The sequence below is a fragment of the Paenibacillus sp. P5_B5 genome, from assembly GCF_056400365.1.
In genome coordinates, this window is the sequence record NZ_JBFULK010000012.1 from 57672 (window position 1) to 115342 (window position 57671).

Here is a 57671-nt window from a genome sequence, read left to right on the forward strand (position 1 = left end):
CAGTCATTGCCAGTGTATTCACGATTATTCAGGCATATCTTGGTGCATTAGCAGCACTTAAACAACAATCTTCAATCGTAATGGCCCTCCATTTTGGGATTTCACTTGTGGCTTTTGCTGCTACTTTTATGCTCGCGCTTGTTTTTACAAAGTGGGGGGATTATATAGGTAAAGCAGCTAATGAGCTTCGTTTAATGTCTCGCTCATTTAGAACGTTAATTTGGATTTCTATCGTATATTGTTATATTGTAGTGTATATGGGCGCATACGTTAGACACACCAAATCATCAGCAGGCTGTCTAGATTGGCCATTATGTAACGGGGAGATCATTCCTGACCTTGAAGGGGCTACAGGGATTATCTTTACGCACAGAGTAGCTGCGTTACTGATGTTTATTCTTCTACTTGTTATGTTCGTGATTGCCCGTAAACATTATCGTGGTATCGACAAAGTATATAAAGGCATGCTACTTGCATTAACACTTGTTGTTCTGCAAATATTTAGCGGAGCTTCTGTGACGTTCACGCTTCTTAGCGAAACCTGGTATTCACATTTGATTGCTACGTTAATTCATGGCCTACTGATAACGGGATTATTCACCGTTCTAGTGTATTTATGTGTACTGACAATATTTGCACGTAAAGGTAAGTAGAAGGAGGCCAGGCATTAAGGAATTATGGGCATACCCCTGAAGCAGGTGTTCATGCTCTATTGCGATGGTTGCCTTAAGCGATAGATTCTGCGTGAGATGGAGTGAGCGGAATGCTGAGATTTCTATTTAACGAACCAAGAAGACTCGATTCGAATGAAATGGTAAGTGTGCAATCAGCAATTAATTCATTCCGTGCGATTATCTATTCTGGGAGAACGCGTGTAGCAATTCCCAAAGATCGTCAAGCACGTGTAGAAATATGGTGTCAGGGTTTCATTGATGCAGTGAACGAACTCGAGCAAAGCCAGTATGTCGCGCGTAAATATGCTAATAGGGTGGATAAGAAATTTATTGAGCTGATGACAATTGAAGAGGCATATGATTACCACCGTTTTATTTATTTTTATAAAAATGGATTGATCCGCATGTTCTCGATATTAGATAAGCTCGGTTATTTCATGAATGAAATGTTTAATTTGCGAACAGAGAAAATGAAGGATAAATTTTCATTTTTTACAGTGCTGCGGCATATGCGTGGATTTAGTTCGAACTACAAATGGTTAGAAGAACAGTTAACTAGCCTGAAGAATCAGCATAAAGTTACACTTGATAAGCTTCGTAATCAGCGTAACATGGAAATCCACTTTATTAATGTTGATATGCTAGATGATCTATTGGATGAGAATAGGCGAGGTGGAGATCGAATAAGACTCGAGAATACACAAGCTAACATGGTGGACTTAGATAAAGGATGCCATATGGTTATGCAATCGATAACGATCGTCTTCACTTATTTATCCCAAAACAAATAATAATTCATAATTGAGGGAATACAAATAAATATGAATATTAGAGACGCGCGATTCGAGGATCTTGAAGCAATTGTTGACATTTATAATTCAACTATTGCTGGAAGAATGGTTACAGCAGATACGAAGCCCATTACTGTGGAGAGCCGACATAATTGGTACGACGAACATTCAGCAGATCATCGGCCATTATGGGTGGCAGAGATTGATGGTGAGATTGCTGGTTGGCTAAGTTATCAATCATTCTACGGTAGACCCGCTTATCTCGCAACTGCCGAGGTAAGTATATACATATCGCCAGACTATCGTAGACAAGGGCTAGGGCGAATACTGCTTACCAAGGCAATTGATACTTGTCCTCAGCTTGGTATTAGCGCACTGCTTGGATTTATATTTGGTCAGAATCTTCCTAGTTTAGATCTATTTGAAAGATTTGGATTTAGTAAATGGGGCCATTTACCAAGAGTTGCTAACCTTGATGGTATTGAGCGAGACTTAATAATTATGGGAAAACATATTACAACTAATCCATAACTTTTCCACTCACAAAAAGGCTGCTCCTATTAAGAAGAATAATCTTCCTAAGGAGCAGCCTTTTTGTGAGTGATACAGTATTTAGTAAGACTAGAATACTTGTACTACCTCTTGAACACCTTCAACTTCTTCAACTAGAGCGCGTTCGATTCCTGCTTTTAGTGTAATAGTCGAGCTTGGGCATGAACCACATGCTCCCATTAAGCGAAGCTTAACGATACCATCCTCAACATCTACAAGCTCAACATCGCCACCATCACGTTGTAAGAATGGGCGTAATTTATCAAGAACCTCTAACACTTCGTCATACATGCTATCTTGTGTTTCTGTACTCATTGGACACATCTCCTTTCATTACAATAATTTTATTATAGTACATTTGACGCCAATTGAAAATGATCCTCAACCTATGCGACAGTAAAAATTATTGCTACAATCAGATTTGAGGTGAAACCGAATGAGACCAATAGTGGAATTCTGTTGTGCAAATGCTTTTCATGGAACGGATGAAATCATGCATAAGCTTAAGTCCGATCCAAACTTAGATGTAATCGAATATGGATGTTTAGGTAATTGTGGTGAATGCTATATGAGTCCGTATGCTTTAGTCAACGGTGAAGCCGTATTTGCAGAAACAGCTGCCAAATTAGAAGTTCAAATTATTCTAAAAATACAAGAGATAAAAGCGATAACCGACCTCTGATAGGTATCATGTGATTTTGGTATCATGTGATTCATATAGTCCTAAACGATTGTTAGTAGTTTATCCAAAATGCTGCTTAGACATCCACAAAACACCGTTCTTCAGTAAGCGCGGTACAGTTCCTGTCATGACAGCTTTTTTGCCCATCATACCGAAGCCTGTCTTTTTACCTAATGAACCAAGGGTGCCCTTGAGCTTGATTTTGCCTAGTCGTGGAGTTTCGTTCTTCCATAATGCCTGCATAACCTCTCCAATCTGCTTGCCTTGCGCTTCAGCAGCTTGACCGCTTGGAGAGAAAGGAAGTGATGCACAGTCACCGACAACGTATACCTCAGGATAATCAGGGATCTGGTGGTATTCATTCAGGATTACACGACCTTGGGCATCCTTAGGCACTTGTAAGGCGCGAACAATAGGACTTGGCTGAATACCAGCAGTCCAGATGGTTGCATCTGTCAAAATAATTTCATTTTCGTTATATAACTCTCCACCGTCAACTCTAGCTAGAGATACATGAGATCTCATTTCGATATCATGCTCAGTCATCCAGCCACGGACGAAGCTTTGAAGCCTTGTTGGGAAAGAAGATAGAACACTCGGGCCACGATCCAATATGCGGATGTTTAGGTCAGGTCTACTCTCTCGAAGCTCAGCTGCAACCTCAACCCCACTTAAACCCCCACCAACGATGGTCACCTGTCCGTAAGGATGAATATCATTGATTTTTCTATATGTACTGCGGGTTTGTGTAAAGCTCTGAATCGAATTGGTATACTCTTCTGCACCAGGGATATCGTGATATTTATCCGTACACCCGAGTCCAATGGCAAGAAAGTCGTATTCAAGAGGCTCTTGATTGGCAAAATAAACGGTTTTGTTTTCTAAATCAATTTGATTTATGGTTCCGTATAGATGTGTCAGTCGCTCATCGACTGGAAAAGCAACACGTAAATGGATGTCTGCTGCTGTACCTGCGGCTAGTGCATAGTATTCGGTTTTAAGCCCTTGAAACGGCATTTGATCAACTAGTATGATTTGGGTTTTATCAGGGAGACCTTTATCAATTAAATGATGGGCTATCGTGGTCCCCCCGTATCCGCCTCCAAGTATGACGAATTTTTTCATGTTTGCCCCTTTTAGTATATTTTGATCTCGTTATAGAATGTATCACGTTCAACAGGAACTCGGTTAGCACCCTTGATTAAATAGACAAGTTCTTCACGAGTCATACCTTCTGGTGATAAAGCACCAGCTGCATGAGATATACGTTCATTAACGATCGTACCATGAACATCAGAAGCACCGAAAGTAAGAGCAATCTGAGTAATCTTGGTGCCCATATTGATAAAATAAGCTTTAATATGTTGGACATTATCGAGCATGAGTCTGGAGATCGCAATTGTTTTAAGCTCGTCCCAAGCAGACACATATCGTTTGAGGCTCGCTTTGACATTTGCAGGTTGAACGGAGTTCGGAATGAATACCATGAATCCACCGGTCTCATCCTGAAGCTCACGCAGTTGAATCATATGATCAATACGCTCTTCAAGCGTCTCAATTGAGCCATATAGCATGGTTGCATGTGTACGTAAGCCTAGCTTATGGGCTACACGCTGCACTTCAAGCCATTGTTCGGATGTAGCCTTACCCACACCCATCTTCTTACGGTAACGTTCAGATAGAATTTCTGCACCGCCACCTGTTAAAGTATCAAGACCTGCTTCGATAAATTGTTCCAATACTTCTTTATAACTAAGTCCAGAAATTCTGGAATAAAATTCGATCTCAGCAGCTGTATGAGCCTTAACGGTAACATTCGGATAACGTTCTTTAAGTGCGCGAACATAGTTGACATAATATTCAAAAGGGACGTGAGGATTATGTCCTCCAGTAATATGAAATTCTCTTACCTCAGGATGAGCATGTTCATCAATAAATGAGAACATATCCTCTGGTGTGACAGTATACGAGCCTTCTTCTCCTTCATCACGACGGAAATGGCAGAAAGCACAGTGAGCTTCGCAAACATTGGTGAAATATAAACTCATATTCTCGATAAAATACACTTTTTTTCCGTTCATGCGCAGGTTAACTTCATTGGCAAGCTGTCCAATGGTCAATAAGTCGTCAGACTCATAAAGATATACGCCATCTTCTTTGCTGAGTCGTTCACCATTATGTACTTTGTCAGCAATTTCAGCCATGCGTGTATCAAGGTTGGTTGCGCTAAAGCTCATTCGGCTAAACCTCCTTTGGAAATTGATTATGTTTATTATATAATTATAGATCGTTAAAAAACTTGATTTACTTAAATCAGATTTATCCAACATCTTATTATAAACCTTTGTTCGTCAAGCGGCAATAAGCAACGATTGTCATTTTTTTGAAATATAAGGTAGATGAATAGAAAAAAACAAATTAAAAAGTAGAAGTTTGCAGTTGATTTGGGACAAATTTCCTGTATACTAAGAAATGAATAATCATACAAAGGTGATCAAATTGTTAATGAGTGGTTCGACGAAATTAAAAGTAAGTATATCTTCTCAAATTGAGAATTTGCGAGGTCAAATGGTTTCATTAGGTACACGATATGGTTTTTTGCATCCTGAAGTACAGCAGTGCAGTGTTCAGCTCGATAAGCTATTACTTGAATATTATTTATCCAATCAGGTAATCCAGCAGGTTAAACAGGCTTAATATTGCAAGAATGACATTTAGCACTGTCTATCTTCTTTGTTGTCTCTTGAGTCGCTTTTCATTTCGGGATATACTAGTTCTATAACGACTTGCTAATATGCAAAGGCGTATCTTCTTGAACAATGGATTTAACGGGAGGGTTATAGGATGATCCAGATTACTGAACAAGCAGGCGAGAAGATCAAAGAATTGCTCGCTGAGCAAGAAATAGCAGATATGTTCTTACGACTTGGGGTTAAAGCTGGTGGTTGCAGCGGCTTCTCTTATGGTATGGGATTTGATGATGCGCAAGCAGAGTCAGATAAAGAATTTATTATTCATGGTTTAAAGGTTGTTGTCGATGATGAAAGTTCAAAATATTTGGATGGTGTCCAAATCGACTATAAGGATTCTGGTATGGGCGGCGGTTTTACGATCGACAACCCGAATGCAATTGCAACATGTGGTTGCGGTTCTTCGTTCCGTACGAGAGAAGAAGCAGGTAAGAAAGAGAAATGTGACGACTAGATCGGAATTGAATTGTTCGTAGAGGATTATGAATTACAACAGGAAATGATACAATCCGTAAGCATGTGTTTGTGGGAACACAACCCTAAAACTGCTTGTTATGGATTATGAATTGTTACCTTCTAGACTTGTGTATTATGCAAAATACACTTGTTTAGGAGGTTTTTTATTTGCTTAAGAAACGTGAAAGAAGAACTAATGTAGGTATGGAGAAGGTCTATCCTTCATATTCCTTGGAACAAGCAATTAATTATGTTGTTTCTACCAAAAAGTCTGAGGGATTACGTGAACGAACGTTAAAAGATTATGACAATCAATGGAAGCATTTTACTAACTGGTTACAGAAACATTATGAAATTAACGAGATAGCTGATATATCAGTTGATATGTTGCGTAATCATGTGAATTTCATGAGATATGATGCTAAAAAATATGATGGACATAAATTTATAACAACCGAACAAGGAACTGGGCTGAGTGACACATATATTAATATTCGTCTTAGAATACTTAAAGCGGTATTTAATCAGCTAGAGCGTGATGAGATTATTCTAGATAATCCTATTAGGAATCTGAAACTCATAAAAATTGAAGAGGATTTAGTAGAAGGATTTACTCCCGAACAAATTAAAATATTGCTTGAACAACCGAATAAACGTGATTATGTTGGATTCAGAGATTATGTTGCAATGATTTTACTTTGGGACAGTGGAATTCGTGCGAAAGAGTTGATAGGTTTAAAATGTGAGGACATTGATTTTAAATCAAGACTTATCCATTTAGCAGCACAACAGAACAAAAATAGAAAAATGAGAATTATCCCAATTTCACATTTAACTGTTAAGCTACTACATCAGTTGGTAGAGGAAAATAAAAAAAGCTTCACTTCTGAACGTGTTTTTCTATCTTGTTACGGTGTTCCTTTAGGACAAAATCAGTTTAATAAACGTTTAAAGTATTACGGTGAAAAGGCTGGAATAGGTAAAGAGATCCGATGTACGGCACATACTTTTCGCCATACTATGGCTAAAACATACATATTAAATGGTGGTGATCCATTTACATTACAGCGAATACTTGGACATTACGACTTTAGAATGACACGAATTTATATCCAAATGAAAAGTGATGATCTGGTAAATCAGCATAGTCAATTTAGTCCAGTGACGAATAGAAAGAGTTGAGGTACAAGATTAATGAGTAATTGTCGCATCATATGAAAGACTCATAGCAATCACACAAGCCTACCTACAGCTATTTAAATAGCATGGAGCTTTTATACTTACTTAAACGCAGACGAGCTATACAAGCTGATATTGATCGTTTAAGAGCATATAAAGTCTATATAATAAATATCTAATTAATGAGCCACTTGCTACAGGCAAGTGGTTTTATTGTTTATTGGTTGAAATGGATGCTTTCAAATAATTAAAAGAAGTTGCCTCATAGTCAGGCTGTAAATAATCAACATAATTTCACTAACTAAGGAGTCGAGGTGAATATTTTGGGATTTATTTACAAAATTACTGGAAATACTTTTCCTATAGGGAGAGTGATTTTCAATGAAAAAAACGAATGAGGAAGAATTTGTGAAAAGGCTTTTTGAGGTTTATGGTGATGAGTATGTATTAGTAGGTGCATTCCATAATAGGTTAACACCTACATTATTTAGACACAACAAATGTAACGCAGTAGATAACTATAATCCTAAAAGATTATTAAGGAGAGGTGTAAAATGTAAATGCCAGAGATTTATTTGCAAGATAACAAATTTAGATGAGTTGAATCAAAGTCTTTCCACACTAGGGTATAGAGTAAGTGGAATTTATAAAGGCTCATCGAAAAACACAGAAATTTTACATGAAACCTGCGGAAATACATTTATTGCAAAACCACTTGTTGTATTGAAAGGAAAAAGTAAATGTGAGTTGTGTAGAACAAAGTACAAAAAAAGGACTAATGAAATATTCTCACATGAGATAGAAGAAATAACTGCTGGAGAATATAAAGTTATTTCTGCTTTCACTAGTATGAAAAATAAAGTGGTTATGTTTCATAAATCCTGTGAAAGAGAATTTGAAACAACAGGTGATGCTTTTATTAATAGAGGAAGTAGATGTTCAAAATGTCGATACGATAATATAGGTAAATGGAATAAAAAAAGTATCGATGATTTTACTACTGAGTTTAATGAAAAAAAAGGAAATCTCTATGAATTGATAGGTGAATATACTGGATCTAGCGATTACATAGAGATTAAGTGTAGAACTTGTTCCCACCATTGGGAAGTTCACTGCGGTTCTTTTATAACTACAGAAAAAGGTTGTCCGAAGTGCTTTTTTAATAAATTGTCTAAAATAAAGACTAAATCACATGAACAATTTGTTAATCAAGTTGTAGAGAGATTTGGAAATGAGTTTATTGTTATTGGTGAATATGTTGGAGATAAAAATAAGATACAGGTAATTCACAATTATTGCGGAGAAGAATTTTCTATTTCACCAGGTAATTTGTTGAGAGGAAAAGGTTGCCCAATTTGTAAAATGAGTAAAGGTGAAAGAGCAATAAAGAAATACTTAGAAGATAATTCATTCGAGTATACTCGTCAACTTAAATTTCCAGACTGTAGGAATGAACTAGAACTACCTTTTGATTTTGGTGTTTTTGATGAGAATGGAATTCTACTTTGTTTGATAGAATTTGATGGTAAACAACATTATGAGCCACTAGAGATTTTCGGGGGAGAAAGAGGATTTATTAAACGGAAAAAAAACGATCAAATTAAAAATAATTACTGTAAGGCTAAAGGAATTAAATTGATTAGAATACCTTATTATGAATACAAGAATATAAATACGCTACTGTCTGAAGCTTTGTATAATGAGATTGCCAGCAAAAATGTATCTAGTTATTAGTTATACATGAAATATGAATTTCATTGAAATACTACACATAGAGAATTATCATATATTTATTGAAAATACCAATGATTGACATTTTTAGATTTGTGTAGTATAATATAATATATTGATAAGAAAAAAACACAGTCTTTTGAAATTTATAGAATCTAATTAGGAGTCATTCAAAGAGGTTAATTGACCTCTTTTTTTTATTGAAAAATTGAAGGGAGGTACAAAAATGGATATTAGAGAAACTTATAGGGTTAAAAGGTTTGAGAAGAGAATTCGAATTAAAGAATTGGCAAAGCATATTGGTTGTAGCGCTTCTCAGATAAGTAACTTTGAAAATGGTCACAATAACTTTGGTTATGACAAGCTAATGAAATACGTAAACTATATCGACAACAAGGAGTGATTTTAATGAGTTTAGCTTTAGTAGTAAACAATCCAAGTAACTATTTAATCATAGCTGCTGAGGGTAGAATAATGAAAGGAAATGAAGTTGTATCTAATAATCATCGTAAACTAACATCATTAACAGATAATGTTTCACTGTTTTCATCTGGTGTACAGCATTGTTCTGAACAGCTTAGAACTGAAGTGGAAAGAAGAGTTAATAAAGACAGTACAGTTGAAGAGATTGCAAAGATAATTGAATATGAAGCAAAGAAAATTCATAAGCAGTTTACGGAAGAATACCCAACATATCTTATGCAAAGTCCTAATGCTACTTCGATGTCGACGATCATAGGCTTTTTTGACATGGAGAAAAATGAAAGCGGTTACGTAAAGTTTTGCAAAAGTAATGACTTTAAACCAGAGTTCATAACTGACTCATCAATGGAAACGAGTGGACTCTCTCAAGCAAAGGCACAAGAATACTTTTTGAGGATATTTAGCCCAGACATTGCGATTGATTGTGTAGTAGATACCTTTCAATATGTGGGTAGTATTGATTGTACAGTTGGAGGAAATCTTATTATTCATGTAATTAGTAGTGGAGGGACTAACATTTATGAGGGAGATATATTATGAACGTGGAAATGGGAGACAATGCAGTAATTAGTTGGGATAGACATATTAAGGACAAACCATATATTCCAACGCTGCCTAACTATATTCAGGCGACTAAGATAACTTCAACCACTATTGAATCACCTAATATTACAGGTGGCACAATTTCCGCTGACACAACAATTGATGTAGGAACTGATTTAAAGGTAGGAAACAATATTTGGCTAAATGCTAATGATGATGGTGGTAGGAAGTCAATCGTATTTAATGGTAACGCCAGTATTGAGTTTAGTAGTAATGGTGTATTAACACTGAGTTCTAGATCAGGCATAGATCTTGGTAGTTTTGCAACATATGCTGGTCATGAGATCGCTAATAAAGATTGGGTTAAGAACAATGTCGTAGCAAAGTTTGCATAGGTTTGAAAATCAAATAACTCACATCACTAGATAAACATAACAATAAAAAGAGGTTCTACTAAAACGTAGGCATAGCGTGACATAAACAACAAATAAACAAACGAAAGAGGTGATAAGCGTGAGTATTAAGGGGAAATATTTATTATGGTTAAGAAAGTTAAAGGCAAGAAGACGAAGACAGAAGCGCAGAAATTAAAAGGTAAATATGGGCAAAGATTTTCTTTAAAAGATTATGAATATGTTAAAGATGTATTGCTAAAGGAAGTAGATAAAGTAATTAATAAGAAAGAACTGTACAGACCTTTGAGCAAAAAAGAGCGTATTGATTCACTTTGTTTACTGTTGAATTCATGTAAAAGAAGTAATGAAAGAGTACGCGACAAATCAAATAAGACATATTACGGTAAACCACATGATTGGCTAGTTGATCATTGGGCAATGGCTTTGTATATTGTCAAGAATAAAACCCATATCACTGACTGGTTTAATCTATACATCAAATACGTTGAATGTAGGATAAAGTCATTACGTCCTACATTGGAGCGGATTAATAGTAATGATGGATACACAAAACAGAATATCAAGATGCTCTCATTTCGTGACAATACTTTAAACGCGACAGGACTCGATTGTATTGGTTTGGTAAGTTATGAAGGTATATTAACGATATTTGAAAGTCCGAGTGTTAATGGAATGATAGAACATATTAATGAGACTTATGAACTTAAGCTTGCAAGAGGCAAGTTTAAGGGAGAGAGTGCAACTAAACTGGAATATGAGAATGGAAGATACTCGGTGACGATAGTTAACCAGAAGCTGCTAAACAATATGACTGAAACAATTGACGTCAAATATGATGTTGTCTCTGTTGAATCAGATGGACTAAGAAGTATAAAAGTACCAAGAATTAGAGGTTCGGAAAGTATATTTACAGCTTGTTTAAACAAGCGTGGAACATTAGAAGTTTGTATTGCAAGCTAATTAGGAGTTTAAGCTAAATAGACTGATTAAAAGGGGAAATAAAGAATGGATAAAGTTACAGAATTACAAACTAAGAAATGGGTTTCAGATGAAATAGGAACATCATATAAACATTGGACGATTGGTGATTTTATTAATATCAATGCAGGTACAGGAACAGGTAAGTCAACGTTCGTAATAGATGAATTGTATAAAGAAGCAAGATTAACAAGTGATCGTATCCTGTTCATTACTAATCGTGACAAACTAAAAGCACAGGTAGCAAATAGTACTGAACATAAGACTGATACGATAACTGTTGTCAATTATCAGCAGATCGAAGCTTCTATAATCAAATCAGGAAGCTTCAATTTTGAAATGTTTAAGTATGTTGTATGTGATGAATGTCATTATTTTTTGACTGATAGTGAGTTTAACTACAACAATCACTTATCAATGGAAGCAATATGCAATAACATGAGTAGCATTACTATTTTTATGAGTGCAACAGGTACTGATTTCTTTAGACTTCTAAAAAATCTTTATGGTAAGAAACATAATATTGTATCTTACAAACTTAAAAAAGATTATTCACGTATCAATAAAATGTTATTTTTTGAAAACGATGATTCATTACAAATTTTTATTGATAAGAATGTAGATGATAATCATAAGGTTCTGTATTTCTGCAACAATGTAGAGAAAATTTACAATCTGAGCAAACAGTATGAAGACTCTGTATTCATTTTTAGCGATCCACTAAAAGAAGATGAAAATGGAAATTTAGTTAAGAAGTCTTCCAAGAAAAATGATAATTCCAAGTATGGTAAACATCTTGAACGTGAAGAGATTAAAGAGATAATTGAAACTAAAACATTACATCGTAAATTTACATTCACAACTACAACAATGGATAATGGTGTTGATCTGTATGGCAAAGATATAAAGTGGATTATTATAGATGGCATAAGAGACTTTGATACGATTGTTCAATGTATTGGTCGTAAGAGGTTCAGTGAAACCGATCCAGATGACAAGATCAATGTTGTGATTAAGAATGTAGGCAATCAAGCGTTAAATGGCATGATGAAGACAGCAAATGATACGTTGGAAGCTGTACATGAGTTCATAAAGAATGGTGTAACTATTAATACAAGATACAGCAATTTTGATTATTGCGTTTATGATTTGCCAACTGAAAAGAAGCATAATGTTGATAAACATATTAACTATGCAAGGTTAACTAAGACTAGCATAGATTATTATACAATTAAGGACATTTTAAAAGATGACAAAAAGAGAAGTAGATCGAACAAGAAAAATGGGAATAAAGCTTTTATACGGCACGTATTAATGCTTTTAGATCAAAGGAAATACAAATTAATTGACAAGATATGTAAGGTTCATAGCTTAGAAGAGTATCTTGAATCAATTGTTGGAAAACGATTATATAAGCAAGAACAAACAGAGCTTTATACTAAGATGAATATTAAGCATGACGGTAAACTAATGAAGAGTCGAAATGTACTAAATGGAAGTATGGAAGAATTAGAGTTAAACTATTTCATTCAAGATTCAAAGCGCGACACAAATAGGAAGTTGCCAGATGGTTTACCTAATCCTAATTTGTATAAAAGCTATTGGACTGTTTGTAAATTAATAAAATAGAATTGTTGCAAATTTTAGCGATATTCTATTATATATAGAATCACGCCTGTTTCTGCAACAACACTATATAAACAAATCCAATAAATCAAGCGAAGATACGGTATCGCAGAAGGGGGTTTGGGGGAACGGGCGATTGGTCTACGAAATAAAACCTACTTACGAAGTAAGTAAGTTTTTTTTGTAGAGATGGTTGACGTTCCCCCAAGGTCTTATCTTTTCCTCTTTTTCACACTGCACTTAGTGTTAACATTGTTTAGTTGCAGAAGTAAAACATAGAATTAAACAATAGTAATTTGGCAGCACAGCATGAAATCAAAAGTTAAGTTGTTTATTAGTTGCAACTCTATCCTGACAACATGATTAGTAGGAGATGTTATATATCTTTCATCTATTAATTCATATAGTAGGTTATAAAATAAATAAAAAAATTGTATATTCTAATAGGTGTAAAAATGCGACTTTTTAGATTTAAACAGCTTTTTTGCTTGCTTGCAGTCTGCGCGTTAAAGCGCGGAGTAAAAGCAAGTATTAAGTTTAAATCTAAAAGGGTACATTTTTACATCTATAATAAGTTTATTATAGATGGCTTGCTGGTAGAAATATCTAATATTTGAGGAAGTGATTATACCGCTTCGCCAATGATGTTATAGATAACGATTGAATATTTTAATTTAAATTATATATAGGCTTATATAAGGTAATTATTAATTAAATTGGTAAGCAAGTTAGTTTTATACAATATTATGAATAATCAGATTTATTATGTGTTTTATCGAAATCAACGATAGCTATTTAATCGCTATTTAGTTATATTCTCATCTCAAATCATAATAACAAAAGGCACACCGTTTCGGATGTGCTACGCTCGAATGTTGGTTTATTTATTCGACTAGTAATGTAATTGATTCAGTAAGGGCGTTTATGATTGCTCTTCATACTCTTTCACACGTCTATAAAATGTATTTGGTTTCATTTCCAATCTTTTAATGGCTTCTGTTGCTGTAATCTCTCCTGCTTTCCAATCTTTATAAGCTTTTATGAATGCAGGAGTAATTGGTTGTTTAGGTCTGCCAAATTTAACACCATTATTTAAAGCTACTTCTATGCCTTCTGCTTGTCGTTGTTTGATGTTCTCTCTTTCCAGTTCATATAATGCTCCAAAGATGGTAAGCATAAATTTGCCCTGTGGTGTTGAGGTGTCTATGCTTTCCTTTAAACTGACAAGCTGAACTCCTTTGACTTCACACTCTTTAACAATACTAAGGAAGTCATATGTACTTCTTGCAAGCCTTGAGATTGATTCAATGTATATTGTATCTCCTTCTCTTACAAAGCTTAGAAGGGCTTGTAGCTGCGGTCTGTTACGGTCTTTGCCACTCACCTTCTCGGTGAACCATTTCTTAATCTGATGAGATTCCAATGCTTTGACTTGTCGTTCCTCGTTTTGTTCCTTAGTAGATACTCTAACATATGCTACATTCATTTTGCCGTCTTCCCTTCGATTTATATGTCAATAAGTATACATGTATTTATGACATATTTCAATAATGAAATATAATATTTTGACACATTGATTTAGATGTAAATTATTGTGTGTCAATAAGTATAGTTTTTGCAATGCTAATAGACAGTATTGTTTAATCATGGAAATATGGTAATGTTAAGTTATTGGTATTTTGCTAGATTACTAGGGGGAAACGATGTATCAAGGAAGGAACAAAGAAAAGCGGAGTGACAATGGTTTTATCTATCCTATGACAGACGTCATTATTCGGCTTGTTGAGATGGTGAATATTGTTAATGTATTTAAGTTCCTTGCGGTCTGGGGGACAAGAAGATTGAATAGCAAGAAGCAACATACTGTTGTAGAAAGGTTGGTTAGAAGAAATCGAAATTATGCTGTTGATGTGTTTATAATTTTCAAGTTCCTTTTTGTCATTTTTCTTTGGTGGTTGGAAATCGACAACTTGCTTACTACGATATTTGTTTTATATTTATTGTTCATGAACTCCTTTACCTACTTCTATTATCACGTATGGGAGGAATCTGCGATATTAAACCAATTCCTAATGGTACATAGGGTAAGAAGAAGATTTATAACTCTAACGACATCCATCTTTTACATGATCTTAACTTACGGTTATCTATACGCCATTCCGTACAAAGAACATTTCAGTTGGGGGAGCGAGTATCCAACATACCTTAAATCAATGCTTTTCAGTGTCTCAAATTCGTTTAATGGTGGATACAACGGTGTTTCTCCTGCATCAGAACTGGGGGAGCTAATAAAAGCATCAGAAATTATCCTCATATTTGTATTCATAGCGATCGTTCTAGCACGTTCAGTACCACAAGGAAACTCAAAATAATCTATGGGAGTGGGTTAGGATGGTATATAGGAATAAGGTATATGTCTGTTTTGATGCAGACGAGGATATGTTAGCGTATCAGAGATTGAAAGCGTGGAAAGAAAATGAAAATATTGAATTTGATTTCAATAACGCACATGAGTTAAATCCGATAAGAGTATTTTCGGAAGAGAACATCAAACGAAATCTTCGAGCCAGATTACAAAATACGAAATTGATGATTGTGTTGATCGGAAATAAGACTAAGAATTTATATAAGTTCGTTAGATGGGAAATGGAGTTTGCGATTGAATTAGATATTCCCATTATTGCTGTCAATCTTAACAAGGAAAATGGAATGGACAACACTCTATGTCCACCAATATTAAAGGATAAGCCTATTGTCCATATTCCATATAAAAAAGATTGTATCGTACATGCGATGGATAATTGGGTTAACCATTATAGAACAGCAAAACAAAATGGACAAGTAAATCTCGTATATAGACATTTTGACAATATGGTCTGAATTGGACGGGATATGTGTTGAAGCGAAAAATATAGGAGTAAATAAAAAATGTCAATAAAAAAGATGGAAGATTTAATATTTGAGATGGCAAGAATTTATAAAGAAAGGCATCAACAAAAAGAACTAGATTTTAATGTTTGGAGAGGAACAAGTAAAAATTGTTCAGCTGAGTTTGAGGATTTAATTGGTAAGTTAGTTGGTGAAATCTTAGGTGAAGATTATGTAATTCTAGTTTCATATAATATTTCGGTCTACTTACCAGAAGCTTATTGGGTGAAAACCAAAAAGATAAAAAAAGATGGAAATCCAGTTATTAAAAAAAATGAATCAAGAGAACCCGATGTATTAATCTATCACAAAGATACAAAAGAAATAATAGGGATATTAGATTTAAAAAATGACGTAGGTTATACAAGTTTTGATTGGGTGAAGCAAGCGATTAATACAATTCAATTACTAAAAATTGGGAGAGAAATCACTTATAATCCCAAAGATCAAGAAGAAAAGATAATTCTCAATTGTCCTAAAGAATTTTATTATGGCTTTGTTATTTTAAATCTTCAAAATAATCATGATAAATTCCCCGAATATGAAAAACAAATGAAAAGAGCAAACTTTCCTTTTTACATTTTAAATCAATATGTTCATCTAAACGATTTTGAAAAAGTCACAAATGATACAATTTGTGCAACGGGAAATAGGGATTATTGGGGAAAATTAGTAAACGATATTGAATTTCTAAAGGTTAATAAAATTTGATCTGGGAAATAAAAAATTTATTCGTTCTTTGAATCTTATAATGTGCATTGGATCGATAAAAGAGAAGTTCTATCCAAAGAAATCACTCCATTGTTAGGAGTGGTTTTCTCTATAAACTGATGTATATTTTGTGATCAAACTGTACTTTGTGTTTAGATATATTATGGAGAAACGTATTACAATTAGGGTAAAATTTTTGGAAGATAATGATGTAGATCAAAGCTTGTCGTACACGTCATCCTAATTTTAGTTTGAAACTGAGGTAGGCGACATCCTTATAAAGTAGAATTTAGATAAATTGAGTGGTGTGGTGGCAGTAATTTGACAGGCTGGGAACAAAAAAGTCTAAGTACGAATATAAAGGAACTAATTAGGGAGGCTAACATGGAATTTCAGTTAAAAGAAAATGGTATAGATTCTTTGGTAATGGGTCTTTCTTTTTATAATAGGTATCTGAACTATGTGGTTATTGAAGATCTTTATACGCACCTACATAGTGAAGAATTTAGCAAAGATAGCTACTTGAAATTATCTGTTATTTGTATCCATAATGCGGTTGAAATATTATCTAAAAACGCCTTATCCCAAATAAATGAGTTACTGATCTATAAGGATTTATCCTCTGATATATTAGAAACCTTACTAAAAAGTGAAAAAGAAAGGGTTCCGCTACATTATTCATTAATTACGAACAATGTAGAAATTAAGACTATTGAATATGTAGAATGTATTAACAGAATAGAGAGAATATACTCAATCAAGGACTCATATTATGTTGATCTAATTGAGTTGGGTTACATTAGAAATAAGCTAACTCATTTTGGAATATCCAAAAAAAGTGATTATCATAAAGTGATAAGTGTATTAAATGCTGCTCTTTCCTTTATTAGTCAATATTTTGTACAGGTAAAGGAGGATTTTTTGGATTCTGAAGATGATACTGTTGAAAATAAGTTGGGGAATACTTTATTTTCTGCACGAGTCGCTGAAAATCAATTATGGAAACATTTTTCAAGAGAGAAAAGGCAAGAAACTCTTGAACAACTCCAGGCTGTTGCAACAAAATACAATGAAAAGGTTGGTAGAGAAGTTGTAAGGCCTTATGTTGACATCGACTTGATTTATATTGATATTGAGCCAGATAATTCGGAGGCGATAACCATTTTTACTCAATCGATCCCATGGCTTGACTCTACAATATTTAATACTGGCTTAAATCATGAGATGAGTTCACTTTTATTTGTAATTGATCATACAGAAAATGGAGTAGTTTATATTTCAAATGGATTGAATCATTATAATAATGGCTATTTTTATAATAAGGTTTGGATAAAGAATAAGGCTTTTATCAAGGGTAATTATGAAGGACTTATACGTTTGTTTTCAAAATTGCATCATAAAGAAAAACTTTCATTCTAAAGAAATAATAATAGAAGTAGCCGTGGACGGTCACATTACTACTACTCAAGCCTATAGATCACTTGTGAAAGCTGGAGAAATGATTGATCGTAAGGATATACCATACCATGAGAAAAACATTTGGCTATCATCATTATAAGAGGAACAAGGATGTTGCAACGTTACAAGAGATATTTAACCATTCAACTCCTTCAATAACTTTGAGATATATTGGTATTCGTCAGGATGAGATTTATGAATCAATGAATGGATTTAAATTATAAACATGAATAATTAGGGTATAGAGCTAAAGTATATAAGGTACTATAGCTCTTTTTTATTTGTTTAGCACAGGATTTGAATTAATGGGGGGTATTTCCTACTTTTCCAATGATTTACAGCGCGTGAGGACGGCTAGGCACATCTTCAGCTCGAGGAAGTGTTTATTTATAGGTTTAAATGAAAATGATTTAATGACAATATTACTTCCACTCCCTTCGGCAGAGTGGTTATTTATTATTTATGACAAAATAATATAGGTAATTCAATGATTATACATAATTTCCCTTAAGAACTTGAAGGAAAATGTTGAAAATAATAGAAATTATGTAATAAATACCATTATCGGTATTCAAAAATTTAAAAGGTGGGGTTTAAAAAAAACCATTTAATATGTTAGTATGACATAAAAATCCAAAAACACCGCAACACCTTGCGCTACACCGCAATAATCTTTGCGGTCACCGCAATGCTTTTTTCGGTGTTATATGTAAAATCTTGTAGTAGTATGAAATAGAAGGGTTAAAGCCCTTACAAAATCTTGGGAGGTTTTGAGAATGAAAAAATCAATAAAACTGTCTATTATGAGTTTACTAACAGTATGTTTAATGGCAATTGGTAGTGGAGCAGCTTTTGCACAAACTGGTATCGGTGATACAAAAGCCCAAGCAAGATCGATCTTTCCTAATAGTAATGAATCACCTCGACTAGAAAGTATTAATTTGATTCCTATGGAGACATCCAATTTTAAGGTGCTAACAGAAGAAGAGTTTATACAACGTAGAGCTGAAATAACAGGTAGATCTAATAGTGAAATTAGAAACGAAATACGTAGAAGTATTAGCATTCAATCAAATCCTACTGAAACAGAATATCGAGAGTACTATATTTTAGTCGGCCTTGGTGGAAATGTAAGCGCAAAGGCTGGTGTTCTAACTCAAGTAACTAAATTTACATTTGGTAATTCTGTCTATTATAGGTTCTCGGCTGTTTATGGAGATACAGCCTATCTTACCGCTTATTCTGGGGGACAGTTTACAATTGTTAAAAACTATGCACAAGCTATCCTTGAAGATGATAAAAATCTTGTTTTGGCAGTGAGTGGATATGCTGAAACTGCTGTTGTGAATGGTGTATCTAGTGGGATGAATTTAACTGGTGGCGAATTAATACAGATTGGTTGGTCAACTGAATCGACGTCTGAATCAACAACTTATTACCGAAACCATTTTAATGCTTCAGACAGAGTTACTCAGAGATAATAAGTGAATCGTAAATTAGTTTAGGTTTTGAAAATGAATTATTTGCGCTAGAATTTATTAACGATATTTTCAGATATTATATTCGTAAGACCTCTGTTTCTACTAATGTTGGAACAGAGGTCTTGTGTTATACGACAATGGTCTTATATAAGGAGATAGATCAAGTTTTTAAGATAAAGTAATTTCCTACTAACCTTTATTGGTCGGTAGGGATTATTTTTTGTTTTGAGATTGCGTTTAATTAATCCAGGATTTTCTGTAAAGTCGTTCGTCTTTAAATACCAACTTGATACGTGATCGCTCGAATATGGATTTAATGTCAGGTTATTTAATACATTTGAGAATAGAGCTGCTACAGTTCTGTTGTCATAAGCGATGATGAGCTTATAGAAAATATCATAAAAAGGGTAAATGAACGTTTTAATGGTGTGTTTACTGAGGGCGACAAAGTTATCGTTGAAACAATTTTATAATAAGATTGTAAAAGACAACAAGAAGGTTAAAACCTATGCAAAAAATAATGATGCAGAGGTATTCGAGAGAAGCATTTTCCCTGATATATTCAAAAAGATTGCACAGGATTGCTATATCGAATCAATGTCCTCATTCTCAAAGCTTTTTGAGGATAAGAAATTTTACAATTCTGTAATGGAAGAAATCGCAAGGGAGTCCTATAAGGATTTAAGAAGTGCGAATTAGTTAATTTAATGCTGATACCTCTGCAGGTAATGTTCATACGAATCTATGTGGATTACTTTAAGGATGCTGGTGATGAGGACTAAAGCATCTTCATAATGATGCTTAATCCTTACTTACCATCATAAACGTCACAAACAAAATACAGGAAGAAGAACAGTACATAGTTTTCTATAAAATATTATTAATGAACTGTGTACTGTTATTGTTCAACAATAGGATTCCTAATGAGAATATCAATATATTTATGCTCTGATTATTGTAATGGATTTCCTAGTTGTAGTGTTCTAATAAATATCCTAAAAATGAATATAGTTCCCATGTCTTTCAAATATTAATGAATGATATTAGCTATGTTGTGTGGTATATTATCGTTCTACTATGATGGATTTGGGGGTTAACATGTTGGAGGATAAATTTTTAGCATTTAATCAGTATGTTTCTTCTTTAAAGGGATTCTTAGATGACTCGGATTATGTCGCTCTAAAAGAATATGTTGATTTCTTGATATATAAGAAAAATGCTAGCGTTACTGGTAATAAGAATGATGTTACTCCATTAACTGACCCACAGGAAATTATTAATGACGAACTATGGGAGAGAGTAAAAGAAGATATAAGATCCAAGACCAGTGATGATTCTTTTGATACATGGTTCTTAAATACTAAAGGAAGTTTACTGGATGATTCAACAATGCTCATCTATTGCCACAGTGCATTTCAGAAAGATTGGTTACGGAGCCGCTTTGATGAAATGATTATGTATAGTTTAAACATAGTATTGGGACACATGATTGAGATTAAATATGAGGTTAGAGAGCCTCAGCGTATATAGTTTAGTAATATATATAATGCAAAGAAGATTAGCATAAGAAACATAGCTGATGGATCTATAGGTTTTGGTGTTGGGTTTAGGCTCAACAATAATAAGTAATAATTACAATTCTTTGTATTGTTGGTACAAAACTCTATTGCACTTATAAATTAGCTTGATGTTATAACAGATGATATACTACAATTTGATCTAGTATGAACAACAAAGAGAGAGTCCATTAATTGGTACTCTCTTTTGCTTTATATTTTGGTTATTCGATTTTAGTTCTGAATAATCTAAGCCGTATCCGTACCTTCTGAAAAATTGCTCGAAGCATGACACTATTTCGTTTGTCATTTCCTCAGAATCAAATGGAACTCCTCCAACTTCTACTTTTGTGTAAGATTCAATTACTAAGATTCCATATTTATTACGCTTATTCTCTTCCCTCATTTTCAACCTCATTTATCGCTTAATCTTGATGTAATCCATGATTTTATATTTATATATACCATCACTAATGGTAAGATAAACCAATACGAATCGTGTTATTTTAAAAATATAATTCTGATTATATGAAAAGTGAGGAGAATTAAAAAAATAGAATTAAGAGTGTGTCATTATCCGCAAGTAAATTGTATGGCGTTTGTAACTAAAGTTGAAAATTTAAAAGAGGCAAAACTATTATCGGATGTTTTAGCTGCTTATGATTTGTTTCAATTAGAACAAAAAATAAAACCTAAATATTCTAATGTTACGGTTGTGGAAATGTGGGATGAAGAAAATCAAGATTGGATACCGTGGTATGATGTAGAAACAGGGATCGATGACATTGATGAATATCTTGAGCATTTAAACAAAAACTCATAAAACACGGATTATATAAGGAGTTGCTTCAAATGAATTTATATTACACAGGTATTTGCCAACTGTTAAATGGTAATAAAATTATAGGAGATTCTGGGTACTACATAAAAAACGATGATGGACGAATTGTTTTTGCAGAGTGTGTTCCAGTGGATCTTCGATTGATAACGCTTCAAGATTTGGAAGATGCATTGTTTGAAGGCTGCAAACATGTGATAAATGAATTTACACAAACAGAGAATAACAAAGATGTCTATGCTTTTAATCTTTATACGGATGAACATAATAGTTTTTATATTTACTTAAACACAGAAGATGCATTTAGAAAATATGTAGATAAACATTATTCTAATTATTCTGAAGAAGGTAAGCGAGAAATTAAATATAACCAGGGTGATTTTACTTATCAAATGTATCCGAGTGATATGGGCGCAAGTCAACAAATAATTGAGGAATGCGAAAGAATTGCATATGATTTACCGTATTCTGATCAGGTAGAAGAATTTTCGGAAGAGGATAATCCAATAATTGCCTATGAAAAAAAGATTTTTCTTGATGGATTTTATCTTGCTGCTTTATATGCGATTATCAGACTAGGAAATACATTTGAATTTACCAAACTAAATAAATCTAAAAACTTTATATATTATGCAGCGACAGGAAATGATTGCGTAGATTACAGTTTAGTGATGAGAAAAACAATACAACCAGGATTGTTCTATACTTGTTTTCCTGAATTGAAAGACAAAGATAAACAATTTGATATTCATTTAGATCATATTAACAGTAAAAGCATTTATGAAATTATTGATTATTGGGAAGAAGTTCTTCAAATTGAGTTTAATGAAGGATCTCCTTATCAATATGGTAAGACTGAGTATCAAGTGTTTAATGATTTGAGTAAGCTAGGAGAAGATTTGGCTATAGAAAGTATTTCTAGATTAAGTAGAGTTATAGAAAGTGATTTGACCAACGAAATTAACAGAAATAAGATTGAAATATATCTAAAAATACTGGAGTTTCATGATCTCAATAAAGATTTGCTCTCCAAGATTAACGTAATTAAACACTTAATTGATAAAACCAATTACAACGCTTTTCTAGAAGGGTTTATCAATAATATTAAAACAGATCTTAATACTATTATTGAAAGAAATATGATAAAAAACTGATTTTATCATTATAGGAAAGAGGAGATCAGATGTATCAAAAAATTGCGGAGTGGCTATATAATCGTATTGTTGAAGATGAGGTACTGTATCAATCTCAGGCGGTTGAGGAAATAGAAGATGAATTTGGTGAAAAGTATGTATATGAAAACGAAAATGGGAATCTTGCAATACATAAAAAGATTCTAGAAGCATTTCGTGTACTAAATAAAGGAGAAATTATTTGGCAACGTAAAGACTATCGTTGGGCTTATATCGAAAATGATCATGAAGCTGAAGAACTTATAAAAAAATTATAAATAGTAAGAGTTATGTCTTACAACAATTATAGTGACTTGGAAATTTATATTGAGATGAAATACTAGTTGTATAGTGATGTTAAATTAATGAAGGGTGGTTTAAAGATGAAGAGATTTAGTATTTTATTGTTACTAGTGGCTTCAGTAATAATTACTGCTTGTGGGAGTACTACTGAATCAATAAACAAATCTACAACTCCCCCAAAAATATCACAACCAACTAGCGAAGTTGTAAAAGTAATTCAGCCGACAGTAACACCAACCCCTGTTCCAGCATCAAAACCTATCCCAGTTTCTACTCCTGCACCTGCAAGTGCTTCACCAACACAGAATATTGAAAAACCTGTAGCAGCATTAGGTGAGCCAATAACAAGTTTTGATGCAGTGTATGGAGAACCTAATGCGGATGTTGCAGTTTTTCATAGATACAAAGATGATTATCTATTGATAATACCTATGAACGATTTAGCATGGAACATTTCGATTCAATTTGAAGCAACTACTGTAAAAAATAGAACAAGAGAAGAAGCATTAGAAATAGCAAAGGAATTTATACCTTCAGATGCTATTGAGGTAAAGGAATATCAAGTTGAAGAGGGTAAAGATGTAATTGTGTATGAAAGTGCTTCACTAGCTAAGAAGTTTGATAAGGAGATATTTAGAGAAAATAAACCTGGAACATTCATTGTAATGTTAAAGTCAGATAAAAATGGTGTTTATACTGTAATAACTGCACCAGGAAATAACCCATGATCATAATAAAAGAGTTGTTGCAAAAGGAGTTGTTTGTGGAATGAAACTCATTTTAGTGAAATGTTGCCTGTTTCTAATTTTGATTTTAACAGCTTGTTCAACAACTACTAATGAAGCGAACGAGAATGTGTCTGTAAAAGTTGACTACTCTATGTATGAAGCAGAATTTGAATCTAATCTCAAAAAATATATTGACGATAATTTTGGTATTAAAGGAATGGAGACTACTTGGTATAAATTGTTTAAAGAATATCAAGTGACGCGAACCGACAAACAAACTGTCATCACAATCATTGTTCCGAATACTACCACTCAAGATCAAGGTCAATCCGTTATATCAGCAGTTTTATCATTCGTGAACGATCAAACTCAAACTAAGTATAAGGCAGACAAGATTACTGTGAAAACAGAGGATGGAAAAAATGGTATGGAAAAGGACAACCCGCTATCAAAATAAAACCTGAATTGTATTTGGAAGGAGCTGCTTGTCATAGGCTACATAAAGCTTAGAGAAGGTACTTATCGAATGAGTAGTATTTTAAATGGTACTGACGCTGCAAAGTGTATTAAGGACATACTTGAGTTTGAAGGTGATGCTGAGTCGCTTAAATTTGAATTTAAGGATAGTACGAGTGATCTTGCCGAGGAGATTGGAATATATGCTAAGAAACAACTGAATATTAACCTGGAGTTTATGTATGATGAAGAGGAAGGGAATTTAGTAGCGTACTATCAGAATACAATCTGATTTTTATGGAGAATGATAAAATGGGACTTTCAATAATCATACCAACAAAAGCCTTGACCTTTAAGGAACAAGAAGAAATAGATTGGATCAATGGTATTAGAGATAATTGCTCCGATAGTTATTTAAGAAGTCTTAAAGGAATTAGTGGTTTTGGTGAGCATATTGCGGGAAGATATTATGAATCATTGGGATTTAATTATCTTCATAGATTTGGTGTTTTTGGTGGGAACAGAATTGGAACATTTCCAGAGGGAGATGAGGTGTTAAAGAGAATATTCGGTGAGGATTTCTTTATTAGTAGTAGAACTTTGTATGCATCATTTCCTAATATAAAATTTGAGCTTCCAGATTTACTTATCTATACTCCTGATTATTCCACAGTTAAGTTTGTTGAGGTTAAAAGAGGTAATACCAACGATAAACTAAGGGAATCTCAAGCAAGAGGACTTGGATTATTAGCACTTTTGTTGAAATGCGAAGTTGAAATAGTTGAGGTTTATAAAGAAAGTGAACTTCGTGATGTTTCAGATACTGAGTGGAATTTTTGATATAAGGTCAATTGCAGTAAGATTTTACAGTTATAAATTTATCAGAATAGATGGTGAAAATAGTGAGAAAAAATGCGAGTATTGATAATACACAAAAATATCGCTATTGGTTGCTACGTGAATGGGATGTAACTTTACCTAAGATGGTGTTTGTAATGCTCAATCCAAGTACAGCAGATGCTAATATTGATGATCCAACCATTAAAAGATGCATATCTTTTGCCAAAGACTCAGGGTATGGTTCTATTCAAGTAGTTAACTTATTTGCATTCCGAGCTACAGATCCAAAAGAAATAAAGAACAAAGAAATTGACCCAATTGGTGAAAAAAATAATACTTACATCTTGAGGACTTGTAAAGATGCTGATTTAGTTATAGCAGCATGGGGTGAAAACGGTAAGTTTAAGTCTAGAAATGCTTTTGTTGAAAGCTTGATATGCAAAGAAGGTATTGATTTATATTGTTTAGGACTTACAAAAGAAGGTTATCCTCGGCATCCTTTATTTGTGAGAGGTGATGTGCAGCCAACATTATACAAAGAGAAGAAAATTTTCGAAGTGATTAGTGTTGTACCAACGGTCAGTAAGAAGATTCAAGGAAGGGAAGGAATTGATCCATTAACATTAGATGATTATGATTTTCATAGAGATGTTATGGATGGATAACAACCACATTAGACTAGGTTTCCTAGAGATTATGAAATAATAATACCATTATATAAAAACTAGGAGCATGTAAAATGTACAACTCACAAGAAGACGCTCAAATATTTGCTGAATTATTAATGTCTACAGAATTGCACAATAATGAATTGAGTATAGGTAAGTTTAGTCTAAGGGGAAAAAAAGGAGTAACACATATAATACAATACAATCAAGAAGATTGGCAGTTATTGAAAGATTTTCATGATTATACTTTTTCATTACTTGAAGGAGATATTCAATTATCTATACAACTATACGAAAATATAAGAAATCACTACCGTTTATTTTGTTACAGTAAATTCAATGATATTGATGGAATGCTTTTCTCGATTAATCTAACTACCGAAAAAGAAGTTAATGGTTCAATTTTTCTAACACAAAAGATCAAGTTTTCAGATAGACATGAGGGTAGCGGAATATTAGCAAAACAATATAGAAGAATGAAACAAATTGTGTTTGTTAGTATGTTGAGAAAGTTAGGTTATGATGTTACAGATAATAATGACATTATCTTAGGTATATTTGATACAAAAAAGAAACAATTTCTTAATACAACATCAGAATTATTCCTCAAAGATTTCTTAGTCATATCTCTGATTAAAGGTCATTTTATGGGTAATAAGGGGTATGAACTTGAAATTATGCCTTCGTATAAGATAATGAATGACTTTTATCGTTCATATGATCAAGAAATTAATGATCAATCACTCCCTGATAGAGTAAAAGTGCAGAATGGTAGTAGAAATATACCTTTAAGCTTAAGATTTAAAGTTCTAGAAAGAGATAATGGTAGATGTAAACTGTGTGGAAAGAATCCAATGGATGGGGTGAAATTGCATGTCGATCATGTTGTTCCTTATTCACTTGGGGGACTTACAGTTTTAGAAAATCTTCAAACATTATGTATGGATTGTAACTTAGGAAAGGGGAACCGATCAACTAGAAAATACTGATAGAATAAAACAATAATTTCAAACAGAATTAGGAAGGGTGAAAGAAACTGAATAGTGCATGGATTGGCATTATTGGTGTAGTTGTAGGTTCTTTAACCACTATAGGAGTCCTAGTATTAAACAGAATATGGAGTGAAAAAGATTCAAAGGTAAAAGAAAATAGGGAAATGCTGAAATCGAGAATTGAGGTTATTAATCAATTGCTACGTATAGATGGAGGTTCTGAAATCGTCTATCCGAATTTTGAAAATAATACAGAAGGTTTTAATTACTCCTTGTATAAAAGCGAATTTAGAATCGTACTATTTGGAAACCTCGATAAATTTAATAATACTATTATTGATTTAGCTATGAGAATCGATGAAACTGGAAAAATTAAAGAAACATATGATGACATTCTTGCTTGGGAAAATCATATGGCAAATTGTTATTACGAATTGATGTCGGAAATTAAAAAAGAATATAATGAGCTTATAGCCAATAAGAAAATTGCTTAAATACATGCAATGATTTTCGCTCAGGATTAGAGAAACAATAAAAAGAACGGTTTTTAATAAAAACCTAACAAAATATCTTGCTGAAATGACGATTTGAAATAACCCTTTGTAGCAACTATTATCTAGAATATTCGGAGGATGAAAATGGAGACACTATCTTCAGTATTAGCAATTTTATTCTTAATAACAATTATTTTAGGAATAGTCGGATATAAGAGAGGTTATATAAGATTCCTTGGAATAAAGACACGAAAACAAAGCCTATTTCTGTTCCTATTAGCATTTGTGTTTTTCATTGGAGTAGGTGTAACTGGGGAGAGTAAAACAGATAGTAATAAGACAGCTTCAACGCCATCTATTACACATCCTAAAGAGACTGATACACCGAAGATAAATAGTGATGATAAAGTTGCTATAACAACAGTTGCAGCTACACAAACTCCTAAAGAACAGGAAAGTACTCCTACTCCACAAGCCGTCCCAGTAATTAATGGAGAACTTAAGGTGCATTTTATTGATGTTGGGCAAGGTGCATCACAATTAATAATTGGTTCAACAGGGAAAACAATACTTATAGATGCTGGAAATAACAACATGTCAACAAGAGTAGTTGAGTATTTGAAGAAAGAAAAAGTAAAGAAAATTGATATACTCATTAGCACACATCCAGACGCAGATCACTCTGGTGGACTAGATGCAGTTATCAGTAATTTTGACATTGGTAAAATATATATGCCGAAAGTACAATCGAATACTAAAACGTTTGAGGACGTATTAAAGGCAATTCAGAATAAAGGATTGAAAGTTGCTACTGCAAAGTCAGGTATAACTTTGGATTGGGAGAAGGATGCTAAAGTAGAAATGATAGCACCAATCGGAAGCTATGATGATGCTAATGATATGAGTGCAGTAGTACGTCTTACATACGGTGAAACTTCATTCTTATTTACTGGAGATGCTGAAGCAGAAAGTGAAGCTGATTTGCTAAAGTCAGGAGTGAATTTGAAATCTAATGTACTTTTAGTAGGTCATCACGGTTCTGAAACATCAACTACTAAGGCATTCTTAGATGCCGTAAAGCCATCATACGCAGTGATTCAAGTAGGAAAGAATAGTTATGGTCATCCAACTGAAATGGTGCTTAGTAGGTTAAATGATAAGGGTGTAAAGATATATAGAAACGATGAACAAGGGAACATTATTTTCACCTCTAATGGTAAAGATGTTACTACTAAACAAGATAATTGGAAGACAAACGAAGTAGTAGATAGTAAGACTGAGTCAGAGGCTTCAAATGAGCCTACTCAAACGATTAAACCTACACCAACACCTATTGTAGAAAAGCCTAAAAACGATGAGGAAGTTTATTATAAGAATTGTACTGCGGTAAGAGAAGCTGGTGCTGCACCAATTAAAAAAGGAGATCCTGGATACCGTAAAGCACTAGATAGAGATGGTGATGGAATTGGTTGTGAGTAGTAAATAGGACACAATGCTCACTAGACACGCCACAGCTTCATTACAGGGTTTGTGAGAGCAGGGGAAGACATAAGTGTGATTCAGAGTCTGAGTGGTCATAGCTCTGCGGATATGATTCTTAGGTATTCAATTCCAAGTGAGGAAGATAAGCAGAAAGTAGTTGATCAGATTTATAAAAGTTTAATGTGTATTAGAGCGTTTGAAATTATTCAGTTATTTTTTTTGTTGGATCATCCAATTAATGAATATTTATACAATGAGCATTTGATGATACATGGGACTCAGTATAAAAAATCTGAGTATAAATTTTATGTTTATTAATTTTTTCTATCAAGTTTGGAGGGAATAATATGTTTATTGACAAAAAAGATGTGAAGCGAGAAAGTTTCATACTTAGAACAAAAGAATTAAATGTTGGGATGTCCTTGTTTAACTCAAATCTTAAAATAATAGGTATAGTAGCATTTCTCTTTGTGATACTTATCATCAAATTGATGGACTATGTTGATAATACAGCAATGGTAGGCTTTCTTGGAAGCGTAGTAGGAGGTTTATTAAGTGGTGGTATGACATTGATAGGGGTTATGTTAGCCTTTAGATTAGAAAAGAATCAATCGAGGATACGACACCAACATAAAATAGTTCAAGAATTTAATAAGTACATAATAACTGCAGGTTTAATATTCGAATTAATTGAAAAAATTCACACACATGCAACTTCAAAAGATGTGAAACGAGTAGATAATACTAACTATTCAAATGTAATAGAATTGATTGAAAATTTAAAGGTAACCGATAAAATTGATACATATATGCAAAAAAAGGATGAACTTGAAAAGATCGATAGCACCTTAAACGGAATGTTGTTTATTTTTTATGATACTTCCAAGAAATATTGGGATGGTATTAAAACTAAACTAAAAGGTTCTGATAAGAATCAACAGCTTCTCGATGCAGTAATATTAAATGATTCGAAACAGTTTCAAGAAGTATATTTGAGTGCCTATTTATTAATTACTTCAATAAAACTTACAGAAGAAAGAGACTATTAATTAAGCAGTTTTCTTAACTTATGACTATTAGAAAATCTATTTTTAATAAGTACTAGTATGGTATGAATAGCAGATTTTATTGTAGTTGTTCGAGTTGATGTTTACATCTAGCAACCACCACTTTATACTGTAATTGTAAGCATGATTGCATGAAGTGGTCATTGCTCTAAATTTACTATTAATAATTGTGATACAAAATGCTTCAAAGCATCGAAGCGGGTATCGTTGACCCAGCTAAAGTTACTCGTTCCGCACTTCAAAACGCAGCATCCGTTGCAGCTATGTTCTTAACAACTGAAGCTGTGGTTGATTATAAAAAAGTAGTAAGAATTAGAGACCACAATCCTTAAATAAGGATGTGGTCTTTTAGTGATATATTCAAATTTATAGGAATCATTATTTTCATTCATGGACTGAATTGTAGAGGATGTGGAATTAATTTTAAAAAAGTATATGGCAAGAGAACAAAAGAATTTATTGAAGTGCATCATATTAATCTATTAAGTACAATGACATCTGCCATAGAAATTTAGCCAGAAAAAGATTTAGTACCTTTATGTTCTAATTGTCATCGTTTGGTACACAGAAAATAAGATGATGTTTTAAGTATTGAAGAATTGAAGATGATTATAAAAGAAAAATTTATATTTGATTGAACTATAGTATATTAACAATTGGGATGGATATTAGCTTTTACTCAGCTTTTCAAGAGTTTTATCATACTGCTTAAAAGCTATCTCTTTCGCAAGTTCAAAGTCTTTATTTCCTGAAGTTTTTGGGTCTGGAGTTTTATTAGTCATATCCTTATTTATATTTTTATCATTTGGTTTGCTCTTCAAAATATCACTTCCTTTAAGTATTTTTCAGTAAATATTATCAGATGTATAAGATTTCTTATTATTACTTTATACACAACTCATTTATTTGACAACAGTACATGAAATCACAATTTTATCTACTGATTGAGAAGCGGGAATGTAAAAGTTAGTTGCTATTGTATGACTTAGATAAATATGTAATGAAATCTTGTTTTGTAAGACCTTCTAGTATGCTGAAATTAGCTTTTAAAGATTTTGATGTTATTTTTATCGTTAGATACTTATCATGGCTTAGAAAGCTCCTTCAGAGCTTAAAAACATAATTAATTCTTAATTTAATTGTTTGCTTTTAAATAAATCAATAGATATAATTATGACAGCGTGATTCACAAGTCATAGAACAAGCAATTCATAATCATCATTACAATTCATAATCCTTTAAATATGTTAGACGAATCTCTTGAAACCCTTGATATTAGTGGATATTTGGATGGTGTCCAAATCGACTATAAGGATTCTGGTATGGGCGGCGGTTTTACGATAGACAACCCGAATGCAATTGCAACATGTGGTTGCGGTTCTTCGTTCCGTACGAGAGAAGAAGCAGGTAAGAAAGAGAAATGTGACGACTAGATCGGAATTGAATAACAATTCATTTTTAATATGATAACAATCCTAGAATTACGATTTGTGGGTTGCGAATATCGTACCTTCCAAGCTTGTGTAGATTGCTATAACACAAACTCAGGAGGTATTTTTTTATGCTTCATAAAGAGGGAAGTGTTGGTGTGATTATATATAACAAGCTGGTACGTGATAAAATTCCACAAATAATTAAACAAAGAGGTAATTCCTGTGAGCTAAAAGAACTGAATACAGAAGAATATTTAACAATGCTTAATGTGAAGTTGCAAGAGGAACTAGATGAGTATATAGAAGCTAAAGGAAATGAGCAGATTGCAGAGTTAGCTGATTTAGTTGAAGTCGTATATGCCATATTAACTAGTAAGGGAGTTAGCATAGAAGATTTTGAAAAGATAAGGCTTTCAAAGAAAGATGAGCGTGGAGGTTTCGAAAATCGATTAATGTTAGTAAGCGTAGATGATAATAATTGATGAACCTAAAACTGAGATTCCTGTACTGACATTTGAAATTGATGATTACAATTTTCACATTTCATAATATGAATACATGTATGTTGAGCGAGATCTGTGAAGCCATTCGTAAGGGATAATTCGTCGATTTCTCGGTAAGGTGAATAAGGTCCAATGTAATCATTGAATCTACCACGATCTTCTGCAGCATTATTGCATATGGGACATAGCATGGTTAAAGTAATCATGCCATTACAAACCTGACAATAATAAGACATAGGGCATTCCTCCTTAACACCGAACGATTGAAACAGTCGGTTATAAAGGTAGAATGCCCTAATTTTGAATAGTTAGCTATAATATTTAAACACGAATGATAATAGTTGTTTTTTATGATCTAAAACTTCATATTGGAGCTATGTCCAGGAGATAATCTTGCTTTAGGGTCCAAGTAAACTTTGGCATTATTAACTGCTGTTGGTGCTTCGCCGAATCCAACCGCAATTAGCTTAGATTTACCAGGATATGTAGTGATATCACCTGCTGCAAAAATACCCGGAATACTGGTCTCCATTTTGGAGTCTACGACGATTGAGCCTGTCTCAATACGCAATCCCCACTCTGATATAGGTCCTAGTGAGGAAATGAACCCAAAGTTCACAATGACTGCATCAACATCAATCGTAGTTTCTTCACCAGTCTTCACATTCTTTAACGTAGCTTGTTTAATAAGCTCATCACCATGTAGCGCGCTTATTTCGGTTGGTGTTACAACATTAACCTTGGAATTCATTAAGTTCTCTACACTATGTTCATGTGCACGGAAATTATCACGACGATGGATTAATGTAACTTGTTCTGCTATTGGTTCAAGCATTAGGGACCAATCTACTGCTGAATCACCACCACCAGAAATAAGGACCTTCTGGCCTGCGAATGCACTTAGATCATCAACAAAGTAATGCAGGTTTTTCTTTTCGTATTTAGCTGCTTCAGGTAATTCAAGTCGTCTTGGTTCGAATGCCCCTACACCACCAGTTATGATAACTGCTTTGCAGTAATAAGTATCACGATTTGTGATGACTTCAAATAAGCGTTCTTCTTTCTTATTTACTTCAATTACTTTCTCTTCCAAACAAATTTCAATCTCTGGAAAAAGCTTCATCTGTGTTTTTAGGTTGTTAACAAGCTCTTGAGCTGTAATTTTAGGAAAACCTGCAACATCATAGATGTATTTTTCTGGGTATAGTGCTGCCAGTTGTCCTCCAAGTTGTGGCATATTTTCGATGATTTTCACAGAAGCTTGTCGCATGCCGCAATAAAATGAAGCAAACATACCAGCGGGTCCTCCGCCAATGATAATTATGTCAACCGATTGTTCATTCAGATCTGTTGTCAAACCAAACACCCCTTATGGATAATTACACTCTGTACCATTATAAATCGAAGTGAAACACAATGGAAATATTAAATAATTGATAAACAATATTAGTTTTGAAAATTATAAAAATTTTATCGAAATTACGAAAAAACTTCTTGATCTTTCCATAAGATCATTATATGATAATTTGGATTAGACTTAGCGGTGAAAAATGTCACAGAGTCCACGATAATTAAAACATAATTGCATATATTAAAACAAGTAACGATTTTTCGTATCTATATGTGTAATTTTTCACATAATATTAATAAATCATACTGATGAAAGTGAGAAAATCATGAACAGAATTCCGAAGATTGTTATTCTAGGAGCAGGTTATGGCGGAATTTTGACTGCTCAACGTCTGCAGAAAGCATTGAACTACAATGAAGCAGATGTAACGCTCGTCAATAAGCATGACTACCACTATATCACAACTTCACTGCATATTCCTGCAGCTGGTACGGGTAACCCAGAAAATTCTCGGGTTAACATTAGCAAGTTAATTGATGAATTCAAAATTGATTTTGTTAAATCAACTGTTGTCCAGATTAATCCAGAAGAGAAGAAAGTTATCTTATCAGAAGGAACACTATCATACGACTATTTAGTTGTGGGACTAGGTGGGGAGTCAGAAACATTCGGGATCCCAGGATTGAAGGAAAATGCATTCAATATTCGGAGCATTAACTCAGTTCGTCACATTCGTGATCATATTGAATACCAATTTGCTAAATATAAGCGTGAACCTGAGCATACAGAATATTTAACCTTCATCGTTGGTGGTGCAGGCTTTACAGGTATTGAATTTGTAGGTGAATTATCAGATCGAATTCCAGAGCTATGCAAGGAATATGATGTAGATCCTTCGCTTGTTAAAATTTACAATATTGAAGCTGCTCCAACTGCGTTACCAGGATTTGATCCGGAGCTTGTTCAATATGCGATGCAGGTCCTAGCTGATAAAGGCGTTACGTTCAAAATCGGTACCGCAATTAAAGAATGTACACCAGAAGGTGTCATGGTTGCTGGTGATGAGTTTATTAAAGCAGGTACGATTATTTGGACAGGTGGAATCCGCGGTAACCACTTACTCGACGAAGCAGGGTTCGAAACGATGCGTGGTCGAATCAAAGTTGATGAGTTCTTGCGTATTCCAGGGCACGATAATGTATTCGTTATCGGTGACTGTTCTTTAATGTTAAATCCAGCAATTGATCGACCTTATCCACCAACTGCACAAATTGCTATGCAACAAGGAGTTATCTGTGCACATAACTTAACAGCTTCTATCCGTGGCAACCAATTAAAAGACTTTAAGTTTGACAATAAGGGAACAGTTGCATCACTAGGTAAAGGTCAGGCTATCGGCGTTATCGGTACTCGCAAAATCAAAGGATATGGCGCTGCTTTTATGAAGAAAGTAATCGATATTAGATACCTCTTTATTATTGGCGGGCTAGGTCTTGTTCTTCGTAAAGGTAAGTTGTTCTAATTATGAGACACTGTAGCGTTCAGGTTAGGGGACTTTTAACTCGTCCAGAGTTAGATCGATATAATGCGCTGTTTGATGTCGGTCATTATTTGGAAGAGCAGGATCGATACGATCTCGTACAAATTGTACAAAAAGAAATCGATATTCTCATTCTTCCGGCAATCGAACGACTCAAAGAAAAAAGCCGTAAACGTGACCGTGAAACAGAAGAATATCTTGCTCGTAAAGCTCAGATTGATGCTGAACTAAAAGCGATCCAGGATGAAGACGACGAAGATTAAATAATGAGCCGACTGACAGCTGTTAGTCGGCTTTAATAGTTATAAAGTGAATTGTTCAAATTGTGTACACTTTACCTATGGCGTAACTTACTATAAAATAGTTCACAGTTGTTCAAAAAGTTAATCTATTAAGATTATTAATAGTCATAGGTAGGAGATGATCATATTGATCCAAGTAGCCATTGCAACTGTTTTAATTCTAATACTTACATTCGGAATTGGCTTTATTCTTAACATGTTGATCAAAACAACTTGGTTTCCGATTTATATGTATGTGATTGTGGTCATTATATATGTAATCTATCAAGGTTGGGGCGATATCCCGGGGCAATTAGCCAAATATTATGTGGCTGATATCATTCCCGCAGTCGGAGGTCTCATAGGCTCGTATCTAGGTGGAGCTGCCATTAGCAAGCTGCGTAAGGGCGGGTACAAAATGTTCTAATAGAATGACAGAAGGCTTAAAAGCTTCCTATTTGGAAGCTTTTTTTGGTATTACCTAAGTGGCCTATTTTTATGGTAAGATGATAGTCTAGGTTTTATACAAGAGAAAGGAAAGTGGCTGAACTATGAAAATCTCAAACATGTTGCTATTTACTGAAAAACATCATTTCTGTGTGTTTAGAGACTTTGCGATCAGTCCGCTTCAGCAGAAGATGCTGACCAGTGTTTACCAGCCAATGCTTGGTGGTCTAGCTGTTTCCTTCTATTTGACGTTGTACAGCATGTTACCCCCTGATAAAGCGGGGTACTCCTCGATAGAGCAACAACAGCGGCTATTTCTTAGCCTTGATTTAGAGCAGGGTGATCGCGGCAGAGCGAATCTATTAGAATTAGCATCTAAGCTCGAAGCGGTTGGTTTACTACAAACATTACGAAGACAAGATCCTTTTGAAGAGGATTATATGTATGAATATATATTGCACATGCCATTATCACCGAACGAATTTTTCCAAACAGATCATTTGATCTGGTTGCTGCATGATCGAGTTGGTAAGCATTTACTAGCTAAAATTCGAGAAGAGGTATGGGCGGCGGAGCCCAAATGGCATCTTGATTCTGAATCGGAAGACATTACTTCAGCGTTCTTTGATTTATTCCGTATTAGCCCGTATACAGTAGATACACAAATGGAACGGATGATGCAGGAGGCGGCAACAGCCACTGCAACGAATATACGAGATACGCATTCAGAGGATACGTCCAAGTATACACTTGATCAAATTCTAGTAGGTATTCCACACTTCTCAGAAAATCGTAAATATGTGGAGAGCTTGAGTCAGAAGCCAGAACAATTATATTTACTTAATTTTATAGCTGCTAAATATGATCTGGATCTTACCGATTTAAGATGGATTCTTGACACATCCAATCTATTTGATCAAGAAGGCTGCTTACATAAGCAGCGACTTGAAGAGGAAGCAAAGCTCATTTACTTACAGCGTGAGAAAAGAAGTGATCGGAGAGCTATAATATCAGGACGTAAGGATGAAATAATGGGACAAGACCCATTAAACACAGATCAGTTACCTTTAATAACGAAGCAAGTAGATGAGCAATACTTATTAGAAATCCCTGCCTTATTGCAAAGTCAGTTTAATGATGTTCATCAGTATAATTTGCTTATGCGTAACTTACCTTATACGAAGGTACTCGAGATGCATTTCCCTACAGGAATAACGCCAGATGTACGTGAAGCATTTCTTGAGTTAAACTCCTTATATAAATTACCTGATGAAGTGATTAATGTACTTATGCATTTTATTAGTATCGAGGAACGACTATGGGAAAGATTCCCGATTAAGAATATTGCGACCGATATGATTGGTAAGCAGCAGGCGGATACATTTGAATCGGCTGTTGAATATGTTCGGAAAAGAATTAAATCTCGACAGCTAGCAACTGCGAGTGCACGTGAGGCATCAGCAAGGGCTGCCGCTGGAACGACAGGCCGTTCACGGTCTGGAGGTAATACTAGAGCTGGTGGTTCAACTAGGATGCAGCAGAAGCCCCATATTCCTATTGCTCAGCAAAGTGCAGGGAACAAGGCTAAGCCTTCGGAGGCGAAGCTAGAGGAAATGCGTAAACTTGCACGTGAATTAGATAAGAAGTTCAAATAAGAGGTTCAAATAGTCTATAGTTCATTCTTATATTTAGGAGGTGATGATAGGTGGAGTCATTATCGGGAGTGCTGAAGAAGTTTGCGGCTGAATCTAAGTCAATACAGCAAAGTGAAGAACGTGTTAAGGAACTCATGCAGGATCCCTTAATCCTTAAGTTTAGGCAGAAGTATCCAGAATTAGATGATCTGACATTGAAACTTAACATGAATCGCCTCTATCAATACGTGAAGGAATATCGAATTTGCTCGAACTGTCCTGGTCTAAACCTTTGTCCAAACGATCTCAAGGGGCATTACACCGTGCTTAATGTCGAAACAATGGATCGTTCCTATATTCACGAGACGAAGGCAGCATGCAAGAAGCAAATCGCGGAAGAAGCCAATCAGGCTATACGAGCCAAAATTCGCACTTACCATATTGATGATAAAGCATTTTATGATGGCTTTTCATTTGAAGATATACTCGAAAAAGATTTGGACCGTATTGATGCTGTGCATCAAATGAATCAATACATCAAAACAACAACAAATTTAGGTTTGCAGACAAAAGGCTTATACTTGTGGGGACCATTTGGAACAGGCAAAACATTCCTGATGTGTTACATGCTTTACAAGCTTGCTCAAGAAGGGTATACCAGTGCAATTGTTTATATGCCAGAGTTTGCTGAGGATCTTAAAGGGATGTTTGGTGATAATCAGAAGCTCAGAGAAACAATTGAGGCGCTCAAGGAAACGGATCTTTTAGTATTTGATGATATTGGGGCCGAGAATTTGAATCCATGGTTAAGAGATCATGTTCTTGGTGCGATTCTTAACTATCGGATGAACCGCAAGCCAACTTTCTATACATCTAATTTTAACTTACAAAGTTTAGAGACGCATTTTTCATTTACATCGAAGGATGGCGGAGAGATAGAAAAAGGGCAGCGCATCATGGAGCGGATTCGGTCATTTGTAGACACTGTCGAGGTTGAAGGTACTAATAAGCGGGGATAAAGAGTTAGAATAAACAAAGACCATGTTCGCGAACGAGAAGGACTCGTGATTCGCTAAACATGGTCTTTGTTTGTGTTCAAGAATTTATTGCGGTTGCAGGCTATTAGCCAATAAGTAACTTAATAACTACAGCTACAACAAATACAACCGTTAAAACTCCAAAAAATCCACCGAAACCTACCATCAAATCAATAAAGTCATTGCGTGGTTCCTCATTGATATGTTGTTCAGGATGATTGTATTTACTCATCGTTATACCTCCAGGCGAACTTATCATTATAATCAGTATACTTAAACTAATGGTTTATTGTAAAGGAATAGAAGTGACAATTATAAGAACATCAATGATTTACATCACAGCTGACCTTGGTTTGAAAATAGAATCGGTTGTGGTATACTTTAGTTATTATTAATGATGACTTTAAAGCAAATGCTAATGAAGTAAACTTACTTCGTAAAAGTCTTAGGAGGGTTATAATATGGCGATAGTAAATGTGAACGATCAATCATTCAAGGCAGATGTAGAAAGCGGTGGCACTGTACTTGTAGACTTCTGGGCTCCATGGTGCGGTCCTTGTAAAATGATTGCTCCTGTATTAGAAGAATTAGCAACAGAAGTTACTTCAACGATTGCAAAGGTTAACGTTGATGATAATCCAGAATCAGCAGCTCGTTTTGGCGTTATGAGTATTCCTACTCTAATCGTGTTCAAAGACGGCCAACCTGTAGATAAAGTAGTTGGAGTTCAATCCAAAGATGCACTCAAAAACCTTCTTGCACGTCATCAATAATTAAAATCATAATGGATTTTAAGCTCTTTTTCGGGAATACCGAAGAAAGGGCTTTTTTTGTGTATAAGATTGGTTGAGATTATAAGGTTATTCTTGGTATCTAAAGAGGTCCTGTAAAAATTCAAATTTTCTGCTATGCTAGGGTGAAGGAGTGTGATTATGTATTATGACAGGTACGAAAACAGCACCAGAAGATGAACAGTATAAAGAACTAATTCGGCATAAACTGTCGCTTCTTCCTGATCAACCCGGCTGTTACTTAATGAAAAATAGTGAAGGAACCATCATATATGTAGGTAAAGCAAAGGTATTGAAAAATCGTGTGCGTTCTTATTTTACAGGATCACATGATGCCAAAACACAGCGTCTAGTTCTTGATATTCGTGATTTTGAATATATCGTAACATCCTCTAACATGGAGGCACTCATTCTAGAGTGCAACTTGATCAAGCAGCACTTGCCACGTTACAACGTGCTGCTTAAGGACGATAAGACGTTCCCTTATATCAAGGTAACGAATGAACCGCACCCGCGTCTGGAAGTAACGCGGCGTGTTGTGAAGGATAAGGGCAAATACTTTGGCCCTTATCCGAATGCGTTTGCTGCCCAGCAGACGAAGCGACTGCTGGATAAGCTCTATCCGCTGCGCAAATGCCGGAAACTGCCAGACAAGGTGTGTTTATATTATCACCTTGGACAGTGTCTTGCGCCGTGCGCGTTTGACGTGACAGCAGCGCAGAATGATGCGCTGGTGAATGAGATTGTCCGCTTTTTGAATGGCGGACATGATGCTGTTAAGGCAGATCTGACGGAGAAAATGCTCAAAGCTTCGGAAGATCTTGAATTCGAACGGGCTAAAGAACTGCGTGATTTAATCCAGTATATTGATGCTGTGATGGAGAAGCAGAAGATTACGATTAACGACACCCTTGATCGGGATGTCTTCGGATATAGCGTAGACAAGGGCTGGATGAGTGTGCAAATTCAGTACATGCGTCAAGGGAAAATGATTGAACGTCATGTATCACTATTCCCATTCTACGGTGAAGAGTACGATGATTTCATTACGTATGTGACGCAGGTTTATAGTGAGAATCCCGCTTTACCAAAGGAAATTTTCTTGCCGATGCCTCCATCGAAGAATGTGGATGAGCCTGAAACAGTAATTGATGCTAATGAGATTAATAATGGTGTTAATGTTGTTGTTAATGATGCTGTTAATGATGATGTCGCTGATGATGCTGATGTTAATAATGCTGATGAAAATACTATTGTTAATGATGATGTTGCAGCAGCCTCCGATGCGAATGATATCAAGAATTCGCTTGAAAGCTGGCTGAAGGTGAAGGTACTCTTCCCGAGGCGGGGTCTAAAAAAGCAAATGGTTGATATGGCAACCAGCAATGCTGAAGTCGCACTTCAGGATAAGTTCCGATTATTGGAGCGAGATGAGCAGCGTACATTGGGAGCAACATCAGGACTTGGAAGCTGGTTAGGAATTAACCATGTCGGAAGAATTGAAGCCTTTGATAACTCCAATATTCAAGGAACAGATGCAGTATCTGCAATGGTTGTATTCACCGACGGGAAGCCAGACCGTAAACAATATCGCAAATATAAAATTCGCACAGTGCAGGGACCAGATGACTATGAATCCATGCGCGAGGTTATTAGACGCAGATATGAACGTGCGCTTAAAGAGAATTTGACGCTGCCCGATTTAATTATTGTTGACGGTGGTAAGGGTCAAATGTCAGCTGCGCTAGATATACTTGAGAATGAGTTAGGCCTATACATTCCTGTATGCGGACTTAAGAAGGATGAGAAGCATAAGACCTCCCAGCTGTTAATTGGAGATCCTGTAAAAGTAGTTCAGCTACCTAGAGATTCCCAAGAATTCTATCTCTTACAGCGAATTCAGGATGAAGTCCATCGCTTTGCAATTACATTTCATAGACAAACACGATCGAAATCAATGGTATCCTCTCAGCTTGATGCGATTCCAGGGATCGGAGAGAAACGTCGTAAGAAGCTGCTCTTGCATTTTGGTTCAGTCAAAAAAATGAAAGAAGCAAGTGTAGATGATTTTCATGAAATTGGGATTGGAGATAAGCTAGCTAAACAAATTCTGGATGCATTGAATGAACCTAAGGAAAATACGGAACAATAAATTCAATAAAGCTTTCAGACAGATTAGATAACGCAAGCAAATAGCAAATATAATGAGATATACAAGGATATAGCTTTACTTTACTCTATAAAACAAGTTGAATCTGTTCATATCGCCTGATTTCAGTGAATCAAGCTATTGTAAACCTATGAACCAAGCGATATAATTCAAATCAATTGAATAAAAAGCCGAATTTCTAGAAGAGAAAACGGGGGAACCAATATTAGGGGTGAATTTTGTTAGATTGATCCATAAAGGTGATCAGTCTATCAATTAGGGCGTAACTGCCGTCCGAATCCGTCAGCTAACCTCGTAGGCTATGTGTCAGTTAACTATACGTTGACACTAGTTTCAGGTGTCTTTTTTTTGTTTTTGGGTAAGAGTTTATTAGTTTCACTTCTTATTGTAGGGGGATATATGAAAGTTAAGCGCAAGATTCGTAGATTATCACCGTCTCAAATTTTAGTTATTGGTTTTGCTTTAATTATTCTAATTGGGGCGTGTTTACTAGCACTACCGATTGCATCAGCAAATGGTCAATCATTAAGTTTTATCGATGCGTTGTTTACGGCTACCTCAGCAACCTGTGTGACAGGGTTAGTAGTGGTAGATACAGGAACCTCGTTCACGATGTTTGGGCAAGTCGTCATTATCTGTCTTATTCAAATTGGCGGATTAGGTTTTATGAGCTTTGCAACGATGTATGCACTCATGCTACGCAAGAAAATCTCGCTTCGAGAACGATTGCTGCTTAAAGAAGCAGTCAATGCAGGTTCTATGGAAGGCATCGTGCGATTGTTTCGCAAGCTATTGATATACTCGCTTATGATAGAAGGGGTAGCAGCCGTTATCTTTTCGATTCGTTGGTCATTCGATTTAGGAATAGCCAAAGGAATTTACTATGGCATTTTTCATGCGATTTCAATGTTCAATAATGCGGGGTTCGATTTATTTGGAGGAGTCTCGGGACAGTTCTCCTCATTAACGAAGTACTCGAATGATTTCGTTGTTAACGTAGTGGCTATGAGTCTGATTATACTAGGTGGTATTGGTTTTATTGTTATGGCTGACGTAGTTGAGAATCGATCATTCCGGAAGTTCTCCCTACATACTAAGGTTGTTTTAACAACCACTGGATTCTTAATCGCATTTGGTGCAATTGTTATTTTTATATTCGAATACTCGAATACGAAGACGTTTGGATCGCTTGATACAGGCGGTAAAATATTAGCTTCATTCTTTCAATCGGTAACTCCTCGAACGGCGGGAGCTAACACGGTTGATATTGGTGCGTTAAGACAAGCAACACAATTCTTTATCATTATTCTGATGTTCATTGGTGCATCTCCGGGTTCTACTGGTGGAGGGATTAAGACAACAACTTTCACCGTGATGGTGGGTGCTGTCATTTCTATGATCCGCGGTAAAGAAGATATTGTCCTCTTTCGTTATCGTCTAGCTAAGGATCGCATTCTGAAATCTATTACCTTAACTATATTCGCACTCGGTCTTGTTGTCTTCGTATCAATGGCACTCTCTGCGACGGAAGATAGCGCATTTCTAGAAATTTTGTTTGAAGTTACTTCAGCATTTGGAACTGTTGGACTAACAATGGGACTGACACCTGATTTAACTCTTATTGGGAAAATATTGATTTTACTTACCATGTTTGTCGGTCGACTAGGGCCACTTACACTTGCTATTGCAGTCGGGCCTAAAACTGAAAGAGAACTATTTCGATATCCTGAGGGTAAAGTTACAATAGGTTAAGAAGGTAAAATAACGATTGGTTAACATTATAATTTGGAACTTAATAATTTGGTATGTATTATGAAAGGATTGAAGAGAAAACAAATGGTTGATAAACAATATGCCGTAATTGGCTTAGGGCGCTTTGGTTCATCATTGTCTCGCGAACTTATTAAGCTCGGATACGAAGTGCTTGGTATCGATGTTAATGAAGAGAGAGTTAACGAGATGAGCAATGTACTAACTCATACTGTTGTTGCAGATTGCACGGATGAAGAGGTTCTTCGATCACTTGGAATCCGTAATTTTGACTGTGTGGTTGTAGCGATCGGCAATGATATCCAAGCAAGTATACTTACGACAATCGTACTTAAGGATTCCGGAGTAACCAAAGTAGTTGCGAAAGCGTTGACAGAGCTGCACGGTAAAGTATTAGAGAAAATTGGAGTCGATCGTGTAATCTATCCTGAGCGAGATATGGGCATTCGTGTTGCGCATCAGCTTGTTTCTCCAAGCTTACTAGATTATATCGAGTTGTCAGACGATTATACGATTGCGGAATTAGCCGTTCCCAAAAAGCTAAATGGACATTCCCTACATGTTCTGAACCCACGTTCTAAATATGGATGCTCCATTGTAGCGATTAATAAAAAAGGTGGGGTCATAGTGGCACCAGCTGCCGAGGATATCCTTGAGGAAGGCGATCTGATGGTCGTAATAGGGAAGAATGAAGGTATGGAGAAATTTGAAAATGACATTGATCGCCCTTAGAAAGACTCCACTTTAATGTGGAGCTTGAGGGTGAAAGTGTTTCTTCTTATGTACGTGTTGCAAAATAAGCTCTCGCTGTTTGAATAAACGAGTTTACAGCCTCATTCTCTTGCGCTTCACGCGAGAAGATTAGTGAGGTTGTTCTTGTAGTAGCTTCGAGCTCAGGAACGTGGCAAATAATGAGACCATTATTCTCCTCCAGATGTGCGCGGACATAGGACAGCGGAAGTAGAGTTGCCGTTTTGCAGGAAGAGACTAGACGGATAATAGCCTCGAATGAGTCAATCTCCATTTTGATATTAGGCTGAATTCCGTATTGCTGAAACCATTCATCCGTTAGCACCCGATACCAAGTACCCCGAGAGAACAAAATCAAAGGTAACCCTTGAAGATCATCAACTGTATGTGCAGATTTATTTATATAGGGATGCATGGCCGGTAAGATTAAGCAGAGATGGTCTTCGAATAACGGTTCGCAAATGAGTCCATTTACTTCAATAGAAGATGCAACGAGTCCAATGTCGACTTTCTTTTCTTTGACCATCGATACGATTTCGTGCGTCTTGCCTGTCGATGCTTTCACATCTACCAATGGAAATTCATTCAAATAAGCGGACAATAAATCTGGTAAAGTCGCCTGAAGGGTCGTAAGTGACGCGCCAATTGTGAAGGAAGTGTGCTTGTCTACTTTCTTGAATTGTTTCAAATTTCGCATTAATGTATCTTGCTTTGCGTTTATCTCTACAGCATGTTCGTAACAGATTTCACCTGCTCGGGTAAGCTCGAGCCTTTTTCCTTTGCGCGAAAATAGCTTAACGTCCAGTTCTTCTTCTAGTTTCATGATTTGTCTGGATAGAGCAGGTTGCGAAATGTTCAGTACGCGAGAGGCTTTATTTAATGATGAAAGTTCAACAATTTTAGTGAATGCGAACCAATGATCCAAATGTGACCGTCTCCTTTACTACTTATGCAAAAAAGTTATAAATAATTATAATAAAACTGCACTTCCATTATAAGCGATTAAGCTGTAGTATGTATACGTCACGAAAAATTCAGATTTAATAGATATTTATAAGGAGGTCAGAAGCTTTTATGGGCAAAAATTCTTATTTATTTCGCAAAATTCATTCTTTGCTGGGGATCGTTCCCGTTGGTATGTTCTTGATTATGCATCTGATTTCGAACTATGCGTCCACTAAAGGTCATGGAGCATTCGTTGAAAAAGTCCTTTGGATCAATAGTCTCCCGCTTATATTCTTTTTGGAACTATTTGTCATCTGGCTACCGCTTACATATCATGCGGTGTATGGTTTATACGTTGCTTATACAGCACGTAATAATGTAACGAGTTATGGTTATTTCCGTAATCAAATGTTTTTATGGCAGCGTATCACGGGCGTTATTACATTCCTATTCGTGGTATGGCATGTATTTGAGACCCGGGTTCAAGTTGCAATTGGTAATGTAGATCATGGCGGACTTGGTGTAACGATGAATGAGATTCTATCGAATCCTGTGTATCTTACTATCTATGTTATTGCGGTTGTAGCAGTATCGTTTCACTTCAGTAATGGTATTTGGGGCTTCTTGGTTTCATGGGGAATTACGATCGGTCCTCGTGCTCAGAAAGTATCAACTATTATTTGTATGTTAGTATTCGTAGTTATGTCGGCAATGTTTATCCTATCAATTGTAAGCTTTACAGGTGCAGAATTTGAACAGTTACCTGTAGGAGCCAAGTAGATTAATAGAAATGTCCTATGAGAAGAAGATTACATTTTTATGATTTATAATTCATATTTATCAGACTTATTTATACAAAAATTTAAGGGTAGTAGGTGAACGACAGTGGCAACTTCAAAAGTAATTATCGTGGGCGGCGGCCTTGCAGGACTTATGGCGACGATTAAAGCAGCAGAAGCAGGTGTACATGTACAACTCTTTTCCTTAGTTCCCGTTAAACGTTCCCACTCTGTGTGTGCTCAAGGTGGTATTAATGGAGCAGTTAATACCAAAGGTGAAGGCGACTCAACATGGGAGCATTTTGATGATACCGTATACGGCGGCGATTTCCTTGCCAATCAACCTCCAGTTAAAGCGATGTGTGATGCTGCTCCTGGTATTATTCACTTAATGGACCGAATGGGTGTTATGTTCAATCGTACACCTGAAGGATTACTAGATTTTCGTCGTTTCGGCGGTACTAAATATCATCGTACAGCTTTTGCTGGTGCAACTACAGGGCAACAGCTACTGTATGCACTAGATGAGCAGGTACGTCGTTTTGAGACTGAAGGACTTGTAACTAAGCATGAGCATTGGGAGTTCCTTGGTGGTGTTATTGATGATGAAGGTATATGCCGAGGCATTGTTGCCCAAGACTTACGTTCGATGGAAGTCGTTACTTTCCCTGCAGATGCCGTTATTCTAGCTTCTGGCGGTCCTGGTATTATCTTTGGTAAAACAACGAATTCCGTTATTAACACAGGTACAGCAGCGTCTGCTGTGTATCAACAAGGTGTTCAATATGCGAATGGCGAGTTTATTCAAATTCACCCAACTGCTATTCCTGGGGATGACAAGCTTCGCTTAATGTCTGAATCCGCTCGTGGTGAGGGTGGACGTATCTGGACCTATAAAGATGGTAAGCCTTGGTACTTCTTAGAAGAGAAATATCCTGCTTACGGAAATCTTGTTCCTCGTGATATTGCGAGTCGTGAAATTTTCTCCGTATGTTTTGATATGAAGTTAGGTATCAATGGCGAGAACATGGTATACCTTGATTTATCACACAAGGATCCGAAGGAGCTTGATGTGAAGCTTGGTGGTATTATCGAAATCTATGAGAAATTCATGGGTGATGATCCACGTAAGATTCCAATGAAAATTTTCCCTGCTGTTCACTATTCCATGGGCGGAATGTGGGTAGATTACAATCAAATGACGAACATTCCTGGCTTGTTTGCAGCTGGCGAATGTGAATACCAATATCACGGCGCGAACCGTCTTGGTGCTAACTCACTTGTTTCGGCGATTTACGGTGGTATGGTTGCTGGTCCTAAGGCAATTGAGTACATCAAGGGTCTGGATAAGCATGTTGATGAAATTTCGTCTGCTGTCTTCGAGCGTGAGCGTATGAAGCATCAGAACAAATACGACAGTGTACTTCGCATGGATGGTAACGAGAACGCTTATGTGATTCATAAAGAGCTTGGCGAAATGATGACGCAGAACATGACTGTTGTTCGTTATAACAAGAAGCTTGAAGAAACAGTAGCTAAAATTAAAGAACTTAAACAAAGATATACGCGCATTAATGTGAATGATACTTCGTCATGGAATAACCAAGGTGCTGCATTTACTCGTCAGCTATGGAATATGTTAGAGCTTGCAGAAGTAATGACAGCGGGTGCTCTTCTTCGGAATGAAAGCCGTGGTGCTCACTTCAAGCCAGATTTCCCAGAGCGTGATGATGAGAACTTCATGAAAACAACGAAAGCAACTTGGACGCCAGAAGGTCCTGCAATCTCTTATGAAGATGTTGATGTATCGCTTATTGAACCACGTAAACGCGATTACACAACTGATAAGAAGAAGGGAGCGTAATAATCATGGCAGAAGCAGCTCGCACTGTGAAGTTTATTGTAACGCGTCAAGATGGTCCTGATAGCAAGTCTTATACAGAAGAGTTTGAAGTTCCTTATCGTCCGAATATGAATGTGATCTCGGCCTTTATGGAAATTCAACGTAATCCAATTAATACAAATGGACAACAGACAAAGCCAGTCAATTGGGAATCCAATTGTCTAGAAGAAGTGTGTGGTGCTTGCTCGATGGTTATTAACGGCAAGCCTCGTCAAGCTTGTTCTGCACTTGTTGATAACCTAGAACAACCGATTCGTGTATCTCCAATGAAGACATTCCCTGTTGTTCGTGACCTCATAGTAGACCGTGCTCGGATGTTCAACGCATTGAAGAAAGTTAAAGCGTGGATTCCAATTGATGGAACCTATGATCTCGGACCTGGACCGCGTATGGCTGAATCCAAGCGTCAATGGGCATATGAATTAGCGAAGTGTATGACTTGTGGTGTATGTATGGAAGCTTGTCCAAACGTCAGTGAGAAGACTAGCTTCATTGGACCCGCAGCGATTTCTCAGGTTCGTTTATTCAACTCTCATCCTACCGGTGAGATGAATAAAGCAGAACGCTTAGATTCACTCATGGAGGATGGAGGAATAGAGGGCTGTGGTAACTCACAGAACTGTGTTCGTTCCTGTCCAAAGGGAATTCCACTTACGACTTCCATCGCAGCGATGAATGCTGAAACAACGAAGCATTTGTTCAAAAAGTGGTTCACTGTATAAATCTAATATGATATGATAAACACTTCTGCAAAATAGTTTGCAGGAGTGTTTTTTATGTGATATGAGGGTTAATTTTTTATAGAATGATAAGTGATCAAATGGTATGTACTATTGATGGTTAAACTCGACGACTATAAAGTCGGTGTAAGCTTGAAAAGGAAAGAAGGGCAATTCATGATTTATGCATTTCTCGTATTTATGGGAGGGTGCTTCTACGGCATTTTATCCACGATTGTAAAGTTCGCCTATGCAGCTGGATATTCAGTGAACGAAGTAATTGGTGCGCAATTCTTTTTTGGATTTATTCTACAGATGATCGTTGTACTCCTATTCTCACGTAAGAAGGTAAGCTGGAAGCAGGCGGGATTATTGATGCTCGTGGGTACGACCATGTCAGGTACGGGGATCTTCTATGGTGCTAGTCTGGTAACCGTACCTGCTTCCATTGCCATTGTTCTCTTATTCCAGTTTACCTGGGTGGGTATCATTATTGAGGCAATTGCAAGTCGCAAACGTCCAAGCAAAGGAAAAGTAATTTCGATCATCGTCCTTCTAATCGGAACGTTATTGTCAGCTAATATTATCGATGGGGGATTTGATGATTTAACCTTATGGGGAGTTGGACTTGGGTTATTGTCAGCGGTGACCTATGCTTTATTTATTTTCGTATCAGGTAAAGTAGCGACGAATGTACCTGCATTAAATCGAACGATGATGATGTCAATGGGTGGGATGTTGCTTGTATTCGTTATTTATCCTCCAACATTTCTAGTAGACGGTGCACTACTAGGTGGATTATGGAAATATGGATTATTACTTGCCTTGTTCGGTACGGTTATTTCAGGATCATGCTTAATGATCGGTGCTCCTAAGATCGGTTCAGGACTTGCTACAATCCTCTCCTCATCTGAATTACCAGTAGCGGTCATATCTTCTGCACTCGTTCTTAAAGAATCAGTTTCTATCATGCAATGGCTTGGTGTAGCCCTAATCTTCGTGGGGATTATTATTCCACAGCTACGAGTGTTTAGGGAGAGGGATAATGAAAAACGATCCACAGCTTAGATGCTGATGTGATCGTTTTTTTTACATTATGAGGCGTATTCCGCCCTCAGATTTCTTGTGAAAATTATTTTTCTGTTATTGAGACGTGGAGATCGTTTCATCTTGTATCAGCCGCTTTAAACCCACAATAGGATCGTCAATTGGCGTGTATTCAAGTCCTATGAATCCTTTAAAGTCTGTTGATCCAATCATATGGAGAATGTTTGGGTAATTGACTTCCCCAAGATTAAGCTCATTGCGTCCTGGGTTGCCTGCTGCATGGAAGTGACCAATCTGATCGATATTCTGTTGAATTCGTGTGATCAGATTACCTTCCGTGATCTGCTGATGGTAAATATCGAATAAGACTTTGACATGAGGACTTTTAACTTTATGAATAATATCAAATGCTTCAGTCGAGCTTGATAAAAAATAGCCTGGATGATCTATAAGTGTATTTAGCGGCTCAATAACTAATGTAACGCCAGCTTCTTCAAGTATGGGGACGCAAGCTTTGAGACCAGCAATTAAATTGTAATGCTGTGCGCTTCTTGATAATCTAGCTTGTTCATTCCCAACCTGCGATATGATGGTACTACAATTTAATCGCTTAGCGATTTCTATCGTTTCTTTGAGGCCTTCGATATAAGCGTGTCTCTGAGATGAGTCTACTAAGCTGATAAATTTCGTGCATAAGGCAGTGACGGATAAATTTAATCGCTGATTTTCCGCCTGAATGAAGTCAATGTCTTTATCCCACCAGCTCCAAAATTCATAGTTCCTGATTCCAAGCTGATCAATAGACTCTAGGCTATCTCGAATATCGCGTCCTGCAAAAACAGCATCAATACAAACAGATAATCGAATGGTCATCGTAGACTCCTTTCTTTCACCTTCAGGATGAAGTGGAATTTGTTATTTGCTTTGAATCAATTTCATAACTCATTGAAACCATTAAATTGAAACTATATATAGACAAATTAAACCGTTTTGATCTATATATAGCCTTGATTGAAGCAGCTTAAGGTATTATGAAATTGATTGATTCGCTATAGATTATTAACTAGAACAATCTTGCCTGTTGCGAGTCCTGATTCATGAAGAGCATGAGCAGCCGCAGCGTCGGTGAAGCCGAAGCTTTGCGGATGGATTAGCGGGCGTAGCCTGCCCGCGTCAGCTATAGCGGACACTTGCGACAGTATGTGTCCGAGCTGCTCTTGCCCCTTACCGTTGATAAGGGGCAGGAGCATGAACACGACATGGAGCGTCAGGCCTTTGGCATGCATTGGCGACAGGTCGTGTGTTGATCTAGCGGCGATCGCGACAACGGAGCCGCCTGGTTTGCACGCCTCGAAGGAGGCGTCAAGGTTGTGTTTGCCGACGGTGTCGAAGACAACGTCAAAGCCCTGTCCGTCCGTGTAATCACGGACATAGTCTGCTACCGCGGTCTCGCGGTAGGGGATTGCGACGTGAGCGCCTAGCTCGCGTGCGATGTCCAGCTTCGCTGGCGTTGACGCAGTGGCGTAGACCTCTGCGCCAGCCCATGCAGCGAGCTGGACTGCGATGTGCCCGACGCCTCCAGCGCCAGCGTGTACAAGTACGCGCTGGCCTCTCTCTATGCGGGCACGATCGAACAAGCCAAGCCATGCTGTCATGGCTACAATGGGCAGCGCAGCTGCCTCAGTCATCGACAGCGAGGCTGGTTTATGCGCGATGACGCGCGCATCTGCAAGCATATATTCGGCGAGAGCGCCGCCGAATCCAGCAACCCCGCCCGCGCAGCCGTACACTTCGTCGCCGGGTGAGAAGGAGGTTACACCTTCGCCAACCTCCTCCACAATCCCTGCGACATCACCGTGCAATACCGCGGGTAGCATAGGCGCAACTTGCGGCATGAGCCCCGCGCGTATCCGCACATCAATCGGGTTGATGGACGTAGCCACAACCCGAATCAAAACATGGCCCGCACACACTTGCGGGCGTTCCACCTCCGTCTGTTCAAATAACTCCGGTATACCGTAGGCAGGCATTGTAATCGCTTTCATCATTAATGCAGACATAATTATTCTTCTCCTTCTGTTAATTATAAATAATTAGTATATTCTAATTAATGGGCTTTTAGATGGGTAAAATTACATATTCTTAGTATCGCATAGATAAAGAGCCCGCTCAAGAACACGAATGTATTTTTATTGTGAAGTAGTCATTCTTGTGTCAATTCAACTAGAGTCCACATATCTCTACGATTGTATTATTATTTGGCTGATGTAGTCATTCTTATGCTAATTCAACTAGAGTCTACTTATCTCTGTTATTGTAAATAATTGTTTAATAAGGACAACAAAAATGCATTTCGAAACATCTGAATGAAAGAGGTTTATGTAAATACCGAAATGAGGTGTAATGGGTGAAGATTCGAACGATTTATTTGGGACTTATTATGTTAATTATTTTATTCGTAGGTCTGATTGCATGGAAGCTAGGAGTGAATTATGCAAACCAAGCATCAACTACGAATGGTATTCCACCGTCATCTAGTTCACCAGCACCTACTTTGCATACGCCAGTATCGGCTCCCTCATCTACACCAGTTCCCACTCCTTTATCGATGGTTCCAACGGAACCGTCTATTCCTACAAATACGATCTCTCCTGAGCAAGTGGAACTTGATCCATTACCTATACCTTCTGTATATCCTGAGGCATCAGCCCAGGAAAAACAAGCTTTTGCAGCGGAAGTCAAGGATATTCCGTTCACTGGTACTTGGTCCGAAGGTGAAAAGGCGCTTATACAACTTGACTCTGATCCGCGTATGATTAGAAGTTGGTTATCTTTGCTAGTCCCTAAGCAGGATGAGACACTTACCATCTTCTTCAAGGAACAAGTAGATCAAGCCAAGATAGAGAAATCCATAAAGAAGATAACAGGAGATAATCAAAGAGTCTATCCAGAGTTACTACTGCATTGGTCTAGTGATTTACAGTTGCATGTCAAAATACTTGCTTCACGAGTCAAGACAATTCCTCATATTACGAATCGGTACGATATTGATCTAACGGATGCCTTAGCGCAAAGTAATAATTCAGGGTATCTATATAAGTTCACTGGCATCATTACAGAGCCATCCCAATTATGGAAGGTCGCCTTGGATCAATCGAGTATGCAGAAATTGACTTCTTTAGATAAACCGTATGGGATTACACAATTAGATCATGAGGGACGTTATTTATTATTATCACGAAACTCAACGATATGTGACTGTGACAGAACACCAATTGAATATTTTAGCGTTTATGATACGACAACGACTAAGAGGATCGATTATCCTATTGTAACTCAGCTAGCCATCAAGTATCGAGGGAGCGGTTCGTTCGTTGCTGATCGACGTGGATTTTTCTACGAGATTCCGAGTGATCCTACGGTGCAAGTTCCTATGAGTGATACTGCAATAGCCTTCAAATTACCTGACTTTGTGTATGGCGCGGCATTCTCCAAAGACGGCAAAACGATTATTGCTGTAACAGGTCCCAAGGAACAAGGAATGGATACGAAGCTAGACATGAGATTAATCGATGTCTCGACACGTAAAGAAATGTTACTAAAGCAAGTAATAAGAGGGCGGAATTACCAAAGTCAGGTTTCCGATATGCTATTTCCTATTTCGTTTATTGATGATGGGAAAGATGTGTATTTCACATTATTGAATCCGAATCCAAACAAGCATGAAGAAATGCGATATAAGCTCAATTGGAAGTTGTCTCAAATCTCAGAATGGGATACTCCGGTACTACCAACAGAAGAAGCTGCATTTCAACCTTCAGATGATGGACGCTATCAAATTTACTTAAATTACGGGTTGTATAGCTCAGCAAACGCTAAACAATCCATTATGCTTGACGGTAAGTTGATTGATTTATGGGGTGGAATGTGGATTCCAAATACACATGATTATGTTAGCTTAACCCCTAAGAATAACTACGCTTCAATTACTGTATTTCATGCGGATACCTTGGAGGAGACATATTATAACAATATATTAATGACGAATCCGTGGATTCAAACTGCATCAACCGATGGGAAGTGGTTATATGTCACAGTTGAAGGTGTCAATAAATAGAACACAAATTAATTTGTTACACAAATGAAATATTCCTGTTACGTTCCCATAACATTGATCGGGTAATATAATAAACAAGACCCCCTTTTTAATATAAAACATTAAGGACCTGCCCCGTTGGCTAGGTCCTATTTTTTTTGTGTAACGATAAAACCCACAGGTTGTACAAAAAGTTTTACAAATATTAGAAACTAAAAGTTCATATAGAACGTCTATAAGGATGAAATACATATTATTTTGTTATGAAGAGGTGTAGTGTGAGCATAAAGAACATGTATATTGGTTTAGTTGTGTTGATCGCCCTCATTATAGGAGTAGTTAGTTTTAACCTTATTTCACCTACAGCTGGTTCTAATTCATTAGCGGGAGCCTTAGCATCCTCACCGACCATAACACCGTCTCTTGTAGCTACACCATCACCTATTTCTACTCCAGTGAGTACAGCTTCACCAACTAATACGCCCGATCCATCGAATTTGCCTGAGTACAAGGATGAGTTTGCTAATTCTCTACCAGCACCTTCTATTTATCCAGAGGCAACTTTGGAGGAGCAGCAAGCGTTCGCAGAGTCAGTTAAGGAGGAGCCAATCCCTACAAAGTGGGGGGATGGCAAGGACGTTCTATTCCGCCTTAATTCAGATCCGCGTTTAATGAATAACTCATTAATGGTAAGTATTCCGAAAAGAGACGAGACGATTACGATTTTCTTCAAAAAGCCAATGGATCGAAGTTCTGTCGAGAAAGCGATTAAGAAAATAGATGAACGCAGTTATCGATTCTATCCTAAGCTGTTGCTCCACTGGTCGAATGATCAGGAGCTGCATGTGAAAGCACTGATTTCGCAAGCAGAAACTAAATTAAATGGTTCAGATCAATTGAGTATCGATCTTAAGGATGCTAGAACGCAAAGTGGCGGTGCTTTGAAGATATCCGGATCATCCGTTAGGAATTCATTTGTTGGTACTATCGCAGAGCCGTTAAATCTGTGGAAAGTTGCTTTAGATCAGCCGACGAATAGGAAGCAGTTAACATCATTTGATATTCCATATAACGAGATTTCACTACTCGACACAGAGGCACGCTACTTCTTATTAGCGCGTGATACGAAGTATGGATGCCGCTGTGATACGGGGCCAACAAATCATTATAGTGTGTACGATACAAGCCTTGATAAGTATACCTATTATCCGTATGGTACCGAGATTATGGAGAATTATCGCGGAAGCGGGTCATTCGTTGCGGATCGGCGTGGTTTCTTTTATGAGATACCAGATGAATCTGAGGTTCAAATTCCGATGAGTAAGACAGCTATGATGTTCAAACTACCAGAGTTCGTGCATGGTGCTGCTTTCTCTAAGGATAAAAAAACGATTATTCTGGTAACGGGGTCCGAGAAGACAGATGAGAATACGAAATTTAATTTTAGATTGATTGATGTCGCTACGAGTAAAGAAACATTACTACTCAAGCAAGAGATAATCGGTGGTATTCAGCAGAGTTATTCAACCGATGAGCGTTATCCGATTAAACTCTTTGATGATAGTCAAGAAGTTTATTTTGAAATGCAAAATCCTAAAGGTGAAATGAGTAACGGTGAACTAAATGATATGGTCCGTTATCGATTTAATTGGCAATCGAAGAAGCTTGCGAAGTGGGATTCACCTGGACCTAAGAATGTGTGGTTGAGCTTAAAGGCGTCGGATGACGGTCGGTTTAAGGTGTATGCGAATGGCGGATTGTATGATGGTAATAAGCTGTTAGTTTCTTCTGAAAGTAAACCTAGTTTAGATTACGGTGTCTGGATTCCCCAGACACACGATTATGCTATGATCGAATATGAAGACAATCAGGGTTCACTTGTCATTCTTCATGCTGGCACCTTACAAGAAACGATATACGAGAATATTAAAGGGTCACCGGTAGGAACATCTAAGGATGGAAAATGGATCTATGTATTAAATTAGGGTGTTAAAAAATATTCGTTATACTACCTAGAATAGGTAGGAGTACAATGAAAATAATAAGGATGATTTGAATGATTCCTTCCGAAGCTGAGCCTGTTTTGATAGCAAGAAATTTAGGTAGTAAGCGGAATTTGATTCGTAGTGGCCACATCAGCGCTACTCCTTGCTCATTCAGCAGATCAAGTAGTGGATGAGAAGCATAAGCGAGCAAACTAGCCCAGAGTATTGGCTCAGGTAATGGGGAAAGCAACAAATATAAACCTAATAAACACACCAATGAATGCGTAAGTGTTCGGTGACGAACTTTGAGAAATCGTAATAAGTAAGTGATCGGGAAGAAAACTTTAGCCATAGTCGATCCAGGCTTATCAACATCAGCCAAGGGGCCAGCCAAACAACCGATCATAAGTGCAGCGGCAGATTCCCAAGAAAATAAGGGTTGGTTAAAATAAAGGACAACGCTTTCCGCTGCTAATAGACCAGCAAGGCTGTGGGTTTTCTGTAACATCTAATAATCCTCCAAATTCTAATCTAAGCTGTGCTAGTACATAAGGCAGAGAATTATTATAGCAAACATATGATCGCATTTCCAATTCGCAGATATTTTTAACACAAATGTAATGTTCCTGTTACTGTCCCATAATGTTGGTAGGGTAATATAATAACCAAGACCCCCTTTTAAATATAAAACTTTGAGAACCTGCCCCGTTGGCGAGGTTCTTCTTTTTTTGTCCAATCAGCAACAAAAAATTCGTGATAACGTCTAGGTCAACATATTTAAAGGGTGAAATAACTAAGTATTGGCAAGTTAGAATTGATGCTCAGAAGAATCCCCCAATCGAAAATGCACCCATGCTCATTTTGAATTTTACTAGCCGCTCATAATTTTTAACACAAATGAAATATTCCTGTTATAGTCCCATAATGTTCATCGGGTAATATAATAACCAAGACCCCCTTTTAAATATAAACTTTGGGAACCTGCCCCGTTGGCGAGGTTCTCTTTTTTTTCAAGATGATAAGTCTTTGCCTGAGAAACAGAAGAAACACTTGATACAGGTCAATCAACTCTACTATGGGCACAAGAGCTAGAGCGCGAAATCTAGGTCATCGAACCTTGACAACTGAGATCTAATTATGATATAAAATCAGTAATTGAAATCGAATATAAATTTGATGACGAGAACGAGTAAGTTGTGTTTCTGATCCTTAGAGAGCCGGTATTATGCTGCAAGCCGGTGTTCAGTTGACAGCCCAAAATCATCTCTGAGAAATGAAGCTGAACGTCGCACAAAGACAAGTAAGCCTAGCCGGGATTCCGCCGTTATATGGAACACGTATGATAGTACGTTGAATGAGTGCTATGATCATTGAGCTGTAAAGTGAAATGATTGTGGAATTTGGGTGGTATCGCGAGTCTAACTCGTCCCTTATAGGGACGGGTTTTTTTGTATGTAAATAAGACACGCTAAACGAATAGAAGGAGATGGATGGGCATGAAGAAGGTTGATGTGAAAGAACAATCAAGAGCTCGTGAGATTCGAGTTCTTCAAGGATGGAAGGAAAAGGATACGTTCAAGGAATCGATACGCCGCAGGGAGAATAATCCTTCTTTTGTATTCTATGAAGGGCCTCCTACTGCAAATGGTGCTCCACATATCGGTCATGTGCTTGGAAGAGTAATCAAGGACTTTATTGGTCGTTACAAAACAATGGCTGGTTATAAGGTTATCCGTAAAGCTGGTTGGGATACGCATGGACTGCCTGTTGAACTAGGTGTAGAGAAACAGTTAGGGATTTCGGGTAAACAGGATATTGAGAAATATGGTGTCGAGAAGTTCGTACGTAAATGTAAGGATAGTGTCTTCGAATATGAGAAGCAGTGGAGAGAGCTGACTGAAGCGATTGGCTATTGGACGGATCTCGATAATCCTTACATCACACTTAAGAATGAGTATATTGAGAGCGTTTGGAACATTCTCTCAACGATTCATAATAAAGGATTGTTATATCGCGGACATCGGGTTAGCCCTTACTGTCCATGTTGTCAGACAACACTTAGCTCACATGAAGTTGCTCAGGGGTATGAAGATGTGAAGGACCTGAGTGCAACTGTTAAATTCCGTTTGAAGGATTCAAGTGATTCTATTTTGGCATGGACGACAACACCATGGACGTTACCGGCGAATGTCGCACTAGCTGTGAATCAGGATTTATCCTATTCCCGAGTTAAGCAGGATGATGAAGTTTACATCGTGGCAAGTAATTTAGTTGAAGATGTGATGAAAGGGGAGTACGAGATCCTTTCGACTTTATCAGGTGCTGAGCTTGTAGGTAAAGCTTATGAACCGCCATTTAATTATGCTTCCGTAGACGGTGGTCATGTTGTCATTAGTGGAGACTTTGTAAGTGACTCTAGTGGTACTGGTATCGTGCATATCGCTCCTGCACACGG

62 protein-coding genes, 2 pseudogenes, 1 riboswitch and 1 other annotated feature (2 of these 66 cut by a window edge) are annotated in these 57671 nt (G+C 36.5%); of the genes and pseudogenes, 52 read left to right on the forward strand and 12 right to left on the reverse strand.

Annotated elements, in window-relative coordinates; translation table 11 throughout:
* The 3 genes from AC1DOK_RS16210 to AC1DOK_RS16220 form a co-directional block, all read left to right on the forward strand.
* Positions 1 to 653, forward strand: the 3' portion of a protein-coding gene (locus AC1DOK_RS16210; protein WP_477555343.1) for a COX15/CtaA family protein. Its footprint begins 271 nt before the window's first position; the window shows 653 of its 924 coding nt (coding positions 272–924); its start codon lies off the left edge, out of view; it ends in the stop codon at positions 651 to 653.
* 110 nt (positions 654 to 763) lie between these two features.
* Positions 764 to 1465, forward strand: coding sequence for a Cthe_2314 family HEPN domain-containing protein (locus AC1DOK_RS16215; RefSeq protein ID WP_477555344.1), 702 nt, complete (start codon positions 764 to 766; stop codon positions 1463 to 1465).
* Between the two features lie 30 nt (positions 1466 to 1495).
* Positions 1496 to 1996 (forward strand): N-acetyltransferase family protein, encoded by a 501-nt coding sequence (locus AC1DOK_RS16220; protein WP_477555345.1) that lies wholly within the window; start codon positions 1496 to 1498, stop codon positions 1994 to 1996.
* Positions 1997 to 2086: 90 nt separating this feature from the next.
* On the opposite strand, the gene AC1DOK_RS16225 is transcribed toward AC1DOK_RS16220, so the two are convergent.
* Positions 2087 to 2332 (reverse strand): NifU family protein, encoded by a 246-nt coding sequence (locus AC1DOK_RS16225; protein WP_477555346.1) that lies wholly within the window; start codon positions 2330 to 2332, stop codon positions 2087 to 2089.
* 121 nt (positions 2333 to 2453) lie between these two features.
* Here AC1DOK_RS16225 and AC1DOK_RS16230 point away from each other — a divergent pair, with 121 nt between their 5' ends.
* Positions 2454 to 2699 carry a YuzB family protein gene (locus tag AC1DOK_RS16230; protein WP_477555347.1) on the forward strand — a complete coding sequence of 82 codons (246 nt, stop codon included), beginning with the start codon at positions 2454 to 2456 and terminating at the stop codon, positions 2697 to 2699.
* A 60-nt stretch (positions 2700 to 2759) separates the two neighbouring features.
* Here AC1DOK_RS16230 and AC1DOK_RS16235 read toward each other — a convergent pair whose 3' ends face one another.
* Both AC1DOK_RS16235 and mqnE read right to left on the reverse strand, forming a co-directional pair.
* Positions 2760 to 3824, reverse strand: a complete 1065-nt coding sequence (locus AC1DOK_RS16235) for an NAD(P)/FAD-dependent oxidoreductase (RefSeq protein ID WP_477555348.1) — start codon at positions 3822 to 3824, stop codon at positions 2760 to 2762.
* An 11-nt stretch (positions 3825 to 3835) separates the two neighbouring features.
* Positions 3836 to 4936, reverse strand: coding sequence for an aminofutalosine synthase MqnE (gene mqnE / locus AC1DOK_RS16240; RefSeq protein WP_477555349.1), 1101 nt, complete (start codon positions 4934 to 4936; stop codon positions 3836 to 3838).
* 235 nt (positions 4937 to 5171) lie between these two features.
* Here mqnE and AC1DOK_RS16245 point away from each other — a divergent pair, with 235 nt between their 5' ends.
* From AC1DOK_RS16245 to AC1DOK_RS16285, 9 genes are all read left to right on the forward strand, one after another.
* Complete coding sequence (locus AC1DOK_RS16245; RefSeq protein WP_477555350.1) at positions 5172 to 5396, forward strand: aspartyl-phosphate phosphatase Spo0E family protein; 225 nt, start codon at positions 5172 to 5174, stop codon at positions 5394 to 5396.
* A 147-nt stretch (positions 5397 to 5543) separates the two neighbouring features.
* A complete protein-coding gene (locus tag AC1DOK_RS16250) occupies positions 5544 to 5903 on the forward strand; it encodes a HesB/IscA family protein (protein ID WP_477555351.1) in 360 nt (119 codons plus the stop codon).
* A 170-nt stretch (positions 5904 to 6073) separates the two neighbouring features.
* Positions 6074 to 7087 (forward strand): tyrosine-type recombinase/integrase, encoded by a 1014-nt coding sequence (locus AC1DOK_RS16255; protein WP_477555352.1) that lies wholly within the window; start codon positions 6074 to 6076, stop codon positions 7085 to 7087.
* A 378-nt stretch (positions 7088 to 7465) separates the two neighbouring features.
* The gene (locus tag AC1DOK_RS16260; protein ID WP_477555353.1) at positions 7466 to 8818 is read left to right on the forward strand and encodes a DUF2726 domain-containing protein; all 1353 of its coding nucleotides are present in this window, start codon (positions 7466 to 7468) and stop codon (positions 8816 to 8818) included.
* Positions 8819 to 9041: 223 nt separating this feature from the next.
* Positions 9042 to 9218 carry a helix-turn-helix domain-containing protein gene (locus AC1DOK_RS16265; RefSeq protein WP_477555354.1) on the forward strand — a complete coding sequence of 59 codons (177 nt, stop codon included), beginning with the start codon at positions 9042 to 9044 and terminating at the stop codon, positions 9216 to 9218.
* Between the two features lie 5 nt (positions 9219 to 9223).
* Positions 9224 to 9838, forward strand: coding sequence for an Ntn hydrolase family protein (locus AC1DOK_RS16270; protein WP_477555355.1), 615 nt, complete (start codon positions 9224 to 9226; stop codon positions 9836 to 9838).
* Positions 9835 to 10236 carry a hypothetical protein gene (locus AC1DOK_RS16275; RefSeq protein ID WP_477555356.1) on the forward strand — a complete coding sequence of 134 codons (402 nt, stop codon included), beginning with the start codon at positions 9835 to 9837 and terminating at the stop codon, positions 10234 to 10236. Before AC1DOK_RS16270 ends, AC1DOK_RS16275 begins: the two co-directional genes overlap by 4 nt.
* Before the next feature lie 144 nt (positions 10237 to 10380).
* A complete protein-coding gene (locus tag AC1DOK_RS16280) occupies positions 10381 to 11217 on the forward strand; it encodes a hypothetical protein (RefSeq protein ID WP_477555357.1) in 837 nt (278 codons plus the stop codon).
* A 45-nt stretch (positions 11218 to 11262) separates the two neighbouring features.
* Positions 11263 to 12864, forward strand: coding sequence for a hypothetical protein (locus AC1DOK_RS16285; protein ID WP_477555358.1), 1602 nt, complete (start codon positions 11263 to 11265; stop codon positions 12862 to 12864).
* A 919-nt stretch (positions 12865 to 13783) separates the two neighbouring features.
* On the opposite strand, the gene AC1DOK_RS16290 is transcribed toward AC1DOK_RS16285, so the two are convergent.
* Positions 13784 to 14347 carry a recombinase family protein gene (locus tag AC1DOK_RS16290; RefSeq protein ID WP_477555359.1) on the reverse strand — a complete coding sequence of 188 codons (564 nt, stop codon included), beginning with the start codon at positions 14345 to 14347 and terminating at the stop codon, positions 13784 to 13786.
* 217 nt (positions 14348 to 14564) lie between these two features.
* On the opposite strand from AC1DOK_RS16290, the gene AC1DOK_RS16295 reads away from it, so the two are divergent.
* The 21 genes and pseudogenes from AC1DOK_RS16295 to AC1DOK_RS16395 all read left to right on the forward strand — a co-directional run bounded on the left by AC1DOK_RS16295 (position 14565) and on the right by AC1DOK_RS16395 (position 30367).
* Complete coding sequence (locus AC1DOK_RS16295) at positions 14565 to 15233, forward strand: hypothetical protein (protein WP_477555360.1); 669 nt, start codon at positions 14565 to 14567, stop codon at positions 15231 to 15233.
* 19 nt (positions 15234 to 15252) lie between these two features.
* Positions 15253 to 15741 carry a TIR domain-containing protein gene (locus tag AC1DOK_RS16300; protein WP_477555361.1) on the forward strand — a complete coding sequence of 163 codons (489 nt, stop codon included), beginning with the start codon at positions 15253 to 15255 and terminating at the stop codon, positions 15739 to 15741.
* 48 nt (positions 15742 to 15789) lie between these two features.
* On the forward strand, positions 15790 to 16500 hold the full coding sequence (locus AC1DOK_RS16305) for a hypothetical protein (RefSeq protein ID WP_477555362.1): 711 nt from the start codon (positions 15790 to 15792) through the stop codon (positions 16498 to 16500).
* Positions 16501 to 16884: 384 nt separating this feature from the next.
* On the forward strand, positions 16885 to 17919 hold the full coding sequence (locus tag AC1DOK_RS16310; protein ID WP_477555363.1) for a hypothetical protein: 1035 nt from the start codon (positions 16885 to 16887) through the stop codon (positions 17917 to 17919).
* A gap of 101 nt (positions 17920 to 18020) precedes the next feature.
* Positions 18021 to 18182: pseudogene (locus AC1DOK_RS16315) on the forward strand (site-specific integrase); the annotation flags it as partial.
* Between the two features lie 552 nt (positions 18183 to 18734).
* Positions 18735 to 19439, forward strand: a complete 705-nt coding sequence (locus AC1DOK_RS16320; protein WP_477555364.1) for a hypothetical protein — start codon at positions 18735 to 18737, stop codon at positions 19437 to 19439.
* A 411-nt stretch (positions 19440 to 19850) separates the two neighbouring features.
* Positions 19851 to 20138: a hypothetical protein gene (locus AC1DOK_RS16325; protein WP_477555365.1), complete on the forward strand. Its 288-nt coding sequence runs from the start codon at positions 19851 to 19853 to the stop codon at positions 20136 to 20138.
* Positions 20139 to 20540: 402 nt separating this feature from the next.
* The gene (locus tag AC1DOK_RS16330; RefSeq protein ID WP_477555366.1) at positions 20541 to 20969 is read left to right on the forward strand and encodes a DnaA N-terminal domain-containing protein; all 429 of its coding nucleotides are present in this window, start codon (positions 20541 to 20543) and stop codon (positions 20967 to 20969) included.
* Positions 20970 to 21560: 591 nt separating this feature from the next.
* Positions 21561 to 21818 carry a hypothetical protein gene (locus AC1DOK_RS16335; protein ID WP_477555448.1) on the forward strand — a complete coding sequence of 86 codons (258 nt, stop codon included), beginning with the start codon at positions 21561 to 21563 and terminating at the stop codon, positions 21816 to 21818.
* A 29-nt stretch (positions 21819 to 21847) separates the two neighbouring features.
* Entirely contained in the window at positions 21848 to 22987 is a 1140-nt protein-coding gene (locus AC1DOK_RS16340; protein ID WP_477555367.1) for a DUF4303 domain-containing protein, read from the forward strand.
* A gap of 29 nt (positions 22988 to 23016) precedes the next feature.
* Positions 23017 to 23283: a DUF6953 family protein gene (locus AC1DOK_RS16345; RefSeq protein ID WP_477555368.1), complete on the forward strand. Its 267-nt coding sequence runs from the start codon at positions 23017 to 23019 to the stop codon at positions 23281 to 23283.
* A 105-nt stretch (positions 23284 to 23388) separates the two neighbouring features.
* Entirely contained in the window at positions 23389 to 24036 is a 648-nt protein-coding gene (locus AC1DOK_RS16350; RefSeq protein WP_477555369.1) for a hypothetical protein, read from the forward strand.
* Between the two features lie 40 nt (positions 24037 to 24076).
* On the forward strand, positions 24077 to 24493 hold the full coding sequence (locus AC1DOK_RS16355; protein ID WP_477555370.1) for a hypothetical protein: 417 nt from the start codon (positions 24077 to 24079) through the stop codon (positions 24491 to 24493).
* Positions 24494 to 24562: 69 nt separating this feature from the next.
* The gene (locus AC1DOK_RS16360; protein WP_477555371.1) at positions 24563 to 24784 is read left to right on the forward strand and encodes a hypothetical protein; all 222 of its coding nucleotides are present in this window, start codon (positions 24563 to 24565) and stop codon (positions 24782 to 24784) included.
* Between the two features lie 5 nt (positions 24785 to 24789).
* Positions 24790 to 25332, forward strand: a complete 543-nt coding sequence (locus AC1DOK_RS16365; protein WP_477555372.1) for a hypothetical protein — start codon at positions 24790 to 24792, stop codon at positions 25330 to 25332.
* Between the two features lie 62 nt (positions 25333 to 25394).
* On the forward strand, positions 25395 to 25997 hold the full coding sequence (locus AC1DOK_RS16370; RefSeq protein ID WP_477555373.1) for a DUF1643 domain-containing protein: 603 nt from the start codon (positions 25395 to 25397) through the stop codon (positions 25995 to 25997).
* Between the two features lie 74 nt (positions 25998 to 26071).
* Positions 26072 to 26989: an HNH endonuclease gene (locus tag AC1DOK_RS16375; protein WP_477555374.1), complete on the forward strand. Its 918-nt coding sequence runs from the start codon at positions 26072 to 26074 to the stop codon at positions 26987 to 26989.
* A gap of 167 nt (positions 26990 to 27156) precedes the next feature.
* The gene (locus tag AC1DOK_RS16380; protein ID WP_477555375.1) at positions 27157 to 27486 is read left to right on the forward strand and encodes a hypothetical protein; all 330 of its coding nucleotides are present in this window, start codon (positions 27157 to 27159) and stop codon (positions 27484 to 27486) included.
* 144 nt (positions 27487 to 27630) lie between these two features.
* On the forward strand, positions 27631 to 28965 hold the full coding sequence (locus tag AC1DOK_RS16385; RefSeq protein ID WP_477555376.1) for an MBL fold metallo-hydrolase: 1335 nt from the start codon (positions 27631 to 27633) through the stop codon (positions 28963 to 28965).
* 350 nt (positions 28966 to 29315) lie between these two features.
* Positions 29316 to 30017 carry a hypothetical protein gene (locus AC1DOK_RS16390; RefSeq protein ID WP_477555377.1) on the forward strand — a complete coding sequence of 234 codons (702 nt, stop codon included), beginning with the start codon at positions 29316 to 29318 and terminating at the stop codon, positions 30015 to 30017.
* 197 nt (positions 30018 to 30214) lie between these two features.
* Entirely contained in the window at positions 30215 to 30367 is a 153-nt protein-coding gene (locus AC1DOK_RS16395) for a hypothetical protein (protein ID WP_477555453.1), read from the forward strand.
* A gap of 336 nt (positions 30368 to 30703) precedes the next feature.
* Here the strand turns inward: AC1DOK_RS16395 and AC1DOK_RS16400 are convergent, their stop codons facing one another.
* Positions 30704 to 30856, reverse strand: coding sequence for a hypothetical protein (locus tag AC1DOK_RS16400; protein WP_477555378.1), 153 nt, complete (start codon positions 30854 to 30856; stop codon positions 30704 to 30706).
* A gap of 462 nt (positions 30857 to 31318) precedes the next feature.
* Here AC1DOK_RS16400 and AC1DOK_RS16405 point away from each other — a divergent pair.
* Positions 31319 to 31468 (forward strand): annotated as a pseudogene (locus AC1DOK_RS16405) (HesB/IscA family protein); the annotation flags it as partial.
* Between the two features lie 128 nt (positions 31469 to 31596).
* The gene (locus AC1DOK_RS16410; RefSeq protein WP_477555379.1) at positions 31597 to 31950 is read left to right on the forward strand and encodes a pyrophosphohydrolase domain-containing protein; all 354 of its coding nucleotides are present in this window, start codon (positions 31597 to 31599) and stop codon (positions 31948 to 31950) included.
* Between the two features lie 5 nt (positions 31951 to 31955).
* On the opposite strand, the gene AC1DOK_RS16415 is transcribed toward AC1DOK_RS16410, so the two are convergent.
* Entirely contained in the window at positions 31956 to 32207 is a 252-nt protein-coding gene (locus tag AC1DOK_RS16415) for a hypothetical protein (RefSeq protein WP_477555380.1), read from the reverse strand.
* Between the two features lie 119 nt (positions 32208 to 32326).
* Complete coding sequence (locus tag AC1DOK_RS16420; protein ID WP_477555381.1) at positions 32327 to 33328, reverse strand: NAD(P)/FAD-dependent oxidoreductase; 1002 nt, start codon at positions 33326 to 33328, stop codon at positions 32327 to 32329.
* A 319-nt stretch (positions 33329 to 33647) separates the two neighbouring features.
* Here AC1DOK_RS16420 and AC1DOK_RS16425 point away from each other — a divergent pair, with 319 nt between their 5' ends.
* From AC1DOK_RS16425 to dnaI, 5 genes are all read left to right on the forward strand, one after another.
* Complete coding sequence (locus tag AC1DOK_RS16425) at positions 33648 to 34844, forward strand: NAD(P)/FAD-dependent oxidoreductase (RefSeq protein ID WP_477555382.1); 1197 nt, start codon at positions 33648 to 33650, stop codon at positions 34842 to 34844.
* Between the two features lie 2 nt (positions 34845 to 34846).
* Positions 34847 to 35125 (forward strand): hypothetical protein, encoded by a 279-nt coding sequence (locus tag AC1DOK_RS16430; RefSeq protein WP_477555383.1) that lies wholly within the window; start codon positions 34847 to 34849, stop codon positions 35123 to 35125.
* Between the two features lie 157 nt (positions 35126 to 35282).
* Entirely contained in the window at positions 35283 to 35570 is a 288-nt protein-coding gene (locus tag AC1DOK_RS16435) for a YuiB family protein (RefSeq protein WP_477555384.1), read from the forward strand.
* A gap of 124 nt (positions 35571 to 35694) precedes the next feature.
* Positions 35695 to 37245, forward strand: a complete 1551-nt coding sequence (locus AC1DOK_RS16440) for a replication initiation and membrane attachment family protein (protein ID WP_477555385.1) — start codon at positions 35695 to 35697, stop codon at positions 37243 to 37245.
* Between the two features lie 50 nt (positions 37246 to 37295).
* Positions 37296 to 38243, forward strand: a complete 948-nt coding sequence (gene dnaI, locus AC1DOK_RS16445) for a primosomal protein DnaI (RefSeq protein WP_477555386.1) — start codon at positions 37296 to 37298, stop codon at positions 38241 to 38243.
* Positions 38244 to 38346: 103 nt separating this feature from the next.
* Here dnaI and AC1DOK_RS16450 read toward each other — a convergent pair whose 3' ends face one another.
* On the reverse strand, positions 38347 to 38493 hold the full coding sequence (locus tag AC1DOK_RS16450; protein ID WP_477555387.1) for a YqzM family protein: 147 nt from the start codon (positions 38491 to 38493) through the stop codon (positions 38347 to 38349).
* Between the two features lie 229 nt (positions 38494 to 38722).
* On the opposite strand from AC1DOK_RS16450, the gene trxA reads away from it, so the two are divergent.
* The 4 genes from trxA (at position 38723) to AC1DOK_RS16470 (ending at position 43724) form a co-directional block, all read left to right on the forward strand.
* Positions 38723 to 39034 carry a thioredoxin gene (gene trxA / locus AC1DOK_RS16455; protein ID WP_477555388.1) on the forward strand — a complete coding sequence of 104 codons (312 nt, stop codon included), beginning with the start codon at positions 38723 to 38725 and terminating at the stop codon, positions 39032 to 39034.
* Between the two features lie 166 nt (positions 39035 to 39200).
* Positions 39201 to 41204, forward strand: coding sequence for an excinuclease ABC subunit UvrC (uvrC, locus tag AC1DOK_RS16460; RefSeq protein WP_477555389.1), 2004 nt, complete (start codon positions 39201 to 39203; stop codon positions 41202 to 41204).
* A 176-nt stretch (positions 41205 to 41380) separates the two neighbouring features.
* A riboswitch (cyclic di-AMP (ydaO/yuaA leader) is annotated at positions 41381 to 41537 on the forward strand.
* Between the two features lie 84 nt (positions 41538 to 41621).
* Positions 41622 to 42974: a TrkH family potassium uptake protein gene (locus AC1DOK_RS16465; RefSeq protein ID WP_477555390.1), complete on the forward strand. Its 1353-nt coding sequence runs from the start codon at positions 41622 to 41624 to the stop codon at positions 42972 to 42974.
* An 84-nt stretch (positions 42975 to 43058) separates the two neighbouring features.
* Positions 43059 to 43724 carry a potassium channel family protein gene (locus AC1DOK_RS16470; protein ID WP_477555391.1) on the forward strand — a complete coding sequence of 222 codons (666 nt, stop codon included), beginning with the start codon at positions 43059 to 43061 and terminating at the stop codon, positions 43722 to 43724.
* Between the two features lie 46 nt (positions 43725 to 43770).
* On the opposite strand, the gene AC1DOK_RS16475 is transcribed toward AC1DOK_RS16470, so the two are convergent.
* On the reverse strand, positions 43771 to 44667 hold the full coding sequence (locus tag AC1DOK_RS16475; protein ID WP_477555392.1) for a LysR family transcriptional regulator: 897 nt from the start codon (positions 44665 to 44667) through the stop codon (positions 43771 to 43773).
* A gap of 149 nt (positions 44668 to 44816) precedes the next feature.
* On the opposite strand from AC1DOK_RS16475, the gene AC1DOK_RS16480 reads away from it, so the two are divergent.
* The 4 genes from AC1DOK_RS16480 (at position 44817) to AC1DOK_RS16495 (ending at position 49156) form a co-directional block, all read left to right on the forward strand.
* A complete protein-coding gene (locus AC1DOK_RS16480; protein WP_477555393.1) occupies positions 44817 to 45467 on the forward strand; it encodes a succinate dehydrogenase cytochrome b558 subunit in 651 nt (216 codons plus the stop codon).
* A gap of 105 nt (positions 45468 to 45572) precedes the next feature.
* Positions 45573 to 47330, forward strand: a complete 1758-nt coding sequence (gene sdhA, locus AC1DOK_RS16485; RefSeq protein WP_477555394.1) for a succinate dehydrogenase flavoprotein subunit — start codon at positions 45573 to 45575, stop codon at positions 47328 to 47330.
* A 5-nt stretch (positions 47331 to 47335) separates the two neighbouring features.
* Positions 47336 to 48091 (forward strand): succinate dehydrogenase iron-sulfur subunit, encoded by a 756-nt coding sequence (sdhB, locus tag AC1DOK_RS16490; RefSeq protein ID WP_477555395.1) that lies wholly within the window; start codon positions 47336 to 47338, stop codon positions 48089 to 48091.
* Positions 48092 to 48265: 174 nt separating this feature from the next.
* Positions 48266 to 49156 (forward strand): EamA family transporter, encoded by an 891-nt coding sequence (locus AC1DOK_RS16495; protein WP_477555449.1) that lies wholly within the window; start codon positions 48266 to 48268, stop codon positions 49154 to 49156.
* Positions 49157 to 49231: 75 nt separating this feature from the next.
* Here the strand turns inward: AC1DOK_RS16495 and AC1DOK_RS16500 are convergent, their stop codons facing one another.
* The gene (locus tag AC1DOK_RS16500; protein WP_477555396.1) at positions 49232 to 50008 is read right to left on the reverse strand and encodes a TIM barrel protein; all 777 of its coding nucleotides are present in this window, start codon (positions 50006 to 50008) and stop codon (positions 49232 to 49234) included.
* 176 nt (positions 50009 to 50184) lie between these two features.
* A complete protein-coding gene (locus AC1DOK_RS16505; protein ID WP_477555450.1) occupies positions 50185 to 51180 on the reverse strand; it encodes a zinc-dependent alcohol dehydrogenase family protein in 996 nt (331 codons plus the stop codon).
* 362 nt (positions 51181 to 51542) lie between these two features.
* On the opposite strand from AC1DOK_RS16505, the gene AC1DOK_RS16510 reads away from it, so the two are divergent.
* Together AC1DOK_RS16510 and AC1DOK_RS16515 are read left to right on the forward strand one after the other, a co-directional pair.
* Positions 51543 to 53252, forward strand: coding sequence for a hypothetical protein (locus tag AC1DOK_RS16510; RefSeq protein WP_477555397.1), 1710 nt, complete (start codon positions 51543 to 51545; stop codon positions 53250 to 53252).
* A gap of 257 nt (positions 53253 to 53509) precedes the next feature.
* Positions 53510 to 55216 (forward strand): hypothetical protein, encoded by a 1707-nt coding sequence (locus AC1DOK_RS16515; RefSeq protein ID WP_477555398.1) that lies wholly within the window; start codon positions 53510 to 53512, stop codon positions 55214 to 55216.
* 4 nt (positions 55217 to 55220) lie between these two features.
* Here AC1DOK_RS16515 and AC1DOK_RS16520 read toward each other — a convergent pair whose 3' ends face one another.
* Positions 55221 to 55724, reverse strand: coding sequence for a metal-dependent hydrolase (locus AC1DOK_RS16520; RefSeq protein WP_477555399.1), 504 nt, complete (start codon positions 55722 to 55724; stop codon positions 55221 to 55223).
* Positions 55725 to 56383: 659 nt separating this feature from the next.
* Positions 56384 to 56650: a binding site (T-box leader), on the forward strand.
* A 62-nt stretch (positions 56651 to 56712) separates the two neighbouring features.
* Here AC1DOK_RS16520 and ileS point away from each other — a divergent pair.
* Positions 56713 to 57671: the beginning of an isoleucine--tRNA ligase gene (gene ileS, locus AC1DOK_RS16525; RefSeq protein ID WP_477555400.1), read on the forward strand. The gene runs 2131 nt beyond the window's last position; only the first 959 of its 3090 coding nucleotides appear in the window; it begins with the start codon at positions 56713 to 56715; its stop codon lies beyond the right edge, outside the window.

Coding starts and splice junctions, on each gene's coding strand:
- AC1DOK_RS16215 (WP_477555344.1), top strand. CDS start 764: ATGCTGAGATTTCTATTTAACGAACCAAGAAGACTCGATTCGAATGAA.
- AC1DOK_RS16220 (WP_477555345.1), top strand. CDS start 1,496: ATGAATATTAGAGACGCGCGATTCGAGGATCTTGAAGCAATTGTTGAC.
- AC1DOK_RS16225 (WP_477555346.1), bottom strand. CDS start 2,332: ATGAGTACAGAAACACAAGATAGCATGTATGACGAAGTGTTAGAGGTT.
- AC1DOK_RS16230 (WP_477555347.1), top strand. CDS start 2,454: ATGAGACCAATAGTGGAATTCTGTTGTGCAAATGCTTTTCATGGAACG.
- AC1DOK_RS16235 (WP_477555348.1), bottom strand. CDS start 3,824: ATGAAAAAATTCGTCATACTTGGAGGCGGATACGGGGGGACCACGATA.
- mqnE (WP_477555349.1), bottom strand. CDS start 4,936: ATGAGCTTTAGCGCAACCAACCTTGATACACGCATGGCTGAAATTGCT.
- AC1DOK_RS16245 (WP_477555350.1), top strand. CDS start 5,172: ATGAATAATCATACAAAGGTGATCAAATTGTTAATGAGTGGTTCGACG.
- AC1DOK_RS16250 (WP_477555351.1), top strand. CDS start 5,544: ATGATCCAGATTACTGAACAAGCAGGCGAGAAGATCAAAGAATTGCTC.
- AC1DOK_RS16260 (WP_477555353.1), top strand. CDS start 7,466: ATGAAAAAAACGAATGAGGAAGAATTTGTGAAAAGGCTTTTTGAGGTT.
- AC1DOK_RS16265 (WP_477555354.1), top strand. CDS start 9,042: ATGGATATTAGAGAAACTTATAGGGTTAAAAGGTTTGAGAAGAGAATT.
- AC1DOK_RS16270 (WP_477555355.1), top strand. CDS start 9,224: ATGAGTTTAGCTTTAGTAGTAAACAATCCAAGTAACTATTTAATCATA.
- AC1DOK_RS16275 (WP_477555356.1), top strand. CDS start 9,835: ATGAACGTGGAAATGGGAGACAATGCAGTAATTAGTTGGGATAGACAT.
- AC1DOK_RS16280 (WP_477555357.1), top strand. CDS start 10,381: ATGGTTAAGAAAGTTAAAGGCAAGAAGACGAAGACAGAAGCGCAGAAA.
- AC1DOK_RS16285 (WP_477555358.1), top strand. CDS start 11,263: ATGGATAAAGTTACAGAATTACAAACTAAGAAATGGGTTTCAGATGAA.
- AC1DOK_RS16290 (WP_477555359.1), bottom strand. CDS start 14,347: ATGAATGTAGCATATGTTAGAGTATCTACTAAGGAACAAAACGAGGAA.
- AC1DOK_RS16295 (WP_477555360.1), top strand. CDS start 14,565: ATGTATCAAGGAAGGAACAAAGAAAAGCGGAGTGACAATGGTTTTATC.
- AC1DOK_RS16300 (WP_477555361.1), top strand. CDS start 15,253: ATGGTATATAGGAATAAGGTATATGTCTGTTTTGATGCAGACGAGGAT.
- AC1DOK_RS16305 (WP_477555362.1), top strand. CDS start 15,790: ATGTCAATAAAAAAGATGGAAGATTTAATATTTGAGATGGCAAGAATT.
- AC1DOK_RS16310 (WP_477555363.1), top strand. CDS start 16,885: ATGGAATTTCAGTTAAAAGAAAATGGTATAGATTCTTTGGTAATGGGT.
- AC1DOK_RS16320 (WP_477555364.1), top strand. CDS start 18,735: ATGAAAAAATCAATAAAACTGTCTATTATGAGTTTACTAACAGTATGT.
- AC1DOK_RS16325 (WP_477555365.1), top strand. CDS start 19,851: ATGAACGTTTTAATGGTGTGTTTACTGAGGGCGACAAAGTTATCGTTG.
- AC1DOK_RS16340 (WP_477555367.1), top strand. CDS start 21,848: ATGAATTTATATTACACAGGTATTTGCCAACTGTTAAATGGTAATAAA.
- AC1DOK_RS16345 (WP_477555368.1), top strand. CDS start 23,017: ATGTATCAAAAAATTGCGGAGTGGCTATATAATCGTATTGTTGAAGAT.
- AC1DOK_RS16350 (WP_477555369.1), top strand. CDS start 23,389: ATGAAGAGATTTAGTATTTTATTGTTACTAGTGGCTTCAGTAATAATT.
- AC1DOK_RS16355 (WP_477555370.1), top strand. CDS start 24,077: ATGAAACTCATTTTAGTGAAATGTTGCCTGTTTCTAATTTTGATTTTA.
- AC1DOK_RS16360 (WP_477555371.1), top strand. CDS start 24,563: ATGAGTAGTATTTTAAATGGTACTGACGCTGCAAAGTGTATTAAGGAC.
- AC1DOK_RS16365 (WP_477555372.1), top strand. CDS start 24,790: ATGGAGAATGATAAAATGGGACTTTCAATAATCATACCAACAAAAGCC.
- AC1DOK_RS16375 (WP_477555374.1), top strand. CDS start 26,072: ATGTACAACTCACAAGAAGACGCTCAAATATTTGCTGAATTATTAATG.
- AC1DOK_RS16380 (WP_477555375.1), top strand. CDS start 27,157: ATGCTGAAATCGAGAATTGAGGTTATTAATCAATTGCTACGTATAGAT.
- AC1DOK_RS16385 (WP_477555376.1), top strand. CDS start 27,631: ATGGAGACACTATCTTCAGTATTAGCAATTTTATTCTTAATAACAATT.
- AC1DOK_RS16390 (WP_477555377.1), top strand. CDS start 29,316: ATGTTTATTGACAAAAAAGATGTGAAGCGAGAAAGTTTCATACTTAGA.
- AC1DOK_RS16395 (WP_477555453.1), top strand. CDS start 30,215: ATGCTTCAAAGCATCGAAGCGGGTATCGTTGACCCAGCTAAAGTTACT.
- AC1DOK_RS16410 (WP_477555379.1), top strand. CDS start 31,597: ATGCTTCATAAAGAGGGAAGTGTTGGTGTGATTATATATAACAAGCTG.
- AC1DOK_RS16415 (WP_477555380.1), bottom strand. CDS start 32,207: ATGTCTTATTATTGTCAGGTTTGTAATGGCATGATTACTTTAACCATG.
- AC1DOK_RS16425 (WP_477555382.1), top strand. CDS start 33,648: ATGAACAGAATTCCGAAGATTGTTATTCTAGGAGCAGGTTATGGCGGA.
- AC1DOK_RS16430 (WP_477555383.1), top strand. CDS start 34,847: ATGAGACACTGTAGCGTTCAGGTTAGGGGACTTTTAACTCGTCCAGAG.
- AC1DOK_RS16435 (WP_477555384.1), top strand. CDS start 35,283: ATGATCATATTGATCCAAGTAGCCATTGCAACTGTTTTAATTCTAATA.
- AC1DOK_RS16440 (WP_477555385.1), top strand. CDS start 35,695: ATGAAAATCTCAAACATGTTGCTATTTACTGAAAAACATCATTTCTGT.
- AC1DOK_RS16450 (WP_477555387.1), bottom strand. CDS start 38,493: ATGAGTAAATACAATCATCCTGAACAACATATCAATGAGGAACCACGC.
- trxA (WP_477555388.1), top strand. CDS start 38,723: ATGGCGATAGTAAATGTGAACGATCAATCATTCAAGGCAGATGTAGAA.
- uvrC (WP_477555389.1), top strand. CDS start 39,201: ATGACAGGTACGAAAACAGCACCAGAAGATGAACAGTATAAAGAACTA.
- AC1DOK_RS16465 (WP_477555390.1), top strand. CDS start 41,622: ATGAAAGTTAAGCGCAAGATTCGTAGATTATCACCGTCTCAAATTTTA.
- AC1DOK_RS16470 (WP_477555391.1), top strand. CDS start 43,059: ATGGTTGATAAACAATATGCCGTAATTGGCTTAGGGCGCTTTGGTTCA.
- AC1DOK_RS16480 (WP_477555393.1), top strand. CDS start 44,817: ATGGGCAAAAATTCTTATTTATTTCGCAAAATTCATTCTTTGCTGGGG.
- sdhB (WP_477555395.1), top strand. CDS start 47,336: ATGGCAGAAGCAGCTCGCACTGTGAAGTTTATTGTAACGCGTCAAGAT.
- AC1DOK_RS16495 (WP_477555449.1), top strand. CDS start 48,266: ATGATTTATGCATTTCTCGTATTTATGGGAGGGTGCTTCTACGGCATT.
- AC1DOK_RS16500 (WP_477555396.1), bottom strand. CDS start 50,008: ATGACCATTCGATTATCTGTTTGTATTGATGCTGTTTTTGCAGGACGC.
- AC1DOK_RS16505 (WP_477555450.1), bottom strand. CDS start 51,180: ATGAAAGCGATTACAATGCCTGCCTACGGTATACCGGAGTTATTTGAA.
- AC1DOK_RS16520 (WP_477555399.1), bottom strand. CDS start 55,724: ATGTTACAGAAAACCCACAGCCTTGCTGGTCTATTAGCAGCGGAAAGC.